Below are 57,001 nucleotides of genomic sequence, written 5' to 3' on the forward strand. Positions count from 1 at the left end.
CGGCAGCCGAAGCTGATCGCCGTCATCGCCGGCAACACCTCCCAGTACGGCTACGCGGAGACCATCCGCGGCGTCGAGGAGAGCGCCCGCGCCGCCGGATACACCGTCAGCATCACCGTCGTGGAGTCCGCGGACGACGAGACGGTCGAGCGGGCCGTCGCGCTCATCCTTGAGCAGCCGATCGCCGGGCTCGTCGTGCTGAAGTTCGACCCGCCGGGCGTGGCCGCGCTGCACCGGCTCCCCAAGTCCATCCCGACGGTGTCGGTGTCGGGCGTGCGGGAGACCGGAGTGCCGCAGGCCGTGCTGGCCGAGGCGGATGCTGCCGAGGAGCTGGTGGGCTACCTGCTGGGCCTCGGCCACCGCACCGTCCACCACGTCCGGGTGCCGCCGTCGCGCAAAGAGGACGGCCGCACCACCGGGTGGAGGCGCGCGCTCGCCGCCGTCGGCGCCGACGTCCCTGAGCCGTTCGACGCCACCTGGGAGCCCGAGTCCGGCCGTCTGATCGGCCGCGAGCTGGCGGACCGCTCCGAAGTCACCGCGGTGTTCTGCGGCAACGACGAGATCGCGATGGGCGTGATCCGCGGTCTCGCCGAGGGTGGCAAGCGGGTTCCCGACGACGTCAGCGTGGTCGGCTTCGACGACCACCCGCTGGCCCGGATGTGGTCGCCGCCCCTGACGACGGTCAACCAGGACTTCGCCGAGCTGGGCGCGCGCGCCTTCGGGATGCTGGAGGGCATCCTCGGCGGCAAGCGGGTCCGCAAGTTCTCCTCCGAGCGCCCCACCCTCGTCATCCGCGAGAGCGCCGCCGCGCCCCGGTCGTGAACCGCACCGACCGCCTGTACGCGCTGGTGGAGGCGCTCCGCGCGGTGGCGCCGCGACCGCTCAGCGCGCGGCGACTCGCCGAACGCTTCGAGGTCAGCACCCGCACGATCGAGCGCGACCTGTCGGCGCTGCAGCAGGCGGGCGTCCCGATCTGGGCCGAGCCGGGCCGGACCGGCGGCTACTGCATCGACGTGACGCAGACGCTCCCTCCGCTCGGCCTCACCGTCGACGAGGCGCTCGCGGTCACCATCGGGCTCGGGATGCTGGCCTCGAGTCCGTTCCGCAACGCCGCCTCCGCCGCGCTGGGGAAGGTGCTGGCCGTGATGGACACCGGCGCCGCCGACGAGACGCGGGAGCTCGCGCTGCGGGTGCACCTCCTCGAGAACACGGAGGCCCCAGCCACGGCGCCCGACGGTTTCGCCGACGCGCTGCGGGCGGGGAGCGTGCTCCGCCTGCAGTACCGCGACAGAGAGGGCGCCGAGACCGAGCGCGAGGTGGAGCCGCTCGGCTACGTCGGCCGGGACGGCAGCTGGTACCTCGTCGCGTGGTGCCGCACCCGCAACGGCATCCGCGCGTTCCGGGGCGACCGGATCCTGTCCGTCGAGCGCACCGGGGAGCGTCCGCCGCGCCGGCCCCTCACCGCCGACGACCTGCAGATCGCGTACGGCGAGCTGCGGCCGGCCTACCGGGAGGAGTGATCCCGGCATCGGCGATCTCGGCCCTAAACACCGACAGGACGGTGTCGCCGAGCCCCGGCAGCATGGTGGATGCGCGGCCGCCCGGCCGCCGGAAAGGACCACCATGGACTTCGCTTCGATCAGGATCATCACCCGCGACGTCGACCGGCTGACACGCTTCTACGAGCTCGTCACGGGCGTCGCAGCAGTACGGCCCGCTCCCGTGTTCGCCGAGCTCCGCACGGCCGCAGGCACCCTCGCGATCGCCGAGCCGGCGACGGTCGCCATGCTGGGGGAGGCCGCACCCCGCCCGGCCGAGAACGCCTCCGTCATCGTCGAGTTCTCGGTGGACGACGTGGATGCCGAGTTCGCCCGGCTGCGTGACGGACTCGACGACGTGGTGCTCGAGCCGACGACCATGCCGTGGGGCAACCGGTCGGCACTGTTCCGAGACCCCGACGGGAACCTGGTCAACCTGTTCTCGCGGCCGGCAGGTCCGGCCGGCGCGCAGTAGGGCGACTACCTCAACGGCGAGCAGGTCTCCGACAAGCAGGTGATCCAACCGGTCGGTTCGCGCGTCACTATGCCTGCGCCCTTTTCGTCTGGATCTGAGCCTCCTCGACCCATTCGCGCGCGAGACCCGCATAGCGGCGTCGGGCCTTTTGGTTCAACTCGGCGAGTCTAGGCAGGAGATCAAACGTCTCACGGATGTAGTCGACGATGTCTTCCTTCGGCCCACCGGTTGCCGCGACGAGAACTTCGATGACCTTGCCGCCGTCCGCTCCCGAGTCGATGAGGGCGACTAATTCCCGCGCGTCCTTCTTCCCCTTCTCCGTTGCGTGGCGGTCGATCAACGCCGCGACCTTCGTCGCAATGTGGGCGTCGAGCGTAAGCATGAGCCAGCCATGCACTGTGAAGTCCGCGTCGACGAATCGGGTGAGGACCCCGACGTCGAGGAGGAGTTTCGACCCAAGCTTCGACTCGTACGGGAAGTATGCGTCAACGTGCACACCGTCGGCGTTCCCGCGAGCCTTCTTACCACCGCTATGCAACTCGTTCTCGCTGTACTCGTCGAGCCGTTGAGGGAGCACCTGGCGCAGGCTCTGGTTGGTGATAATCAGGTCGATGTCGTGGCTTATCTCCCCGCCAACTCGCGCGTTGGTTGCCCAACCTCCGATGAGGATAGAGGGCTCGAGGTCGTAACCGAGCGAGTCCAGGAGCGCTCGCAACGTGCCCTCGTCGTCCATTCCAAGAATAGTCATCGGCGGTCTCCCTCCTGATCCCACTCGCGCGCGCGAACGAAACGCTCGCGGAGTGCGTTACGAAACTCTGATGCCTGCCATCCCGGCGTCGCGAAAAGATCCGCATAGGTCTGCGCGAGGCTCGAGTAACCGTCCCAGATCTTCATCGCGCGCTTGTCCATCGCGAGCACGCGGACATCGCCCTCCGGCTCCGGTCTAAGCTGCTCGAGCTCGGCCCGCAGCTCACCGGCGCCAGGAAGATAGACAATGTGTTCGTGGAAGCTCGACACAGCATGTCCTCCCAGGAGAATGTTTGCCGCGTCTGGGCCACCCAAGGCATAAGGCCCACGAGCCGAGTTCAGGAACGGTTGGATCGATTCGCGCGTAGTTCTGATGATTGTGTCCCGGTCGAGATTGCGCCAAGCACACAGCATCGTCAGAAGCTTCTCGATGCTGACCACTGAGAAGCCACCGGGCCTATATCGATCCACGGTGCCATTGCTTTCGAGTCGTTCGAGCGCAAGGTAGGCAGTGGTGGTAGGCACGCCGGCGTCGTAGGCAAGATCGCCGACATTGCTCCAGGTTCGCTCACCCTTGAGTGCTCGGTCGGCGAGGCTACGCCAGACAAGCTCGTTACCTTTCATGGTTGCTCCATTGTGCGATTACAGGAATTCCTGTAGATGAGATTACAGGAAAAGCCGTAAACCGGTTACAGGAATACCTGTAACTGGACGAAATAGCGCTGTCAAGTCGACAGGGACCCAGCCGTTGGATTGCGACCGCCCGGACATCCGAGAATGAGTTTCCCCGTCAGGGAAGCACGTCCGCGATGTGCTGCCGCAGCTGGTCGGCCACGACGACACTGTCGCGGTCGTACAGCCACTGATATTGGAGTCCGTCCCAGAGCGCGAGGATCCACAGCGCCTCATGCTCCGGGTCCCGATGCGCGGGCAGCGCGCCACCCTCAGCGGCCGCGCGGAACGTGGCGGTCATGCCCTCCAGGGCGGCGGTGAAGCGGTGCTCGAAGTAGGCGTGCGCGTCGTGGCCCCGCGGCGTCGCCTCCGAGGAGATGACGGCGTAGAGCTCGATGAGTCCCGGCTGGTCGGCCTCGTTGGCGGCGGCGGCATCGGCGAACCCCCGGATGGCCTCCACAGCTGACCTGGGGGACTCGCCCGCGCTCTGATCGTTGATGCGGTGATCGCGCTCGCGCAGCACCTCGTGGAGGAGCGCATCCTTCGACGGGAAGTGGTGGTAGAGAGCCGACTTCGAAACCCCGACGCGGGTGGCGATGTCGAGGAGGCTGGTATCGCCGTAGCCTTCGCGGGCGAAGAGGGCCATCGCCCCGTCCACGATCTTCGCTCGGCGCTCCCGCCCGGTACGGTAGCCGGTGTCCGGCCGGTCCGGCTCATCGGCGAGCGCGGGCAGCGGCGGTGCCGGCGGCACGATCCCCGGCGCGTTGTCCGACCCGGGCGGCGCCCAGCCGGCGGGGTGGGCGATCAGTCGCTGGTGGTGCTCGAGGGTCGCAGACACGTCGACGCGGTCGGGGATGTACTGCGTAAGCATGCGGAGACCGTTCCACGCGGCCGTCAGCCGCACCGCTTCGTCACCCGCGACGCGCCCGTCCCCGACCTGGCCCCGCGCCAGCCCGGCGCGGAAGGCGTCGGTGGCCTTTTCGCACGTGCGAGCAGAGCGCTCCCGCATCACGTCGTGGAGCGGGTGGGAAGAGGCGGAGGCCTCACCGGTCAGCGCGCCGAAGAGGGGCACAAAGCCGGGAATCCCGTCCTGCCGGTGGGCGGCGGTCGCGAAGGGGAGGCCCTGGTCGCCTGGATGGTCGGCGGCCGTCGCCGAGACATCCAGTCGACGGACGACCTCGCCGAGCAGCTGCTCCTTGCCGGCGAAGTGCTTGAGGAGCGCGGGATGGGTGATGCCGGCGTCGGCCGCGATGTCGCGGAGCGAGACGAATCGGTAGCCGCAGCGGCAGAACAGGTCGGTCGCGGCGTCGAGGATGGCCTGCCGGGTAGCCGCGGCGCGGGCGAACCGCGCCCCATCGATGACTGACGTCACGTGCACCTCCCCGACCCCACCATCGTAGCCAGGTTACCGATCAGTCGGTTTTGGGTTACCACATGGTCGCTTTTTATGTATGCTTGCTCGCATCGTCAAAGCGGACGGTACGAAAGGACTCGAGAAATGACAGAGCTGTCTCCTGCCGCGAGTGCGGCCGCCGTCGGCACGACCGGCATCAAGGCGCTCGGAACCACCCCCGCACGCACACCGCGCGGCTACACCCCCGGCCTGTCCGCCGTGAACTTCGGCGTCCTCCTGGCGCTGCTGACACCGGTGCTGGTCTCCATGGCGTTCAAGATCCAGCACCTGAGTGCATCCACCGAGGAGGCGACGGCGCAGCTGGGGCTCGTGCTCGGAGTCGGCGCGCTCTTCGCGCTCGTCGCCAACCCGCTGGCCGGGCGGCTCTCCGACCGCACGACCTCCCGGTTCGGGATGCGGCGGCCCTGGATCCTCGGCGGGAGCGTCGTCGGCGTCGGAGCGTTCCTCCTGATCGGCGTTGCCACCTCCGTCTGGGTGGTCCTCATCGGCTGGTGCCTCGCCCAGGCGGCCTTCAACGCAGTTCTCGCCGCCGCCAACGCGACCCTGCCCGACCAGGTGCCGTCGGCCAACCGCGGCAAGGTCTCCGGACTCGTCGGCGTCACGACGCCCCTGGCGATCCTCGGCGGGAGTGTGCTGATCAACTTCCTGAGTGAGGACCTCCTGCGGTTCCTGGTGCCGGCGCTGCTCGCGCTCGTCCTGGCCGTCGTGTTCGTCGTCGTGCTGAAGGATCGCCGGCTGACCGAGAAGCCCCGGCAGCGGTTCACCGCGGGCCAGTTCTTCGGGTCGTTCGTCTTCAACCCCGTCAAGCACCGCGACTTCGGATGGACGTGGCTGACCAAGTTCTTCGTGATGTTCGGCTACGCCGGAATCGCGACCTTCCTGCCCTTCTACCTGACCGAGAAGTTCCACCTCGACGAGCAGGGCGCGATCTCGACCATCCTGCTGGCGAACCTCGCGTCGACGGTGGGCATGGTGATCTCGAGCCCGATCGGCGGCTACCTCTCCGACCGGCTGGGCAAGCGCCGTCCGTTCGTCGCCGCTGCAGGGGTCATCATGGTGGTGGGCCTCGTCATCCTCGCCTTCGCGCCCAGCGTCGGTGTCGTGATCCTGGCGCAGGCGGTGATCGGCCTGGGCGCCGGCTCGTTCTTCTCGGTCGATCTCGCCCTCGCCACGCAGGTGCTTCCCAGCCGGGACGACACGGCGAAGGACCTCGGCGTCCTCAACATCGCGAACGCCCTCCCGCAGTCGATCGCCCCTGCCATCGCACCGGGGATCATCGCGATCGGCAGCGCCACCGCGATCGGCGGTTACTCGGTGTGGTACCTCTTCGGCGCCTTCGTGGCCCTGCTCGGCGCCGTGCTCGTCTACCGGATCAAGGGAGTGAAATGACCGACAACGCCACACTGACCGCCCGTCCGTGGCTGGATGCCGAGCGTCCCGTCGCCGAGCGCGTCGAACTGCTGCTCGCCGAGATGACGCTGGAGGAGAAGGCCGGGCTGTTCTTCCACACGATGATCGGCATGGGCCCGCTGGACGAGCCGAACACCACCTTCTCCACGCCCTCGGCCGTCGACTACATCGAGCAGCGGCGGATGTCGCACTTCAACCTGATCGGAGGAGCGCCCACCGGGCGCGAGATCGCCGAGTGGCACAACGCCCTGCAGCGACTCGCCGCGTCGACGCGGCTCGGCATCCCCGTCACCCTGTCGACGGATCCCCGCCACTCGTTCACCGACAACCCGGGCACCGCGATGCTGTCGGGGCCGTTCTCGCAGTGGCCGGAGCCCCTGGGTCTCGCGGCGATCCGCGACGAGGAGACCGTCGAGCGGTTCGCCGACATCGCCCGCCAGGAGTACGTCGCGGTCGGACTGCGCGTGGCGCTGCATCCGCAGGTCGACCTGGCGACGGAACCCCGCTGGTCCCGTCAGCTGGCGACCTTCGGCGAGGATGCGGAGCTCACCTCCCGGCTGGGGGCCGCGTACGTGCGCGGGTTCCAGGGCGCCGAGTTCGGCGTCGGATCGGTGTCGACCATGACCAAGCACTTCCCCGGCGGGGGTCCGCAGAAGGATGGCGAGGACCCGCACTTCGCCCACGGACGCGAGCAGGTGTACCCGGGCGACGCGTTCGACCTGCACCTGAAGCCCTTCGAGGCGCTCCTCGCCGCCGGCACCCGCCAGATCATGCCGTACTACGGGATGCCGGTCGGCACCGAGTACGAGGAGGTCGGCTTCGGGTTCAACAAGTCGGTCATCACCGGGCTGCTGCGTGAGCGGTTCGGTTTCGACGGCTTGGTCTGCACCGACTGGGGACTGATCACGGACGCCGAGATCTTCGGGCAGCCGTTCCCCGCCCGGGCGTGGGGCGTCGAAGACCTCAGCCCCGCAGAGCGGATGAAGAAGGTCCTCGACGCCGGCGCCGACCAGTTCGGCGGCGAGGCGTGCCCGGAACTCCTGATCGAGCTCGTCGCCTCCGGAGAGGTGCCGGAGTCGCGGGTCGACCAGTCGGCGCGCCGCATCCTCCGTGAGAAGTTCGAGCTTGGCCTGTTCGAGTCCTCGCTCGTCGACGCCGACACCGCGGACCGGATCGTCGGAGCCGACGGGTTCCGTGCGGCGGGGGAGTGGGCGCAGCGCGCCTCGATCACCCTGCTGACGAACGGTGCGGCCGGGAACCCGCTGCTGCCGCTCGCCGGGCGGCCGCGGCTCTACGTCGAAGGCATCGACGTGGAGCGGGCGGCGCCGTACGCCGAGCTCGTCTCGTCTCCCGAAGACGCCGAGGTGATCGTGGTCCGGCTGCAGGCCCCCTACGAGGAGCGCCCGACGGTCTTCGAGAGCCTCTTCCACTCCGGCTCACTGGAGTTCCCCACCGAGGTCATCGATCACGTGCGCGAGCTGGCCCGGCATGCGCCGACGATCGTGGACGTCTTCGCGGATCGCCCCGCGATCCTCGAGCCCATTGTGGACATCGCCGCCGCGGTGACCGTGAACTGGGGGGCCAGTGCGGAGGCGCTGCTCGACGTGATCACGGGCCGGTTCGCCCCGCAGGGCTCGCTGCCGTTCGACCTGCCCCGGTCGATGCACGCCGTGGAGGAGTCACGCCCGGATGTGCCGTTCGACACCGCCGAGCCGCTCTTCCGATTCGGGCACGGACTGCGGTACTGACGGGAGGATCACCGCCCGGCGAGCTCACCACCCGGATGCTCACCGCCCGGCGAGCATCCGCGCCCGCTGGGCGACGAGGTCGTCGTAGGTGCCGTTCTTCTCGGCCCAGCGGTGCATCTGGACGCCCTGCACCAGGATCTCCTTCGGCGTCGGGTCGGTGGCGAGCAGGTCCATCACCTCGGTGGCGAAGGCGTCGAGCGGCAGGGCGTGCGGGTTGACGCTCTCCTGGCCTCCGGTCGCGACGGCCGGCGGCACCAGCTCCACCACCTCCACGCCCGTGTCGGCGAGCTGGACGCGCAGGGCCTCCGAGTACGCGTGCACCCCGGCCTTGGAGGCGGCGTAGCTCGCCATCGGCGGGAACGGCAGGAAGGCGATGCCGGAGGTGACGGTGATGAAGGCGCCGGACCCGCGCTCGATCAGGTGCGGGGTGAAGGCGTCGATCACGCGGATGGTGCCGAGCAGGTTGGTCTGCACACTCGCCTCCGTCACCTCGAAGTGCGAGGGGTCGCGCAGGTCCTCGAGCATCATGACGCCGGACATGGTCACCACCGTGTCGAGGTCGGGATGGGCGACGAGCACGGCATCCCGCGCGCCGAAGACTGAGGCTGCGTCGGTGACGTCGATGCTGACCGCGTCGAAGCCGTCCTCGCGGAGAGCGTCGAGGGCGCCGGCGTTCCGGCCGCCGACGACGACCTGGCTTCCGGCGTCGCGGAAGCGACGGGCCAGCTCGCGGCCGATTCCAGAGGTGCCGCCGGCGATGAAAACAGTGCGTCCGTTGAGGTTCATGGAGTGTTCCTTTCGTCCTTGTGCGACCAGTCTTCGGCCGCCAGGAACAGGGCGGGAGTGCCCCGGTGAGACAGGGGTCCGGCAGGACCCCCTCACGCTGTCGTCGGCAGTATTAGCGTGGAGGCATGACGACGGAGGGCGACGCGAACCGGCTCGGAGCGTACCTGCGCGCGCGCCGCGACCTCGTCACGCCCGCGCAGGTCGGCCTCCCGGTCGGCGACAACCGGCGCGTGCCCGGGCTGCGGCGGGAGGAGGTCGCGATGCTGGCCGGAATCAGCGCCGACTATTACTTGCGGCTGGAGCGCGGACGGGACGCGCATCCGTCACTCCAAGTGCTGGAGGCGCTCGCTCGCGTGCTCCAGCTGGACGAGGTGGAGCGCACCTACCTGCTCGGCCTCGGGTCACCGCGCCCGCGGGCGCCGCGCCGCCGCAAGCCGGAGCGCGTGCCCGAGCGGCTGCACCAGCTGCTCGCGACCATCAACCTTCCGGCCTTCATCGAGGGGCGCGCGTTCGACGTGCTGGCCTCCAACGAGCTGGCCGTCGCCTTCTCGCCGCGGCTGCGCCCGGGCGAGAACCGCCTCCGCTCGCTGATGCTCGACCCGGAGGAGCAGGCGTTCCACCGTGACTGGGAGGGGTCGACGGCCGGCTTCGTCGCGTCCCTGCGCGCGACCATCGGCGACGACGGTGACGATCCGCGGTTCGTCGAGCTGGTCGGTGAGCTGGCGATCTCCAGCGAGCGGTTCCGCGCGCTCTGGTCGCGGCACGACGTCCGAACGCTGGAGGGCGGCTCGACCGTGGTCGACCATCCGGTCGTCGGCGAGCTGCGCCTCCACCGGGACAAGCTCCCCGTGGAGGGCGTCATCCTCGTCGTCTACTACGCCGACGCGGGCAGCGAGAGCGAGCAGAAGCTGCGCATGCTCGCCACCCTCGCCGCGTCGGGGGACGCCATCGGCGAGGCCGCGGGTGCGCCCGCATCGCGCGACACCTTCCGCTGAGGCGTCCTGTTCTCAGGGGATCTGGCACTTGCCTGCCCTGCTCCTATATTCAGGAGAATCGCGCGTTGAACCCCCGGATTCTCCTGAGAACAGGTCGGGGGAGCACCTGCGGTGCGGATTCTCCTGAATAAAGGAGGCCGATTCCTGAATAACGGAGGTCGATTCCTGAATAAAGGAGCCGGAACCTCCTCCGCGCCGACCGGCTACGACTGCAGCCACTCCAACAGGTCGGCGTTGATCGTGTCCGCCTGCGTCGTCGGCATCCCGTGCGGGAATCCCGGATACGACTTCAGCGTCCCGTTCTGCACCAGCTTCGCCGAGAGCGGACCGGAGTCCGCGTAGGGCACGATCTGGTCGTCCTCGCCGTGCATGACCAGGACCGGGACCGTGATCTTCTTCAGGTCCTCGGTGAAGTCGGTCTGCGAGAACGCGACGATCCCGTCGTAATGCGCTTTCGCGCCGCCCATCATGCCCTGACGCCACCAGTTCTCGATGATCGCCTCGGACGACTCCACACCCGGCCGGTTAAAACCGTAGAACGGTCCGGAGGGGAGAGCCCGGTAGAACTCGGACCGGTTCTTCGCCAGCTGCGCCTGGAGGTCGTCGAACACGCTCTTCGGGAGGCCGCCCGGGTTGCTCTCGGTCTGCACCATGATCGGAGGCACGGCACTGATCAGCACCGCTCGGGCCACCCGGTCCTCACCGTAGGTGGCGATGTAGTGCGCGACCTCGCCGCCGCCGGTCGAGTGGCCGACGTGGATGGCGTCGTGCAGGTCCAGCTCCTCGACCACGGCGCGCAGGTCTGCGGCGTAGTGGTCCATGTCGTGGCCCTCGCCGGTCTGGGTGGAGCGGCCGTGACCGCGCCGGTCCGCGGCGACGACCCGGTAACCGTGCTGCAGGAAGAACAGCAGCTGGGTGTCCCAATCGTCGGCCGACAGCGGCCAGCCGTGACTGAAGACGATCGGCTGACCGCTTCCCCAGTCCTTGTAGAAGATCTCGATACCGTCTGACGTGGTGACAGTGCCCATGGTTCCTCCCGGGGTGGTGACCGTGTGCTGTGGAGGAGTGCTGCGGAACGACTGGCGCACGCCAACGCTAGCGGTCCGGGAGGGCGACCCGCCAGGACCGAACTGACGGTGGCCCGTGGCGGGGGAGGTGGCAGGGACTAACGCGCCGACCCGGTGCGGCGCGACCCGTTCCGGGTGCTCGGCGGGACGTCGAGGCTGCCCTCGTCGAGCAGCTGCAGCCCGAGGGGCGTGGAGGCGGATACCACCAGCGCGCTCACCCATTCCGGGTTGATCTCGGGCAATCGGCTGCCCGAGTATTTGAAGTGGAGGTCGGTCTGCGGCCCGATCCACACCGCACTCCGGCCGTCCCCGACGCTCTCGTTGTCGCGCCAGTTCAGCATGAACGTCTCCTGGCGCCGCAGTTTCGTCGACACCGCGAGCTGCAGGTGAGCGAGGACGCGGTCGTCGAACGTGATCGCCAGGCGGCCGGCGCCGTAGAACAGGGTTCCCATCTCTCCCTCGGCTTCCGACGGGCTACTCGAACTGCTCGTCCGCGGTCTCGGGGTTCTCCTCGAAGACCGGACGGGACGGCTGCAGGTGCACCGTCTTATCGCGCATCGATTCCACTGCCTCGGCGTCGCTCAGGTCGGCTCCCCGGTCCAGGGCCGGCGTTGCGAACAGCTGGCTGGCCGGGCCGATCAGGAGCCGGGTCCGCCCCTGCATCCCCTCGTCGGAGAGCGCCGGAACAGTGACCAGGTCGGACTTGTTCACGTCCGCGAGGGCTCGCGCGTACATCACGAGCGCGTCGCAGACGTCGTCGTCGAGGAAGATGTGTCCCCCCGCGTAGTACAACTTCTGCATACCTCATGATTTGCACCATTCGCGCCGATTTTCTAGGGTCTGGCGCGTCCGGTCACAGCGGGAATAGGCGCGTACGGTGGGCGCCGTGCAGACGTTCCTCCCGTACCCGTCGTTCGCGCGGAGCGTGCGCGTACTGGACCGGGCCCGGATGGGCAAGCAACGGGTGGAGGCGCTGCAGGTGCTCCGGGCGATCACCGTGCCGGGCTACGGCTGGCGCAACCACCCGGTCGCGAAGATGTGGAGAATATTGCCCGGGACCTCCCTACGCCCAGACGCACCCCGATCGCAACCTTTGTGACGGTTATTGAGCATCGCTACCGAATGTGACGGTGGAGGGTGCGAATGCCCGCATTGCAGTCCTAATCTCGGCGACGCACCCACCGCGTCATCCTCAGCCCGATGTGAAGGACACAGCCATGAAGACATTCCTGCGGGGCGCCGCCCTCGCCTCCGTCGCCGCTCTCACCGTCGCCGGGCTCGTCGCCTGCGCCGGGGGCTCGTCGGCCTCCACCGGCTCCTCCTCATCGAAGAGCCCCGTCTACTTCGGCGTCTCCTCTGCCACGACCGGCCAGTACGCGCAGTACGGCGAGCAGTTCAAGGAGGCCTTCGACCTTGCCGTCGAGGAGGTCAACGCCAAGGGCGGTATCAACGGCCACCCCGTGCAGCTGAAGTACGAGGACTCGCAGTCCGACCCGAAGCAGTCGGTCGCGGTCGCTCAGAAGTTCGTCGGCGACGACAGCGTCAGCCTGGTGTTCGGCGACTACTCGTCGGCCGCGTCCATCCCGGCCTCCCCGATCTACACCGCCGGCAAGCTCGTGCAGTACGGGTTCAACAACTCGAACCCCGACTTCACCGCCAAGGGCACGCAGTACCAGTGGTCGACCTCGATCACCACGAGCGCCACCTACACGTGGACCGCGGACTACATCAAGAAGCAGGGCATCGACTCGGTCGGCGTCAGCTACCTGAACACGGCCGACTGGGGCATCCCGGCGTTCAACGCCTTCAAGGCGGAGGCCAAGAAGGTCGGCCTGAAGATCACCGACGCCGAGGGCGTGCTCGACACTTCGGACGACTACCGTCCGTCGCTGACGAAGGCGGTCGCCGACAAGCCGAAGGCGTTCGTCCACATCGGCTACGGCCCCGACGCCGCCAAGATCGTCACCCAGTTGCGCGCGATCGGCTACAAGGGCACCTTCTACGGCGGCCAGGACGAGCAGTCGTTCGACGGGACGAAGGATGCGGAGGGCGCGATCAACGGCGCCGAGTTCCTGGCGACCAACCCCGCGACCGAGGTGCAGACCTTCGTCAAGGCGTTCAAGAAGAAGTACCCGCAGGAGACCGAGGTCACCGGCTTCGAGGCCGGCGCCTACGATGCGCTGAACGTGGCTGTCGCGGCCGCCAAGATCGGCGGCACCGACCGTGCGGGCATCCTCGCCGGGTTCAAGAAGGTCAAGGACGTCCCGAGCGTGGTCTACGGGAAGATCACCTTCGACCAGTCGACCCGCCGGGTCGCCTCGCCGCAGCTCACTCCGAGCATCCTCAAGGACGGGAAGTGGGTCGCGTACAAGGGCTGACCCGCCGCTGACACGCACATCATGCTCGACACTCTGATCGCCGGCCTGCTCCGAGGGAACGTCTACGCCCTCGGAGCGGTCGGCATTTCCCTCGTCTTCGGCGTCATGAACGTCGTCAACTTCGCCCAGTTCTCGTTCTTCGGGCTGGGCGCCATGCTGTCCTGGTTCTTCGTGGTGAAGATCGGCCTCCCGTTCTGGCTGGCCCTCGTCGCCGTGCTGCTGATCTGCGGTGCGCTCGGCCTCATCATCAACATCTCGGTGGTGCGGCCGCTGGCGAAGTTCCTGCCGCTGGCCGCGATGCTGTCCACCTACGCCGTCTCGCAGATCCTCGACAACGCCTCCCAGATCGCGTTCACGGCGCAGTTCCGCGTCTTCCCGGATGTGCTGCCGACCTCCAACCTGCACATCGGGAACATGCGGTTCGGCACCTCCGACCTGGTGATGCTGGGGACGACGGCGCTGATCATGGTCGTGATGACGCTCTTCCTCAAGTACGGAAAGGTGGGCCGCGCCATCCGCGCGACGGCTCAGGATCAGGAGGCCGCGCTGCAGATGGGCATCCCCGTCGGCCAGGTGCAGCACGTCTCCTTCGTCATCGCATCCGCCCTCGGCGGTCTGGCCGGCGTGTTCATCGCGCTCTACGTCGGCGTCGCCAACCCGAACTCAGGACTCGATGTCGGCCTGACGGCGTTCGTCGCAGCGACCCTCGGCGGTCTCGGATCGCTCGTCGGCGCCGTCATCGGCGGGTTCGTGCTGGGCATTCTGGAGGCGTTCGGCATCCACTTCTTCGGCGACACCGCCCGCGAGATCGTGGTCTTCGTCATCCTGATCGTGGTGCTGATCGTCCGGCCGGGCGGTCTGCTCGGCAAGGTGCCGCTGATCTCCACAGAGCCGCTGACCGGCACGTTCCTCGGCAAGGGGCGCCCGATCCGCATCCCGCGCTGGGTGTGGCTGGTCGCCTTCGTCGTCGCGGGCGTCGTCATCCCGCTGTTCGCGAACGACTACGTGCTCACCACCGGGACCCAGGTGCTGATCTACGCGGTCATCGCCGCCGGTTTCACGGTCACGGCGGGGCAGGCGGGCGTGCTCGCGCTCGGGCAGGCCGGCCCGATCGCCATCGGCGCGTACGCGTCCGCGCTGCTGACGCTCTACCTCCACTTCCCGTTCTGGGTGGCGCTGCCCCTCGCCGGGATCGCGGCGGCCGTGGTGGCCTCCATCCTCGCCTCGCCGATCTGGGGCGTGAAGGGGCACTACATCTCGATCGCCACCCTCGGTCTCGGCATCGCGATCGTCGCGGTCATCCAGCTGGTGCTGCCGCAGGGGCTCTACAACATCCCCGTGCCGGAGTGGTTCGGGACGCCGCTGAACACCCCGCAGGCGTACTACCTGATCGACTTCGCCGCGCTCGCGGTCACCCTGCTGGTGATGTGGAGGCTGCGCTCCTCGCATCTGGGGAAGGTCATCTCGTCCGTCGGCTCCGACGAGGTGGCTGCTCTGGCCTCCGGCGTCCGCGGCCGCAACTACAAGGCGCTGGCCTTCGCCGTCTCCGGGTTCTTCGCCGGGATCGGGGGCTCGCTCCTCGCGCACCAGTACACGTACATCGATCCGACCATCTTCACGATGCTCATGTCGCTGCTGGTGGTGACCATCGTCATCCTGGGCGGCATCAGCCTCCCGTACGGCGCCGTCGTCGGCGCGATCGTGCTGATCGGCGCGATGGAGCTGCTCCGCTTCACCCCGGAGCTGCGCATCATCGTCTACGGCCTGGTCCTCATCCTGGTGGTGCGGTTCCGGCCGGGAGGGGTCCTGGTGAGGAACGCATGAGCGACGCACTGCTGGAGGTCCGCGACCTGGAGCGGCACTTCGAGGGCCTCGCGGCCGTCGACAAGATCTCGTTCACGGTCGGCCGTGGCGAGGTGGTGTCCATCATCGGGCCGAACGGCTCGGGCAAGACCACGACCCTCAACCTGATCACGGGGACCCTCCGCCCGAACGGCGGAACCATCGCCCTGGAGGGAGAGCAGATCGAGCGGGCCGACAGCGCCCGGATCGCCGAGCACGGGATCGCCCGCACGTTCCAGAACGGGCGTGTTTTCGCGACGCTCTCGGTCGCCGACAACATCGAGGTGGGCCTCCACTCGACGCTGCAGGCGAACCGGCCGTTCCGGAGGCTGTCCAACGTCTTCCTGCTGCGCTGGATCCCGCTGCTCGCCGAGCTGTACATCGCGATCGTCGGCACGCCCTCCTCCCGCCGCGAGCAGAAGCGGATCGACGCGGTCATCGAGACCGAGATCGACCGGTTCGAGGCCCGCCTCGGCCCGCGCCGCGACGACCCCGCCTACTCGCTCAGCTACGCCAACCGGCGCCGCACCGAGATCGCTCGTGCTCTGGCGCTGAACCCGAAGCTCCTCGTGCTCGACGAGCCGACCGCCGGGATGAACCAGTCCGAGACCGCCGAGGTGTTGCAGCAGCTGCTCGATTTGAAGGCGGCCGGCCAGACCATCCTGCTGGTGGAGCACAAGCTCGACCTGGTGATGACCGTCTCCGACCGGGTGATCGTGATGGACGGCGGCCGCATCATCGCGCAGGGACGCCCGGAGGAGGTCCGCCGCGACAGCGCGGTCGTCGAGGCGTACCTCGGCCGGCGCCGCGGACTCGGAGGGGTGGACCTGGTATGACCGAGCTGCTCGCCCTCGACGACGTCAACGTCTACTACGGGCCGTTCCACGCCCTCCGCGGCAGCTCGCTCACCGTCGGGGAGGGGGAGATCGTCTCGCTGCTCGGAGGCAACGCCAGCGGCAAGTCGACCACGATGAAGACCATCCTCGGATTGGTGCGGCCGAAGTCCGGAACCGTCCGGTTCGCCGGCGAAGACATCACCCACGCGTCCACCCGGAAGCGGGTGCGTGCCGGAATCGCGTCGGTTCCGGAGGCCCGGCGGGTCTTCCCCGAGATGACCGTCGACGAGAACCTCATCGCCGGTGCGTACACGCGTCGCGACAAGGCGGGCGTCGCCGAAGACCTCGACCGGATGCGCACCCACTTCCCGCGCCTCGCCGAGCGCCGCAAGCAGCAGGCGGGGACGCTCTCCGGCGGCGAGCAGCAGATGCTCGCGTTCGCGCGGGCGCTGATGAGCAGGCCGCGGCTCGTCTGCATGGACGAGCCGACGATGGGCCTGTCGCCGAAACTCGTCGACCAGGTGCTGGACGAGATCGTCCGCATCAACCGGGAGCTCGGCGTCGCCGTGCTCTTCGTGGAGCAGCAGGCGGAGCTCGCGCTCTCCATCGCCTCCCGCGGCTACGTGCTCGCGACCGGTGCCATCGTGCTCCAGGGGACGTCGCGCGAGCTGCTCGACGACCCGCAAATCCAAGAGGCCTACCTCGGAAAGGCAGTGTAGACAGTGACGACCTCCTCGGACGGACGGATCCGGCTGGGATTCTTCACCCGGCTCCTCGACGACGGGACCGCCCTGCAGCGGTACCGGAACGCGCTCGACCAGTTCGTCCGGGCCGAGGAGCTCGGGCTCGACTCGGTCTGGGTCGCGCAGCACCACTTCCACGAGGACGAAGGCGGCCTGCCGTCGCCCTTCGTGCTGCTCGCGCAGGCGGCGGCGCGCACGTCGCACATCCACCTCGCCACCGGCATCGTGACCCTCCCGCTCGAGGCGCCGCTGCGGGTGGCGGAGGACGCAGCCGTGCTGCAGCTGCTCTCCGACGGCCGGCTGGAGCTGGGGATCGGCTCCGGCGGGACGCCCTCGTCGTTCCCGCCGTTCGGTCTGGAGTCCGCAGACCGCGCCGCCATCTACGACCGGCACCGCGAACTCCTCGTGAGTGCACTGCGCGGCGACGTGCTGACCTCCGACGCCGGGAGGCTGTACCCGGCCGCACCCGACCTGCTCGGCAGGATCTGGGAGGCCACCTTCTCCGCCGGAGGCGCGGAGCGGATCGGCCGGCGCGGCAACGGGCTGATGCTGTCCCGCACGCAGCCGCGACAGACCTGGGACGGCCCGACCTCGCCCGAACTGCAGGAGGGCATCGTGGACGCCTACCTCGCCGCGCTGCCCGACGGCGTCGAGCCGCGCATCCTCGCCTCCCGCTCGGCGCTCGTCGTCGACACGGCGGAGGACGCACAGCGCTGGATCCAGCGCGGCATCGAACGAAGTGCGGGCTACCTGCGCTCGCAGCACATCGAGGTGCCGGAGGGTGTGTCGGACACGGAGCTGCTGGAGTGGCTCGACGTCCACGTCGGAACCGCCGAGCAGGTGCTGGCGTCGCTGCAGAAGGACGGCGTCCTCGCGCGGGCGACCGACGTCGCCTTCCAGCCGCACCCCATCGACCCGACGCACGACGCGGTGCTCCGGTCGCTCGAACTCATCGCCACGCGGGTGGCCCCCGACCTGCTCGGCTGGTCGCCCGACCACGTCCGAGAGCCCGTCCTCACGAAAGGAACCCTGTGACCGACGTCATCGACCGGCTCGTCGGCATCGCCCCCGGCGACGCCCTCGACGCCCTGCGCGACCAGCGGCCGAACGCGCGCGCCAACGCCCAGGCCAGCTTCGACGCCCTCTTCCGCTCGGACGAGCTGGAGCACGTCAGCCAGCGGGAGCGGCTCGCGCTCGCCTACTGGACGGTCGCGCTGTCCCAGTCGCCCACCTCCGGGTACTACCGTGAGCTGCTCGCCGCCGAGGATGCGACGCTCGCCGTTGCGCTCGACAGCGCCCTCCCCGGCGCGGTGACGAGCGGCCCGTACGGCGAGTACCCGGAGGGTCCGCTCACCGTCGAGAACGTCGCCGGGCTGATCTGGGCGCCGGACGCGGCGCTCGCCGCGACGGTCGGGCCGCGGCTCGCTGTCGCGCTCGCCCACACGCACCTGCTCGTCTACCGGCCGCGCGACTCCTCGGCCGACGCCATCCAGGCGCTGCTCGACGCGGGCTGGTCCACCACCGGCATCGTGACGCTCTCGCAGCTCGTCGCGTTCCTCAGCTTCCAGCTCCGCGTCGTCGCGGGCCTCACCGTCCTGAAAGGGGAGCTCGCATGAGCGAGACGGTCATCCAGCACACGTTCCAGGCGCCCAACGTCTTCACGCAGGAGGAGCTCGGCTGGGAGGCGTGGCTCGAGCCGCTGCCGCTCGACGAGCTGACCGAGCGGCACTACGAGGGCCTCGTCGACAAGGGACGCGCGAACAGCCCGTACTTCCGCCTGCTGGTCCGCGACCCGGACATCCTCGGGGCGCGCACCCGCACGGACAACGACATCTTCTACAACGAGAAGGGCGGATTGACCCGCGCGCTGCGCGAACTCTCCGCGGCGGCGGCCTCGCGCACCAACGGCTGCATCTTCTGCGCCTCGGTGCACTCCCGGTTCGCCAGCCACAAGTCGAAGCGGCCGGAAGATGTCCAGCGCCTGCTCGACGAGGGCACGGAGGCGCGGCAGGACGACCCGCAGTGGCGTGCCGTGATCGACGCGTCCGTCGCGCTGACGCGCATCCCCGGCGAGTTCGGTCCGGAGAACGTGCGCGCGCTGCGCGAGGCAGGCCTCGACGACGTCGCCATCATCGACGCGATCAACGGCGCCGCCTTCTTCAACTGGGCCAACCGGCTGATGCTGTCGCTCGGTGAGCCGACCCCGCCGGCCGACGCGCGCTGAGCCGCAGCGCGGCCGGCTCGTCGCTCAGGCGGCGAGGCGGCGCGCTGCGGTGAACAGCGGCGCGGCCGGCTCGTCGCTCAGGCGGCGAGGCGGCGCGCTGCGGTGAACAGCGGGGCGGCTGCGTGCTCGCCCTGACCCACGCACACGAAGAACGCGAAGTCCACGGACGAGTCGACCGTGATGATGGCGCTCGCGTCATGCCACGGGTTCTCGGGGAGCTCGGTGAGCCTCCCCATCTCGAGCACGCGGCGCTCGGCGTCCCGTGCGGCCCCCTGGACGGTGAAGAACGCGTCGAGGGCGGCGTCATCGTCGGCGTCCGCGAGCCAGCCCACGAGAGGGGCGGCAGCGCGGTCGCTGACGGGGACGGACTCGAAGAGCGCCTCCGCCAGGTCCTCGATGGAGGCGCCGGTCGGCACGAGCCGCGGCTGCGGTGGCAGGGTGCGGGAGGTGATGGCGATCCAGCCTCCTGCCGGAACATCGTTCAGGGCGGTCAGGAGCTGACCGGAAATGACAGGACTGAGCTTTCGCAACATGGAAGTTCGGGTACTTTCCACACGGCGTCCGCGCGCGCGGGCACGTTCCCCCCAGCACGCCACCGAACGCAACCAATATACGGGTAAGGTTGCCGCCCTCTGGGGACGACTGACAGTGGCACAACGCCCGCCGGAGTTTCGGGTTCCCGCGGGTTCCCCTCAGCATAGGGGTCTGTCCCCAAAAGTGCGGACACCCGTACGGGGGTCATTTCACCCGGTCCCCCCCACCCCGCACCCTCCCGCACCCCCTCCGCACCCCCCACCGTCGAGTACACAAAAATTGCACGCTCCAGGGGTCCTGGGCGTGCAATTTTTGTGTACTCGACGGCGGGGGGTGACGGCGTAGACGGGAACGTTTACGCCCGACGGAACTGCTGCGCCGCCGGGCAGTCGAACGGGTCGCGGGCAGCGAGCCCGACCCGGTTGAGGTACCGGATGACGATCCGGTACGAGTTGACCAGGCCCGTCTCGGTGTACGGGATGTCGTAGGTGCGGCAGTGCTCGCGCACGAGGAGGCGTGCCCGGCGCAGGTGCGGCCGCGGCATGCTCGGGAACAGGTGGTGCTCGACCTGGTGGTTGAGGCCGCCCATGAGGGCGCTCATCGTCCAGCCGCCGCGGATGTTGCGGGAGGTGAGGACCTGCTTGTTGAGGAAGTCGACGCGGGTGCCGGCCGGGAGGATCGGCATGCCCTTGTGATTGGGGGCGAAGGACGCGCCCATATAGAGGCCGAAGACGGCCAGCTGAACGCCGAGGAACGCGAATGCCATCCCGACCGGGAGCATCAGGAAGACGATGCCGACGTAGACGGAGAGCCGGACGGCGATGGCGACGAGCTCGCCGGCGCGCCGGTCGACCGGTCCGGGCGCCAGGAGCGAGCGGATCGAGGTCACGTGGAGGTTGACGCCCTCCAGGAGGAGCAGCGGGAAGAAGAGGTAGCCCTGGCGTCGGGTGATGATCGCCATCAGGCCGCGCTGCTTGGCGGCATCCTCTTCGAGGAACGAGACGGTGTCGAACGCGATGTCCGGATCTTTGCCGACCGTGTTCGGGTTGGCGTGGTGACGGGTGTGCTTCGTCATCCACCACTGATAGCTCATGCCGACCAGCCAGGTGGCAATGAAGCGTCCGGCGCGGTCGTTGCTCGGACCCGAGGCGAACACCTGGCGGTGGGAGGCCTCGTGGGCCACGAAGGCGAGCTGCGTGAACAGCAGACCGAAAGCGGCGGCGATGAGGAGCTGGAACCAGGAGTCCCCGAGCAGCACGAAACCGGCGGCAGCGCCGGCCAGGCCGATCACGAGGAGGGAGAAGACGGCGATGTAGAAGCCGCGGCGCCGCTCCAGCAGGCCCTCGGCGCGGACGCGCCCGAGCAGCTCGTTGTAGGTGCTGGTGACAGCGGGTCGGTCTCCCGTTCGCGCTTGCGTTCGTCGCACGGGACCGAGGGTGGCTGTGGTCATGCATTCCTCCGCTGTGTCAAGCCGACTTCACAGCCGAGGTGTGGGCAGATGCCCGAGATGTGGCAAGCGTAAGCGCGCTTGCTGGGTGTTGGCGGCGAGGTGCCCGACCGTTTCCAGCCGGGCACCGCGGCCATCAGAGGGGGCGAATGTTCGCAGCCTGGGGACCCTTCGGTCCCTGGGCGACGTCGTACTCGACCTTCTGGTTCTCGTCGAGGTTGCGGAAGCCTCCGTTGGAAGCGATCTCGCTGTAGTGGGCGAAGACGTCGGCGCTGCCGTCATCCGGGGCGATGAAGCCGAAGCCCTTTTCCGAGTTGAACCATTTGACGGTGCCTTGAGCCATCGTTTTTTCCTTTTTCTTGTTCTGGGAGCCGAATGCTCGGCCCCGTTCGCCGCGCCCGATCGGGCGCGGACGTTCATGGGCGCCGCGGAGAGGGCGGCGGTCGGTCGGTGCGGGTCGCAGCAGACCATGTGCGGAGTCGTCGTCGATTTGGACGCTGTTGTCCGATCGACTACAGACCAGTGCGGCCGTGGGCCGCGTGTGGGTGATGATGGTGAAACCTTCTCGCCGTGAGGCGGGACGATCGCCGCTCCCGATGGAGGGGGAGTCGGGGATGTCGGATAGTGGGGGCGAGGTGCCGTCCAGGCCCGGCGAACGAGGAGTCTCGCACGGTCGGGTTCGCACCAGCCTACACGGTAGCTGCCTGTGCGCACAGCTTTCTCTCAGATCCTTGCCCGGATCGGTGCTCGGATGCCGACCGCCGTTCGCGTACGCGTCATGATTTGCCAGACTGCTTCGTCTACCTGAGTGAGGGGCACGCGTCGTGACCGTCGGTGTCTTTCGGCGCCGCTCCACTCGGCGCGATCCTGGGGTTCTTCAAGCGGCCCCGCCTGCGATCTGATTGGTGGTTCACGGTGATATCTCAGCGGAGAGTGGTTCAACGGCTGCAGCGCGCATTCGCGGGGCTGGCAGCTCTGGCGCTCGTGCTGGCCGGCGTCGCCCTCACCGGCACCGCCGCAGACGCCGCAGGCGGAGCGACGGTGGCGATCACCCCCACGTCGACCACCGTCCCGAGCGGAACACCCGTGACGTACACGCTGGCGCTCTCGTGCAGCGTCACCGGGGGGTGCGCCGGCACGACGGTGGCGTTCCCCACGACGACGATCACCGGAGACGGTGCGACCAGCGATTTCGGGTCGTGGTTCGGCGCATCCTCGTGCGCAGGCGTGACCGAGACGGCCGCTGCCGGTTCCGTCACATACACGTATGGGACGGTCCCGACGGGGAGCGACCAATGCACCATCACCGTGACACCGCCCGACTACACGACGCTGAACGGTGCGCAGGCCACCCTCACCCCGACGGTGAGCGGCACGAACTTCACCTCCTCGACCGGATCGTCGGCGACCCTGAACGTGACCGCGACCAAGAATGCGACCGTCGGGAAGTCTGCACAGTCGACCAATGTCGGTACCGGTGCCACGGATCAGTTCGTGCTGACGTTCAATTGCTTCTGGGGATTCGGCACGACCGGGGTGACGGCATTGACCATCACCGATCACCTCCCCGCGAACTTCACCGTCACCGGCTACACCACGTCCGGCGGCCTCTCGGCGATGGGGACCATCACCTTCGATGCTCCGTCCAACACCCTCACTTACACTCAGACGGCGCCCGTGTGCGAGTCGAGCCAGCCCATCGCGATCTTCGTCAACGGGACCGCGAGCACGAACGGAGTGCCCGACGCACCGGGCACCACGATCAGCAACTCCGTCACATCGTCCTTCACCTATCTGGACGGGACCACCGGCACGTCCTCCGCCGGTCCCGTCACCCTCACCGTGGTCCCGCTGGTGCCCGATCCCTTCCTCGCCAAGCAGGCGACGACCACGGCCCTGCCCAACGGTGGGCAGTACCGCTTCCCGCCCGACGGCCTGAGATATCCGTACACGTTCCCCGGAAATTGGCAGGCGACCGGGACGGAGGCGACCTATCCGATCGTCCTGACGACGAACGGCGTCGACTCCGGTGCCGATTTCGCCGTGCAGGACCCGCTTCCCTGCCTGGACGACTTCGCGGGGTCCATCTATTCGTCGCCCTCTGTCGGGACGGCCTGTGCGCATCCGGCCTTCATCCCCACGATCGTGACCGCCACCGGATTCGCACCGACGGCAGCGGACATCGTCAGCCTGCTCTACGCCGACGGGACGACCGGGTCGGTGGCGTACAGCGTTGGAGCGGGGGGTTGGGTCATCCCGGCGTCACCCGCCGTTTCGGAGTTGGATTTCCCCGCGTTCCCGGAAGAGGGCGCGAACTCGAATTCCGCCATGACTCTGCGCATGGCCGGCTACGCGTCGCCTGCTGCGACCGGCCCGTCGCTGCTGAAGAACACGGTGACGGCGAACGCCTACGTGGTCGGGTCCGGCGCGCCCCTGGTGCCCCAGGAGCTCGCGAGTAACAGCATTCTGGTGGAACCCAGCGGCACGGTGATCAACGCCGTGCTGACCGCGGCGAACACCGGCGGGTGCACGGAATTCGTCAGCACGAGCGGTGCGGGCTCGAGCCAGCTGGAGATCTCCACAGCGCCGTCGCAGGCGGTGTACTACGACTATCTCGCGCCAGTCGGCGCGACGATCGCCACCGGCCTGACACAGACCTTCACCATCCAGAACCGGGTTGCGGGCGGCCCCAGCTTCACCAGCGTCCCGTTGACCGCGACCGTTGTCACGAACTACAACGGAACCGGCCGGACGCTCTATCGGTGGATCGTCCCGGCCGGTACGGTCACCAGTCCGGGGTCGTACAACCTGATGGGCGGCACCGTCACGATGAATCTCGGCGCGGGATGCGCGGGGACATATCAGAATGACACCACCATCGGTTACGGCGGCCCGATCAACGGCTGCTCCGACAGCAGCACCGTTCCGGTCGACCCGCCCGCCGACCCCGACCTGCGCGCCAACGGCTCCCCGCTGGCGAACAACTACTGCGGCGCATCGGCGCCGCTCAGCGTGGCACCGGTGAACCCGGCGTTCTCCATCGACAAGACGGTGCAGGGCGACAGGGATGCCGGAGTGGTGCCGCCGGGCGGGATCGGGACCGTCAGTCCGAGCGGCGGCTCGGCGACCTACGGCATCACTTTCACCAACACCGGGCAGTCGAACCTCACGAACCCCGAGCTGGTCGACCTCCTGCCCGCTCCCGGCGACACCGATGCCACCTCGGCGGCACCGAGAGGGTCGGGATTCGCGGTCGCACTGACAGGAGTGGGACCGGCGCCTGCGGGCGTCACCGTCTGGTACTCCACCTCGGTCAATCCGTGCCGGCCGGACCTGCTTCCGACCAACCCCGGGTGCACGAACGACTGGACGACGACCCCTCCCTCGCCGTTGTCCTCCACCACGGCGCTCAAGTTCACGTACGCGGGAACGATCAGCGTTGCTGCTGCAGCGGGCACGCACTCGATCACTATCCCCGTCACCGTCAGCACACCGGCCGCGGAATCGGGAGTGGTCGCCTGGAACTCCGTCGGAGCGACGGCGACGGCGGGAACCGCGCTCATGTCGCCTGCGGAGTCCTCGCGCACCGGCATCCAGACGGCCGCAGCGCCCGCTCTCACCATCGCCAAATCGTCCACGACGACGGCGGTCGCCGCTGCCGGAGAGCAGATCCCGTACACGTTCACGGTGACGAACAGCGGGAACACGTCGCTGACCGGGGTCTCCGTCGCGGATACGGTGGGCGCTCCCTCCACCCAGGCGAACCTCACGCCGGTCACCTGTCAGACCACGACGCTCGCTCCGGGCGCGTCGACCACCTGCGCCGCGACATACACAGCGACGCAGGCCGACGTGGACAACGGTTCCGTGAGCGATTCCGCGGTAGCCGCTGGAACTCCGACCGCCGGAGGAGCAGCCGTCCGATCGGAGCCCGCCGCCCTCTCCATCCCGGTCGTCGACGCGTCGGCACTCGCCCTCAGCAAGTCGGCCGACTCCAGCGGCCTATCGTCGCCAGCCCAGCCGGGCGACCCCATCGTGTACACCTTCACCGTGAGCAACACGGGCAACCTGACGCTGACCGGGGTCTCCGTGACCGATCCGCTTTCCGGGCTGAGCGCCCTCCAGTACAGCTGGCCGGGCGCAGCCGGAGTGCTGGCGCCCGGGCAATCGGCGACGGCCACGGCGAGTTACCCGATCACGGGCGCGGATCTCGACGCGGGACACGTCGGCAACACGGCGACGGCTGCGGGGACGTCGGCAGCGGGCGGAGACGTGAGCTCGCCCCAGGCCGCGACGGACACCCCTCTGGTGACGGTCCCGCTGCTGTCTCTGACCAAGACGGCCGATGCCTCCGGAGTGCCCGTCCCGGTGACGCCCGGCGCCCCGATCGCCTACAGCTTCAGCGCGACCAACGCTGGTGACGTCACGCTGACGGACGTCACGATCGACGACCCGCTGGCGGGCCTCAGCGCGCTGACGTACACGTGGCCCGGCACGCCCGGCACACTGGCTGCCGGCGAAACCGTGACGGCCACGGCGAGCTATCCCATCACGCAGGCCGACATCGACGCCGGGCTGGTCGCCAACTCCGCTCAGGCGAGCGGTACGCCGCCTTCCGGGGCACCAGTGACCTCCGACGCCTCCACGACCACGCCGCTCCTGACGCAGGCCGCGCTCACCCTGACGAAGACGGCCGATGCGGGCGCTCTGTCCGCACCGCCGAAGGCGGGAGATGTCATCACGTATCACCTGTCCGCGACGAACTCGGGCGGCACGGACCTCGCAGGCGTCAGCCTGAGCGACGCATTGCCCGGCTTGTCCCCTATCTCGTACTCCTGGCCCGGAGCTCCCGGCCTTTTGGCGCCGGGTGAGACAGTGACCGCGGCGGCGGCCTATCCCATCACCCAGGAGGACATCGATGTGGGGCACGTGCCGAACACGGCGACAGCCAGGGGAACGGACCCCGCGAACGACCGGGTGGACGCTCTTCCGGCGTCGACGGACACCCCGCTCGCCCAGACGCCGGGGCTCATGCTGACCAAGGTCGCCGACCGGACCATCATCGATCCGGCAGCCTCGGGGGATGCGGTGACGTACACCTTCACCCTGACCGACACGGGCGACACCACCCTGACCGACGTGACCATCCACGACGCGATGGCGGGACTGTCGCCTGTCACCGTGACGTGGCCCGCCGCGCCGGGGACCCTGCTCCCCGGCCAGACGGCGACCGCGACAGCGCACTACGCGGTGACGGCCGCGGATGTCGCTCTCGGCGCCGTGATCAACACGGCCACTGCAACGGCCGCGTCGCCCACCGGCAGTCTGACGACGCCGCAGGCCGGCGCGACCGTGACACTCAGGAGTGCGGCCCCGCCGACGACCCTGCCCGCAACATCACCGGTCGCCCCGATCACGGCCGCCGCGGGCGGCCCCGGGCAGACCTTGCCGGACACCGGGTCGGACCTGCCCGTCGTGCCTTGGATACTCGCGCTGGCACTCCTCCTCGCCGGTAGCACCGTCCGCGTGGTGAGGCGCCGACGCTCCTGACCGGAGTGATGCTCCTCGAAATGGTGCGAACCTGGTAGGGACGCAACCCGCCGAGGAGACCCCATGAACACCGACACACGACGACAGCGCGACCTCACCCTGGCGCTGATGCTGGCGCTCACCTTCTCGACCGGGATCGTCGACGCCGTCGGCTACCTGGGGCTCGACAAGGTCTTCGCCGGCAACATGACCGGCAACGTCGTCGTGCTCGGGATGGCGCTCGTCGGCGCCGAAGGGCTGCCGTGGGTCGGGCCGCTGATCGCGCTGTTCGCGTTCATGGCCGGGGCTGTGATCGGCGGTCGGACCCTCCGTCGCGAGTCGACCGGGTGGAACACTCGCACCAGCTGGTCGTTCACCGCGGTGGCCGGCGCGCTCGCCGTCCTCACGGTCACGACCTTGCTCACCGGGGGAGTGCCCCCGAAGCCCTGGGAACTGGCGATCACGACCCTGCTCGCCGCCGCGATGGGGTTCCAGGCGGCCGTCGCCCGGCACCTGGCGGTGAAGGACGTGACGACCGTGGTGGTCACCTCCACACTCACCGGCCTCGCCGCAGACTCGCGACTCGCCGGGGGCTCCGGTCAGCCGTGGCGCCGGCGGGCCGGCGCGGTGGCGCTCATCGCCCTCGGTGCACTCGTCGGGGCGGCGCTGCTGCGGGTGCACATCGCGCTTCCGCTGGGTCTCGCGGCTGCGATCAGCGGCGGTGCCGCGATCCTCGGGCACCTCGCGGCGCACGAGGCCCGCGAGGCCCGCGAGGCCCGCGAGGCCAACGAGTCCAAGGAGGCCCGCGAGACCAACGAGTCCCGCGCGGCCGGCGATGTCAGCGCGCAGCCTCCGACGGCGCGCCCTCGCGGGTGATGATGGCGGCGTCACCGTCCTCGTCCAGCTTCACGCGCAACGGCCTGCGGAAGGCCCGCGTGACGACCACGAGTGTGATGATGCCGATCGTCAGCCAGACGACGCCGTAGCCGAGCGCATCCAGGTGCAGGTTCGCCCAGAGCACTCCGGTGAGCAGCATCCCGATCGCCGGCAGGACGATGTTCCGTGCGATCTGGCGGAACCCGCGGCGCTCCTTCCGGCGGAGCGCGAAGTGGATGATGACGGTCGCGTTCACCACCGTGAAGGCGATCAGGGCGCCGAAGTTGATCATCGACGAGACGAACTCGAGGGTGAACGCGGCGGCGAGCAGCGACACCGCACCGACCAGCAGCACGGCGATCGACGGAGTGCGGAAGCGCGGGTGCACGGAGCCGAGGGTGCGGGAGATGCGACCGCTGCCGTTGCGGGCCATCACGTAGATCATCCGCGAGACGCTGGCGTGGGAGGCCAGGCTGGAGGCGACGGCCGCGGCGACGGCCGCGGAGATGAACAGGATCTGGAACAGCAGCCCGCCGGTCTTGAGCGCGATCTCCGGGAGCGTGTCGTCGGTGAAGTGGAAGCCGGCCAGGGTCGGGAAGCGCGACTGCGCGAACCAGGCGGCGACGAAGAAGATGGCCCCGCCGATCATCAGCGCGAGCACGATCGCCCGGGGGACGGTCCGCGCATCCTTCGCCTCTTCGGTGTACATGGTGATCGCGTCGAAGCCGATGAACGAGAAGCAGACGACGGTGGCGCCTCCGATCACCGCACCGAGGTGGACGCCGGTGTGGAGGAGCGGCGTCAGGCTGAAGGGGGTGCCGGTGCCGGCGCCCGCGTTCAAGGCCGTCCAGGTCAGGACCACGAACACCGCGATCAGCACGATCTGGAAGACGACGAGGATGCCGTTCACGCGCGACGTCGACGACATGCTGAACAGGTTCATCGCGGTGATGACCGCGACGTAGCCGACGACCCAGATCCAACCGGGCACGGCGGGGAAGAACGACTCGAGGTAGAGCCGCACGATGAGTGCGTTGACCAGGGGCAGCAGCAGGTAGTCGAGCAGCGATGACCACCCGACCAGGAATCCGACGTTGGGGTGGATGGTCTCCGACGCGTAGGTGTAGGCCGAGCCCGCCGAGGGATAGACCCGCGTCATCCGGCCGTAGCTGATCGCGGTGAACACCATGGCGACCAGGGCGACGAGGTAGGCGGACGGGACGACGCCGTTGGTCTCGCCCGTGACGATGCCGAATGTGTCAAACACGGTCATCGGCGTCATGTAGCCGAGACCCAGTCCGACGATCGCCCAGAGGCCCAGGGATCGCCGCAGGGACGTGGATGCGGGAGTGGGGGACACGCGAGCTCCTTCGCTCAGTCGGGATCGGGCCATCCTAACCAGAGCGAGGTGCGAAATCCGAATCGTTGAGTGCCGATACCGTCGGTAAAGCGACAAGTCTGGTAATGATCCAGTCGCGAAACTGCCATTTGACCTCCGAATCCGGTAGTGTGCCCTTCGTTCACCCCCCAACGCACACGGAGCTGATACCCATGAGCAGGATCGAACGGGACGTCGTCGTCATCGGCGCGGGCGCCTCCGGCCTCACAGCCGCCACCGAACTCGCGAAGGCGGGCCTCAGCGTCGCCGTCCTCGAGGCGCGCGACCGAGTGGGCGGCCGCCTGTGGACGGACGACATCGACGGCGCGACGCTCGAGATCGGCGGTCAGTGGGTGTCGCCGGATCAGGATGCGCTGATCGGCACGCTCGAAGAGCTGGGCCTCGAGACGTACTCGCGCTACCGCGACGGCATCAACATCTACCTGGGCGCCAACGGCGAGCGCCGGACGTTCGAGGGCGACATCTTCCCGGTCGCGCCGTCGACCGAGAAGGTGATCGTCGAGCTCATCGAGCGGATGGACGCCCTCGTCGCCGAGATCGACCCGGAGCGACCGTGGGCGCACCCGCGCGCGAAGGAGCTGGACGAGATCTCGTTCCGCCGCTGGCTGGAGACGCAGACCGACGATGAGGAGGCGCGCAAGAACATCGGCATGTTCATCGCGGGGGCCATGCTCACGAAGCCCGCGCACGCCTTTTCCGCGCTGCAGGCGCTCCTGATGGCGGCGAGTGCCGGCAGCTTCTCGAACCTGGTCGACGCGGACTTCATCCTGGACAAGCGCGTGAAGGGCGGCCTCCAGCAGGTCCCCCTGCTCCTGGCCGAGCGGCTCGGCGACGACGTGCACCTGAACGCGCCGGTGCGCACGCTCCGCTGGGACGAGACCGGTGTGACGGCCGTCGCCGACGGTGTGGAGGTGCGGGCGCGCTTCGCGATCCTCGCCGTTCCGCCGGTGCTCATCAGCCGCATCTCCTACGAGCCGCCCCTGCCGCGCCGTCAGCAGCAGCTGCACCAGCACCTCTCGATGGGCTTCGTGATCAAGGTGCACGCCGTCTACGAGACGCCGTTCTGGCGCGACCTCGGCTACAGCGGCACGGCGTTCAGCCCCTACGAGCTGGTCCACGAGGCGTACGACAACAGCTACCACGGCGACCCGCGCGGAACGCTCGTCGGATTCGTGTCGGACGAGGCCGCGGACGGCGTGTTCGCCCTGTCGCCGGAGGAGCGCAGGGCGCGCATCCTGGAGTCCCTGTCGCACTACTACGGCGAGCAGGCGCTCACCCCGGTCGTGTACTACGAGAGCGACTGGGGCAGCGAGGAGTGGACGCGCGGAGCGTACGCGGCAAGCTTCGACATGGGCGGCCTCGCGCGCTACGGCGCCGACTTGCGGAAGCCCGTCGGCCCCATCCACTTCTCGTGCAGCGACATGGCGGGCAAGGGCTACCAGCACGTCGACGGCGCGATCCGCGTCGGCCGCGAGACGGCCGCGGGGATCGTGAGCGCGCTGGTCGCCGCCTGACGCCTGTCGGTAGTCCCGATTCGTGACGAATCGGGGCTTCCGCGGCGCCAGAGCACCGATTCGTCACGAATGTGGCAGGGCGCGTGGAGGGAGCGCGGGTCAGATCTCTACGTCGCTGCCCATGGTGACGGTGCGGAGGGCGGGCAGCCCGAAGCGGGCCGCCGGGTCGGCGGCGTTGTGGGCGAGACCCACGAAGAGGGAGCGGCGCCAGGGCACCATTCCATGGGTCCGCGTGGTGCGGATGGCGCCGCGGGAGATGAAGTACGACGCCTGCTTGAAGTTGGCTGCGTCCAGCGGCAGCGCGCCCGAGCGGCAGGCGGCACGCAGTGCCCGCGGGATGTCCGGCTTGTCCGAGAAGCCGAAGCGGATGCTCAGATGCTCGATGCCGTCGTCCGCATAGCCCAGGTCGTCGTAGACGAACGCGTCGGCGGGAGGCACGTGCGGCACCTGCGCCGTGGAGATCGACACGATGATCACGTGCTCGTGCAGGATGTGGTTGTGCTTCACGTTCGCCCGCAGCGCCAGCGGGGTGGTGTCTTTGTTGGGGTGCGGGAAGATCGCGATCCCGGGCACGCGCGGCAGGTTCTCGCGGCGCACCTCCTCGATGAAGTCGGCGAGCGACCCCTCCTTGCGCTGACGGTCCTGCTGCACCAGCTGCCGTCCCCGCCGCCAGGTGGTCATCACCAGGATGACCGCGGCCGCGATCAGCAGCGGCACCCACCCGCCGTTGATGATCTTGGAGAGGTTGCCGGCGAGGAAGGCGAGCTCCAGCCCGCCGAACGCGACAGCGGCGAGCACGATCTTCCAGGGCGCCCAGTTCCAGAGCGGACGGGCGACGAGGAGCAGCAGGAGGGTGTCGACGACGAGCGCGCCGGTCACCGAGATGCCGTACGCCGTCGACAGCCTGTCCGATGAGCCGAAGGCGAGCATGACGGCCATGACGCCGATGAACAGCAGGATGTTGACCGCCGGCAGGTAGATCTGGCCGCCCGCCTGCTTCGACGTCTGCCGGATGGTGAGCGGCGGAAGCAGGCCGAGCTGGACCGCCTGGCGCGACAGCGAGAAGGCACCGGAGATGACGGCCTGGCTGGCGATGACAGTCGCGGCGGTCGCCAGGATGACGACCGGGAGCCGGCCCCACTCCGGGATCAGGAGGAAGAACGGGTTGGCCCGGGCCGCCGGGTGGTGGAGGACGAGCGCCGCCTGCCCCAGGTAGTTGATCGTCAGGGCGGGGAACACCAGGAAGAACCAGGCGCGACGGATGGGGGAGCGGCCGAAGTGCCCCATGTCGGCGTACAGCGCCTCCGCTCCCGTGATGACGAGGACGACGGCGCCGAGCGCGATGAACGAGATGGTGGGATGCGCCACGATGAAGGCGATCGCGTACGTCGGCGACAGGCCGGCCAGCACCGCCGGGTACTGCACGATCATCGCGAGACCGGCGGCCGCGAGCACCGCGAACCAGAGCACCATGACGGGGCCGAAGAGCACACCGACGCGGCCCGTGCCGAAGCGCTGCGCGGCGAAGAGCACCACGAGGATCACGGCCGCGATCGGGATGACCAGGTGCGAGATCGACGGCACGGTCACGTGGAGGCCTTCGACGGCGGACAGGACACTGATCGCCGGCGTGATGATCGAGTCGCCGTAGAACAGCGCGACACCGACGATGCCGATCACCAGGAGCGTCCCTGCCCGCTTGGCGCGACCGGCGTACAGGCGCTGGGCCAGAGCGGCCAGCGCCATCACTCCGCCCTCGCCGTCGTTGTCGGCGCGCATCAGGATACCGAGGTACTTGATCGACACGATGATCGTGATGCTCCAGAACATCAACGAGATCACGCCGTAGACATCGTCCTGCGTCGAGCGCACAGCGCCGCCGTCGAGGAGGAACACGGTCTTCAGCGCGTACAGCGGGCTCGTCCCGATGTCGCCGAAGACCACTCCGAGCGCCGCCAGCGCGGCGCCGAACATCATCTTCTGCCCGCGTCCGGTCCCATGACCGCCGCCTTCGGCGGAGACCTTCGGCGGTCCTACGCGTACATCACCCACATGCGTCACCGTACCCCGGCGCCGCGTGCGGTGCGCGCCCGGCCCGCGGGCCGGACGCCGTCACCGTCTCAGAGCGGGCGGATGTTCGCGGCCTGCGGTCCCTTGGGGCCCTGGGCCAGGTCGTACTCGACCTTCTGGTTCTCTTCGAGGTTGCGGAATCCCTGAGCGGCGATCTCGCTGTAGTGGGCGAAGACGTCGGCGCTGCCGTCATCCGGGGCGATGAAGCCGTACCCCTTCTCCGAGTTGAACCACTTGACGGTGCCTTGAGCCATCGTTCTCTTCCCTTCGCGCCCGACGTACACGCTTGTTCAGGCGTCGGACGGTCTCATGCTACACGCGCGCGCGCATCCTGCGCCCTCTGTGTCGCCCGGTGTCACTCGCCGATCGTGCGGGTCAGCGTGCCGGGGGCCAGCCCGAGGATCCATTCGGAGACGTCGGCTACGAACTGCGCGTGCGCCGGCTGCGTCAGATCCTCGGTGCTGTTGACGTAGGAGCCGCTGCCGTCGACGGCGATGAGGATGCGGATACTCGCCGCCTCCGCATCCACGTCGGCGAAGTCGCCCGAGGCGATTCCGTCTTCGATGAGGGACCGCAGGCGGGAGCGGTCGAGGGCGTCCTGCTCGGTCAGCGTCGCGTCCAGGGATGGGGTGAAGCGCGACAGGTGGCGGGCATTCAGCCAGAGGCGCGCCAGCGGCAGGGATGCTCCGCTGCGGATGTGGCCGACGAAGTGGGCCAGGCGCTCGATAGGCCGGCCGTACTCGGGGAAGAACCGCTCGCGCTCGATCACCGCGGCGCGGGCGAACGCCTCGTCGACGAGGTCTTCCGCCGCGGGGAAGTAGTGCGAGATGAGCCCGGGCCGCACGCCCAGCCGGTTTGCGACCGCGCGCAGCGTGATGCGCTCGAGGCCCTGCTCCAGGGCGATCGAGGCGGCGGCGGCCAGGATCTCCTCCCGGCGCTCCTCTGGCTGCTTGCGGGTCCGGGGAGGCGGCGCGCTTGACTCCATGACGACCATGCTATTGAATGACTGACCAACAACCCTATTGGGCACATGACCAACAGCAATGGAGCGGTTGGCAGGAGAGGAATCCATGTCCGAAGCACGGACCGGCACCGATGAGTTCGTGGATGCCTCCACGCAGCCCGAGACCCGGGGAATCGAGGTCATCGGAGACTCCGAGCGGCACGGTCGCGCCCGGGACCTGTTCTTCGTCTGGGCGGCGCCCGGCGTCAGCATCCTCAACTTCACCATCGGCGCGACGCTCATCCTCCTGGGGCTCGAGATCTGGCAGGCCTTCGCCGTGATCGTCGCCGCCTCGCTGCTGTGGGTCTTCCCCGGCCTGATCGCGGGGAGCGGGCCGGCGGCGGGCACCTCGGGATCCGTGGTGACCCGGGCCATGTACGGGATCATCGGCAACAAGCTGTTCGTCGCCTTCGTCGGCTGGTTCATCGGCGCGGTGTTCCTGTCGCTGACCTGGCTCGCCTCCAGCTTCATGGGAGCGGACCTGCTCCGCCGAATCGGACTCGACGACCCGGTCTGGGTGCCGATCGGCGTGACGATCGTGGTGTCGGCGGTGACCATCCTCGTCGCGATCTTCGGTCACGGCCTGATCCTCCGGATCTATCCGGTCATGGCCATCGTGCTGTTCGTGATCTTCATCCTCGTCTCGGCGTTCATCCTGCCGACGGTGGATTGGAGCTACACGGCACCGGAGCCGCTCGGCGGCGTGCCGCTCTGGTCGGCCATCTCGGTGGGGTTCACCATCCTGGCCTCGACGCCGCTGTCCTTCATCAACAGCCCGGACATCGCGCGCTACCTGCCTCGGTCGACCAAGCCGTCCCGCATCGCGGCCGCGACCGCGTTCGGCGGAGCAGTCCCCTTCATCGTCTTCACCGGAGTGGGGGTGCTCCTCGCCACCGGCCTGAAGGCGAGCGCGTTCGACGCCGGCATCGACGTGGCCCTCTTCGACCTGCTCCCGGCATGGATGGGCCCCGTGCTCGTCATCGGCGTCATCGTGAACACGATCGCACTGAACGCGATGACGACCTACACCTCCAGCATGGCGCTGCAGGCCATCGGCTTCCGGCTGCGGCGCATCCCCGCGGCGATCATCGTCGGGATCGTCGGCACGGCGCTCACGATCTACCTGGTGCTGTCGTCCAGCCTCCTCGAGGCGGCCAATCTCCTGCTGCAGTTCCTCGTCATCGTGTCGGGGCCGGCGATGGCCATCTACGTCGTCGACGTGGTCCGGCGCCGGTACGTGTACGACGGCGTCGACCTGTTCGACGACCGCCGCGGCGGCCGCTTCTGGTACACGGGCGGGTGGAGCATCCCGGGCATCGCGGCGCTGCTGCTGGGCGGGCTCGTCACCGCGATGTGCCTCGCGACCGACGTCTGGGCCGGGCCGATCGCCCAGTCCATCGGCCACATCGACCTGTCCGTCCCGACCGGGATGGCCGTGGCCGCCATCGTCTACGCGCTGCTGAGCCGCAGCGCCCTCGGAAAGGAGGGGCGGCTGTGACCGACCTCGAAACGACCCTCTACCGGAACGGGCGGGTCTTCACCGCCGACGCGGACGCACGGGCTGCGTGGGCGGACGCGTTCGCCGTGACCGGCGACACGATCAGCTGGGTGGGGCGGCCCGGCGACGAGGCGCCCGCCGCCGAGAGGGAGGTCGACCTCGGCGGACGGCTCGTGCTGCCGGGGTTCGCCGATGCGCACACCCACCTGCTGATGATGGGAGCGGCGCTCGGGCAGGTGTACCTCACCGAGGCGCGGAGCGTCGACGACATCCGCGCGCTGCTTCTCGAGGCACGGGCGGCCGACCCGGAGGCGACGGTGCTCCGGGGACGCGGCTGGCTGTTCGACGCGGTCCCGGGCGGGATGCCGACAGCGGCCATGATCGACGCAGCCGTCGCCGACATCCCGGTGTACCTGGACGCCAACGACTACCACTCGTGCTGGGTCAACACCGCGGCGCTCGCCGAGCTCGGCATCGACCGGGACACTCCCGACCCCATCGGCGGCGAGATCGTCCGCGACACGGAGGGCAACGCGACGGGGCTGCTGCTGGAGACGGCCGCCACGCAGTACGCGTGGGCGCAGCGGGATGCGGCGACGACGGACGCCGACCGCGACGCCGATGTGGAGCGCACGATCGGGGCCTACCTGGCGACCGGCGTCACCGGCGCAGTCGACATGGCGCTCGACGGATTCGGGCTGGCCGCGCTGCAGCGGGCGCAGGAACGACGTGGCGGCGAGCTGCCCATCCGCATCGCGGCGCACTGGCTGGTGACGAACACCGGGGACGACGCCGCCAACATCGCGCAGGTGGAGGAGGCGGCCCGGCGAGCCGCTGCTCCCGCCAGCCCGTGGCTGCGGGTGGTCGGCATCAAGCTGATCCTCGACGGCGTGATCGACGCGTGCACCGCGGCGATGCGGCAGCCGTACGCGAACGGCGGCAACGCCGATCCGATCTGGCCGGTGGAGCGGCTGAAGCCGGTCGTCTCCGCGGCCGACGCCGCGGGGCTGCAGATCGCCATGCACGCGATCGGCGACTACGCGAGCGACATCGCGCTCGATGCGATCGAGGAGGCCGTCGCCCGGAACGGCGACCGTCCTCGGCGCCACCGCATCGAGCACCTGGAGTACGCGGCTCCGGGGACCGCGGAGCGGATGGCGCGCCTCGGCGTGACGGCGTCGATGCAGCCGGTCCACTCCGATCCGGCGATCTTCGACAACTGGACGGCGATGCTCGGAGACGAGCGGGTGGAGCGGGCCTTCCCGTGGCGGGAGTACGAGGACGCCGGCGCCCTGCTGGCGTTCTCGACGGACTCGCCGACGGCTCCGCACCAGGCGCTGGCCAACATGTACGTCGCCTCGACGCGCGGCTCGGCGCTGAACCCGGCGATCGCAGCCGTGCAGCCGCAGCACGCCGTGCCGCTGGACCGGGCGATCGCCCACGCGACCCGGGATGCGGCCGCCTCCGTGGGCGATGGGGAGTGGCGCGGCAGGATCGCTCCCGGCTTCGCGGCGGACTTCGTGGTGCTGGACACGGACGTCTTCGCCGACGCGCCGGCCGCGCTCCTCGCAGCGCAGGTGACGGAGACCGTCATGGCCGGGCGGACGCGCTACTCCCGTTAGCGGATGGCCGCTAGGGAGTCGCCGCGCCGTCCTCCTCCATGTCGAGGCAGTACTCGGGCGGCTCGTGCTCGCCGAGGTGGCCGAGCACCGACTGGGTGTAGGTGTACGTCGACCCGCTGGGCCACGGCTCGGAGTCGCTCAGCAGGTAGAGGTCGAACGCGGGCATGCCCGCGAGGGAGCTGGGCCTGCGGATGTGTGCGGGAGGGACCTCCCGGTCGCCGGAGAAATGGTGCTCGAAGTCGCGCCACGGGTGCTGGGGGTGCACGAAGGAGGCGCGCCAGGTGTCTTCGTTCATTCGGGTGCCCTTGGGACGAAAGCGCGTGCGCACGTCCCTCGGGCGGCGGCGTCGGCTTCGGGTCCGGCGTCTCCATCGGGGCGGGCCAGAACGTTCTACCACGGCGACGGTTCCGGCGGCTGGCCCCCGTACGGCCGGAAGTTTCGTGGAGCGAACATCAGGGGCGGGACGGGGGTGCGGTGCTCGCGCGCACCACCAGCTCCGGGACGGCGTACTCGGTCGGCCCGGGGGCCTCCGTCCCCTCGACCTGCGCCAGCAGCACGTCGATGGCCTGGGCGCCGAGCAGCCCGAAGTCCTGCCGGATCGTCGTCAGCGGAGGCGCGAAATGCTTGGCCTCCGGGATGTCGTCGAACCCGACGACGCTGAGATCGTGCGGGACCGAGAGGCCCAGCTCCGCGGCCGCGTGCATGAGGCCGAGCGCCATCTGGTCGTTTGAGGCGAAGATCGCGGTGAAGTCCGCGTGGTCGAGGATCTTCAGCCCGACCTCGTAGCCGAGGTCGGCGCTCCAGTCGCCCAGCACTGGTGCGGTGACGGCGAGGTCGTGGTCGTTGAGCTCCGCGAGGAAGCCGTTCATCCTGTCCTCGGCCTCGTTCCAGTCCTGGGGGCCCGCGAGGTGGCGGATGCGCGTGTGCCCGAGCTCGATGAGGTGCCGGGTGGCGAGTCGTGCACCGGCCTGCTGGTCGAATGCCGCGACGCGTCCGTCGCCGTCGTCCTTCCAGTGCAGGCTCACGAACGGCACGCCGACCGCGACGCGCTGGAGGGCCTCGTGCGCCCGCTGCTGCGGTGCGATCACGATGACGCCGTCCACACCCTGAGCGGCGAAGGCGTCCAGCGCCTCCGAGATCGCGGCGTCGTCCTCGCGGGCGAGGGTGGCGGAGAGGATGGCGTAGCCGCGCGCCCGCGCCGCCTCGTCGATCGAGGTGGCCGCGCTGAACGGGCCGTAGTGCGAGCGGGCGGAGACCAGGAGCCCGATCGTCTTGGAGCGGGAGGTCGCCAGTGCCCGGGCGGCGCTGTTCGGCCTCCACGCGTTCTCCTCGATCACCTTGCGCACCTGCGCCTCGGTGGACGCCTTGATGTAGCGCTCGCCGTTGAGGACGCGCGACACCGTCTGGCGCGACACTCCTGCCAGCCGGGCGATGTCCCGGATGGAGAGGGCGCGCTGCTCGTCGGGTCCGCGTTTGTCCATGGATCCTGTCTCGTCTGCAGGAGCGGCAGCGCTGCCGCTCGGTAACGTGCTCATCATATTTTTCGGCGAAGCACTTGACTGACCACCGGTTGGGGTCATAGCGTCTAACCCGTTCTGGGACCGGTCACATATATCGCCCGCGGACCAGCATACGACGAGGGAGTCGCACATGACAGCAGCCGGATCGCACGGGAGCGACGGCCGCTGCACTGTCCCTTCGCATGCTGAGAACCGAGGGCGTGACAGTTCCGAGCTCGGCGAATCGGCGCGCACAGGGCGCGCCGGCCGCCTCACCGCTCGAAGGGAATCACAGTGAAGTTCAGGAAAGTCGCACTCGCCGCCGCCGCACTCGGCGTCGCGGTCGCACTCGCCGCCTGCTCAGGAGGAGGCCGCGGAAGCGGAAGCGCCACGGGAAGCGCAGACAACAAGGGCGCCCTCGTCGGCGTCGCCATGCCCACCAAGGTGTCCGAGCGCTGGATCGCGGACGGGAATGCGGTCAAGTCGGACCTCGAGAAGAACGGCTACAAGGTCGACCTCGAGTACGCCAACAACGACATCCCGACCCAGGTGCAGCAGGTCAACACGATGATCACCAAGGGCGCGAAGGTCCTGATCATCGCCTCCATCGACGGAGGGTCGCTGACCGACCAGCTCGACGCCGCAGCCAAGGCCGGAATCAAGGTCATCTCGTACGACCGCCTGCTGACCGGTGACAAGAACGTCGACTACTACGTCTCGTTCGACAACTACAAGGTCGGCGTCTACCAGGCCAAGTCGCTGCTCACCGGCCTCGGTGTGCTCGACGCGGACGGCAAGCCGACCGGCCAGAAGGGCCCGTTCAACATCGAGGTGTTCGCCGGAAGCCCGGACGACAACAACGCGACGTTCTTCTACAACGGCGCGATGGACACCCTGAAGCCGTACATCTCCGACGGGACGCTCGTGGTGAAGAGCGGCCAGACCAACTTCAACCAGGTGGCCATCCTGCGCTGGGACCCGGCGACCGCCAAGGCGCGCATGCAGGACCTGGTCGCCAAGTCGTACTCCACCGGCACCGCCGTCCAGGGCGTCCTCTCGCCCTACGACGGTCTCTCCGACGGCATCCTGAGCGCTCTGGAGGGCGCCGGCTACGGCTCGGGCGGTAAGAAGCTCCCGATCATCACCGGTCAGGACGCCGAGGTCGCCAGCGTCAAGCAGATCATCGCGGGCACGCAGTACTCGACGGTCTACAAGGACACCCGCCAGCTCGCCAACGAGGCCGCGAAGATGGCGAACGACCTGCTCTCGGGCAAGAAGCCCGAGGTCAACGACACGAAGAGCTACGACAACAAGGTCAAGGTCGTCCCGAGCTACCTCTTCCAGCCGGTCGTGGTGACCAAGGACAACTACCAGAAGATCCTGGTCGACAGCGGCTACTACAAGGAATCCGACCTCAAGTAGGACGGTCCGGACGGTCCGGGCGGTCCTGCCTCCGAGCAGGCCGCCCGGACCTCATCGCGAGCAAGGGAGACCATGGCCGACACGATTCTCGAGATGCGGAACATCTCGAAGTCCTTCCCGGGGGTCAAGGCGCTGCAAGACGTCTCGATCAGCGTCGAGGAAGGATCCGTCCACGCGATCTGCGGGGAGAACGGCGCAGGCAAGTCGACGCTGATGAAGGTGCTGTCCGGTGTGTACCCGCACGGCACCTTCGAGGGCCAGATCGTCATGCGCGGCGAACCCGTCGAATTCCGGTCGATCAACGACTCGGAGGCGGCGGGCATCGTCATCATCCACCAGGAGCTGGCGCTGTCGCCGTACCTCTCGATCGCCGAGAACATCTACCTCGGCAACGAGCGGCAGAAGCGCGGCTTCATCGACTGGAACGAGACCAACCTGGAGGCGGCGAAGCTGCTCGAGCGGGTCGGCCTCCACGACCATCCGATCACCAAGATCAAAGACATCGGGGTGGGCAAGCAGCAGCTCGTCGAGATCGCGAAGGCGCTCTCGAAGGAGGTGAAGATCCTCATCCTCGACGAGCCGACCGCAGCGCTGAACGACGACGACTCCGCGCACCTGCTCGAACTGATCCGTCAGCTGCAGGCGCACGGCATCACGTCGATCATCATCAGCCACAAGCTCAACGAGATCAAAGCGATCGCCGACCGGGTGACCATCATCCGCGACGGCCGCACGATCGAGACGCTGGAAATGGGCAAGGAGGGCACCAGCGAGGAGCGCATCATCAAGGGGATGGTCGGCCGGGATGTCGCCAGCCGCTTCCCCGACCATGTGCCCCACATCGGCGAGGAGCTGCTGCGCGTCGAGAACTGGACGGTCCACCATCCACTCGACCGCACCCGCGTCGTCGTCGACGACGTGAACTTCCACGTCCGCGCGGGCGAGATCGTCGGCATCGCCGGTCTGATGGGCGCCGGCCGGACGGAGCTCGCGATGAGCATCTTCGGCCGCAGCTACGGCGTCGGGATCAGCGGCCAGGTGTACAAGCGCGGCAAGCCGATCTCGGTCAGCACGGTGTCGAAGGCGATCGCGAACGGAATCGCCTACTCGACAGAGGACCGCAAGCACTTCGGCCTGAACCTGATCGACAACATCCAGCGCAACATCTCCATCGCCGCGCTCGACAAGCTCATGAACTGGTTCAAGTTCGTCAACGAGCAGCGGGAGTCGCTGGTCGCCGAGGAGTACCGCAAGTCGATGAACATCAAGACGCCCAACGTCCTGACCCTCACCGGCAAGCTGTCCGGCGGCAACCAGCAGAAGGTCGTCCTGTCGAAGTGGATGTACTCCGACCCGGAGGTGCTCATCCTCGACGAACCCACCCGCGGCATCGACGTCGGCGCGAAGTACGAGATCTACACGATCATCGACCGGCTGGCGGACCAGGGGAAGGGCATCGTCGTCATCTCCTCCGAGCTGCCCGAGCTGCTCGGCATCTGCGACCGCATCTACACCCTCAGCGAGGGCCGGATCACCGCGGACGTCCCGCGCGAGAAGGCCACCGCCGAATACCTCATGCAATTCATGACCCAGGAACGCGAGAAGAACCCCGCATGAAACCGCTCACGAAAGCACTGAACTACCTGACCGGGCAGCTGCGCCAGATCGGTCTGTTCATCACGCTGATCGCCATCGTCGTGTTCTTCCAGATCGCGACGGGCGGGATCACGCTGGCGCCGATCAACGTGTCGAACCTGATCGTGCAGAACAGCTACATCCTGATCCTGGCGATCGGGATGGTGATGGTGATCATCGCCGGGCACATCGACCTCTCGGTCGGCAGCGTGGTGGCGTTCATCGGCGCGATGGCCGGCGTGTTCATCTCGAACTGGCATCTGCCGTGGCCCCTCGCGATCGTGTTCTGCCTGGTGCTCGGCGCCCTGGTCGGCGCGTGGCAGGGGTTCTGGATCGCCTACTTCGGCATCCCGGCGTTCATCGTCACCCTGGCCGGCATGCTCGCGTTCCGCGGGGCGGCGCAGATCGCGCTCGGCAATCAGCAGATCTCGTTCTTCCCGAAGGAGTTCCGCGCCATCGGGTCGGGCTTCCTGCCCGCGTTCGGCACGACGGGGTACGAGCCGCTCACGATGATCCTCGGCCTTCTGGCGAGCATCGCCATCCTGGCCAGCTCGATCCGTCAGCGGGCCGTGCGCCGCAAGTACGACCTCGAGGACGAGCCGCTGTGGTGGTTCATCGTCAAGCTGGCGTTCCTCGTGCTGCTCGTCCTGATCGTGACCGTCCTGCTGGCCAGCTACAACGGCACGCCGATCGTGCTGATCATCCTGGCGCTGCTGGTGATCGGGTACTCGGCGATCATGAACCGCTCGGTGTTCGGCCGGCACATCTACGCCATCGGCGGCAACCTGGCGGCGGCTGCCCTGTCCGGCGTGAAGACGAAGCGGGTCACCTTCCTGCTGTTCGTCAACATGGGCGTGCTGTCCGCCGTGGCCGGGCTGGTGTTCACGGCGGGGCTCAACCTGGCAAGTCCGAGTGCGGGAACGAGCTTCGAACTGGATGCGATCTCCGCCGTCTTCATCGGAGGCGCGGCGGTCACCGGTGGCATCGGAACGGTCACCGGCGCCATCATCGGTGGTCTGATCATCGGTGTGCTCAACAACGGCATGTCGATCCTCGGCATCGACAGCGACTACCAGCTGCTCATCAAGGGACTGGTGCTGCTCGCCGCCGTCGCGTTCGACGTGTACAACAAGCGCCGGTCGGTCGGGCAGTAGGGGCAGCGCGCCGCAGTAGGCGCGACACGGCTGCAGGACGCAGCGGCCGCCGGACGCATAAAATAGGTGCGTCCGGCGGCTGCGTTCCGCCGGTGCTCGAAAAATGGGCACGAAGCCACCCGCGGGGCCGCGGCGGCGAGACACATACGGAATCGTTCCTCCGTTCGTCTCGAAAGGCTCCGCCATGCCCTCCGTCTCCGCGCACGTCGCCGCGACCCTCGCCCGCCACATCGACCACGTCTTCGGGGTGATGGGCAACGGGAACGCCCACTTCCTCGACGCTCTGGAGCGCCAGCGCGGCGGCGAATACTGCGCCATGCGTCACGAGGCGGGCGCGGTCGTCGCCGCGGACGCCTACTTCCGTGCCTCCGGGCGGCTGGCCGCCGCGACCGCCACCTACGGCGCCGGCTTCACCAACACGCTGACCGCGCTCGCCGAGGCGGTGCAGGCGCACATCCCGCTCATCCTCGTCGTGGGGGACGAGCCCACCTCGGGACCGAGGCCGTGGGACGTCGACCAGATCGCGCTCGCCGCGGCGGTCGGCGCGCGGACCTACACGGTGGGCCGGGCGGATGCGGCGGCGACCACGGCCATCGCCGTCGAGCACGCGCTCACCTATCGGGTGCCGACCGTGATCGCGATCCCGTACGACGTGGCGACGCGCGAGGCAGGGCCGGTGCCGGAGGCGCCCCAGCCGGTGATCCCGGAGCCGCAGGCGCCCGCCGACCCGTTCTCGCGCGCCGGGATCGCGGCCGCCGCCGCGGCGCTCGCGGCGGCGGAGCGTCCGCTGCTCCTCGCCGGGCGAGGGGCATGGATCTCCGGAGCCGGTGCGGCCCTCGGTGCGCTGGCCGACGCGACCGGCGCGCTCACGGCCTCCACCGCCCTCGGCCGCGGCGTCTTCCCGGACTCGCGATACGACCTGGGTGTGACCGGCGGCTTCGGCGCGGAAGGGGCGATGGAGCTCATCCACTCGGCCGATGTCGCTGTCGTGTTCGGGGCATCGCTCAACCAGTTCACGATGCGGTTCGGCGAGCTGTTCGCCCCAGGTACCCGGGTCATCCAGGTGGACACGCGGCCTGCCGCGACGCATCCGCACGTCGGGTCGTACCTGCGCGGGGATGCGCGGCTCGTCGCCTCGGCCCTCGTCGAGGAGCTGGCGTCGGCCGGCGCAACGCCGTCGGGATGGCGCGAGGCGGTCGACGTCGCGCCGCACCGGGAGCACCCGCGCGGCGACGGCCTCGCCGCCGACGGACGACTCGACCCGCGCACCGCTGCCGCCCGGATCGGCGAGCTGCTGCCGGAGGACCGGGTCGTCGTGTCCGACGGCGGGCACTTCATCGGCTGGGCGAACATGTACTGGCCGGTCGCCTCGCCCGACCGGATGATCATGGTCGGTACCGCGTACCAGTCGATCGGCCTCGGCTGGCCGAGCGTGCCCGGGGCCGCGCTCGCGCATCCCGAGTCGACGATCGTGCTGACCACCGGCGACGGCGGCGGGCTCATGGCGCTGGCCGACCTCGAATCCGCTGTGCGGGTCGCCGGAGGTCGCGGGCTGGCTGTCGTCTGGAACGACGCGGCCTACGGCGCCGAGGTCAACCTGTACGGGCTGAAGGGCCTCGCGCAGGGGCCGATGCGCATCCCCGAGGTGGACTTCGCCGCGCTCGGCCGGGCGGTCGGCGCGGAGGGCGTCGTCGTGCGCACCCCAGAAGACCTGGAGGTGCTGACGACATGGGCCGCGCGTCCCGCCGCCTCGCGCCCCTTCCTCCTGCTCGACCTCCGCATCTCGGGCGACGTCATCGCCCCGTACCAGCACGAGATCATCCGCGTGAACTCCTGACCGGCGTCCGCCCCCCGCTCCCGCGCCCGCGCCCCTCTGCCCCCGCGCCCTTCCGCCCACCGTCGAGTACACGATTTCTGCACGCAAAACGGCCCCGAACCGTGCAGTTTTTGTGTACTCGACGGTGGGGGGAGGGTGCGAGCGACGGGGGGTTCCTGGCCGCCGGTACCGATGACAACCGGCGGCCAGGAGGTTTCAGAGGCCGCGGGCGAGGCGGTAGTAGGCGGCGTTCCAGTCGAGCTCGCGCTGGAAGTCGCGCAGCGTGGTGCTGTCGTCGATGACGAGCAGCTCGGTGCGCGCCATGCGGGCGAAGTCCGCGAACGCCTCGACGCCGACCGCCGTGCTCATCACGGTGTGGTGGGCGGCTCCGGCCTCCAGCCACGCCGTCGCGGACGTGGTGAAGTCGGGCGCGGGCTTCCAGACGGCGCGGCCGACGGGCAGCTTCGGCAGGGGAGCGGTCGGCTCGACCACCTCGACGACGTTCGCGACCAGCCGGAAGCGGTCCCGCATGTCGGAGAGCGCCACCACGACGGCCGGCCCGGGGTCCGCGGTGAAGACCAGGCGCACGGGGTCCTCCTTGCCGCCGATGCCGAGCGGGTGCACTTCGAGCGAGGGACGCGCGCTGCTGAGCGACGGCGCCACCTCCAGCATGTGGGCGCCCAGGATGCGCTCGTCGCCGGGCGTCAGGTCGTAGGTGTAGTCCTCCATCAGGGAGGCTCCGCCCGGCAGACCGGCGCCCATCACATTCGCTGCGCGCACCAGGATCGCGGTCTTCCAGTCGCCCTCGGCGCCGAAGCCGTAGCCCTCGGCCATCAGCCGCTGCACCGCGAGACCGGGCAGCTGCTTCAGCGCGCCCAGGTCCTCGAAGCTGGTCGTGAAGGCGCCGAAGCCGCCCTCCTCCAGGAAGGAGCGCAGGCCCAGCTCGATGGCCGCGCCGTCCCGCAGCGACTGGTGCCGCTCGCCGCCGCGGCGGAGCTCCGGCACGACGTCGTACAGGTCCTCGTACTCGGCGACCAGCGCGTCGACGTCCGTGTCGGAGGCGGCGGCGACCGCCTCCGCGAGCTCGTTCACGCCCCAGGTGTTCACCTGCACGCCGAACACCAGCTCCGCCTCGGTCTTGTCGCCCTCCGTCACCGCGACGTACCGCATGTTGTCGCCGAACCGGGCGAGCTTGAGGGAGCGGGTGGCCGCCCAGCCGGCCGCCGCGCGCATCCACGTGCCGATGCCCGCAGTGACGGTCGGGTTGCTGACGTGGCCCACGACGGTGGTGCGCGGGACGCTGAGCCGGGTCTGGATGTACCCGAACTCGCGGTCGCCGTGCGCGGCCTGGTTGAGATTCATGAAGTCGAAGTCGATCTCGCCCCACGGCAGTTCGACGTTCGCCTGCGTGTGGAAGTGGAGGAGCGGCTTCTGCAGCGCGTCGAGCCCCGTGATCCACATCTTGGCCGGGCTGAAGGTGTGCATCCACGCGATCAGGCCGATCACGCCGTCGTCGGCGTTGGCCTCCAGCATCGTGCGGCGGATGGCGTCGGAGTCGGTGAGCACCGGCTTCCAGACCACGCGGACCGGCACGTCCGACTCGGCGCCCAGCTGGTCGGCGATCGCGCGGGACTGGTCGGCCACCTGGGCGAGCGTCTCCGGCCCGTACAGGTGCTGGCTGCCGGTGAGGAACCAGACCTCGTAGTGGTCGAGGGAGGTGGTGAGCTTCGGCATCAGGCGGTTCCTTCCGGGGGCTGTCCGTAGACGTTCTGGTAGCGGTCGAAGAGGCGGTCGATCGCCTCCTGAGGAATGGGGACGAGCGGGCCGCCCTGCTGGGCGATGTGCACGGTGCGGGCGACGTCCTCGGCCATGACGGCGGCCTTGACGGCGTCGCGCGCGTCCTTCCCGATGGTGAAGACCCCGTGGTTCTGCATCAGCACGGCGCGGCTCCGGTGGCCGCGGAGCGTCGCGACGATGCCGCGGCCGATCGAGTCGTCGCCGATGATGGCGAACGGACCGACCGGGATGTCGCCGCCGAACTCGTCGGCCATCGCGGTGATGACGCACGGGATGGGCTCCGCGCGCGCGGCCCAGGCGGTCGCATAGGTGGAGTGCGTGTGCACCACGCCGCCGACCTCCGGAAGCTCGCTGTACACGTAGGCGTGCGCGGCGGTGTCGGACGAGGGGGAGCGGTCGCTTCCGATCGAACCGGGCACCACCTCCCCGTCGAGCGTGCAGAGGATCATGTTCTCCGGCGCGAGGTCGTCGTAGTCGACGCCGCTCGGCTTGATGACGAACAGGTCCTCGCCGGGCACGCGCTCGGACACGTTGCCGCCCGTCCACACGACGAGGCCGTAGCGGACGAGCTCGGCGTGCAGGCGGGCGACGCGCTCGCGGACGGCGCGGACCGCCGGGGTCTCTCGGTCGGTGGTCATGCGGAGGCTCCTTCCACGGGGAGGGCGGTGATGGCGGCCCGCTCAGCCTCGAGGCCGGACTGGTAGCGCTCCAGGAAGCGCGCGAAGCCGGCGACGTCGTCGGGATGCGGGGTGACGGTCTCGAAGGCGAACCCGCCGAAGACGCGGTGGCGGAGGTAGGCGTCGAGGGCGGTGCTGGCGGTGCTGTCGGTGCTGTCGGTGCCGTCGGCGCGGTCGGCGCGGTCGGTGCCGTCGGTGGGGTAGGGGGTGTCGGCCCGGTCGGTGCCGACGGTGTCGTCGCGGTCGGCGTTGTCCGTGCTGCCGGATGTCGCCCGGTACGCGGCGAGGACCGCGATGCCCCAGGCGCCCCCCTCGGAGGCCGTCTCGGCGACCGAGACCGGCGCATCCAGGGCTCCGGCCAGGAAGCGCTGCGCCACTCCCGCCGTGCGGAACATCCCGCCGTGGGCGAGCATCCGGTCGAGGGAGACGCCCTCGTCGGCGAGGACGCGCATCCCGAGCGCCAGCGTGCCGAACACGCTGTAGAGCTGGGCGCGGACGAAGTTGGCCAGCGTGAGGCGGCTGTCCGGTGTGCGGACGACCAGCGGCCGGCCCTCGGGGAGGCCGGCGATCGGCTCGCCGGCCAGGTGGTTGTAGGCGACGAGGCCGCCCGCGTCGGCCTCGCCGGAGAGGGCCTCGCGGAACAGCGTCTCGTAGACGTCGTCCGTGCTCAGCGGTGCGCCGGCCGCCTCGGCGAAGCGGCGGAACAGTCCGGCCCAGCCGGCAAGCTCGCTGGCCCCGTTGTTGCAGTGGACCATGGCGACCAGGTCGCCGGCCGGCGTGGTGACGAGGTCCAGCTCGTGGTGCACCGAACGCAGCGGGTGCTCGAGGACGACCATCGCGAAGATGCTGGTACCGGCGGAGACGTTGCCGGTGCGGGGTGCGACGGAGCCGGTGGCGACCATGCCGGTGCCTGCGTCGCCCTCCGGCGGGCAGAAGGGGATACCCGGCTGCAGCGCGCCGCTCGGGTCGAGCAGGGCGGCGCCGTCGGAGGTGAGGCTCCCCGCATCCTCCCCCGCGACGAGCACCTCGGGGAGCAGAGCCGGGAGGTCGATGCCCTGCGCGCTGTCGAGGGCGGCGTAGCGGCGGAGGAGTTCCGCGTCGTAGGTCTTGGTGGCGGGGTCGATCGGGAACATCCCGGAGGCGTCCCCGACCCCGAGGACGGCGCGGCCGGTGAGCTTCCAGTGGACGTAACCGGCCAGGGTGGTGAACGTGTCGAGCTGCGGGATGTGCGGCTCGTCGTCGATCACCGCCTGGTGGAGGTGCGCGATCGACCAGCGGAGCGGGATGTTCACGCCGAACGCGGCGGTCAGCTCGGCGGCAGCGGGGCCGGTGCTGGTGTTGCGCCAGGTGCGGAAGGGCACGAGCAGCTCGCCGTTCGCGTCGAAGGCGAGGTAGCCGTGCATCATGGCGGAGACGCCGATCGCGCCGAACGTGGTCGGACGGACGCCGTGGCGCTCCTCGGCGTCGGCGACGAGGCCGGCGTATGCGGCCTGCAGGCCGGACCAGACGGACTCGAGCGAGTAGGTCCAGCGGCGGTCGACGTACTCGTTCTCCCAGTCGTGGATGCCGACGGCGAGCACGGTCGCGGGGTCGTCGGCGTCGACGAGGCACGCCTTGATGCGTGTCGAGCCGAACTCGATGCCGAGGGCCGTGCGTCCTGCCGCGATGGCGTCGCGGTGGCGGGGTTCCGGCGCGGTCATACTGCTCCTCACGTCTTTGTGACCGGTCACATCACGACTTCGAGCATACGTGACGCCCCTGTGGGGCTGTCAAGCGCGGCGCCGCGGCTGCCGTTGCCACCCGTCTCGTCGAGGTGCACCTTGTTGCGTACCGGCACGGCGTGTCGGCCGCAACAAGGTGCACCTCGGCGGGCGGCGGCTTGGCGGCGGCCTGGCGGCGGCCTGGCGGCGGCCTGGCGGCGGCCCGGCGGACCGTGAGTGCCGCCGTTTGTCACGATTGCCGTTGCGCGCGCGGGCGCACTTGTGACAAACGGCAGCACTCACGAACCAGCGACGGGATAGCTGACGCGATTCGGAGCTCGCTCGGGCGTGCTCGCGGAGGAGTGACGGACCGGGAGGACCGCTCAGGCGGACTCGCGGACCACCAGGACCGGCGCGACGGGCGCGTCGAAGTCGAGCGCGGACCCCTCGATGCGGGCGATCAGCCGCGCGACGCAGCGGCGGCCGAGCTCGGCGAAGTCCTGCCGCACCGTCGTCAGCGGCGGCGCGAGGAACGGCGCCTCGGGAATGTCGTCGAAGCCGACGACCGCCAAGTCGCCCGGCACGGAGCGCCCCGCCCGCCGGGCCGCGAACATCGCCCCGAGCGCCATCTGGTCGTTCGACGAAAAGAGCGCCGTGATACCGGGCTCCGTCAGCACGTCGGCGGCGATTGCGGCACCGGAGGCGGCCGTCCAGTCCCCGTCGCGGGTGACGACGGGGTCGGCGCCGGCCGCCTCCATCTCCTGCAGGAAGCCCTCGCGCCGCGCGCGGGCCTCCGACCAGTCCGCCGGGCCGGACAGGTGCGCGATCCGCCGGTGCCCGTGCTCGAGGAGGTGGCGGGTGGCGAGCCGTGCGCCCTCCACCTGGTCGACGAAGACGCCGTGGTCGCCCGCGGTGCCCGCACCATGCAGCGTGATGGACGGGACCCGCACGGAGATCGCATCCATCGCCTCCTGAACCCGCAGCTGCGGGGCAACGACGACGATGCCCTCGACGGCCTGCGCGCTGAGCTGCTCGAGCGCGGCGTGGACCGCGGCGGTGTCGAGGGAGGCTGCGTGCGCGACGGTCACGAAATAGCCGGCGTCGCGGGCGGCCCGCTCGATCGCATCGATACTCGACGCCGGGCCGAACAGCGACGAGGTGGAGGCCACCAGCACGCCGATCGTGGTGGAGCGCGCGGTGGTCAGCATCCGCGCCGCGCGGTTGGGCCGGAAGTTCAGCTGGTCCATCGCCGCGAGCACGCGATCCCGGGTGGCGGGCCGGATGCTGGGGTGGTCGTTGAGGACGCGGGAGACGGTCTGCCGAGAGACTCCGGCGGCCGCCGCCACCTCGCGCACGCCCGGCGTGCGTCCCTGCTCCTCCACACCCACACTGTAGGGGATGCGGTGCTCCTGAATTCGGGAGGGTGGCCCCGGGCGACGCGTGCAACGACGCTGTGTCGAGGTCGACGCAGGTGGTTCGACACGGCGTACAGGGCCGGAGTCGCCAGAGCGCCCGTAGCATCGCTGTGCGCGCGCCCCGTCGTGGAGGGCCGCGCGCATCTTGTTTCCGGCGGGCCGGCCTCCTGAATTCAGGTGCAGCGTCCGAGGTCAGGAGCAGCGCCCGACCTCAGCCTCCGCGCATCAGACCGCCCGGATCACCCACGACGCCGACGCCGACTCGCCCGGCTCCAGCGCGATGAGGTCCGTGCCCGAGTTGTACGCGTCCGGCGGGCAGGTCATCGGCTCGACGGCGAGCCCGAGCCGGTGGAGTTCCGGGATCGGCCGGTCCGCGGTGTGGATCTGCACCCACGGGCAGTCCTCGCCCCACTCGAGCTCGACGCCGGTGCCGCTGGGGGCCATCACGCGCACGGTCGTCCGCCCGTCGGCAGCTCGGCTCAGGCCGGTGAAGGCGTGGTCGATGAACGTGTCGCCGATCGGGCGCGCGGCGCGGAAGTCCCAGATGCCGCCCTCGGCATCCTCCACCGGTTCCAGTCCGATCGGGATGAGGCGATCCTCCGTCACCGTCAGCACCTGGTCGGCGGGGAGGGTGAAGGCCCAGTCGTCGACGCGGCCGTCCCCGGCCACCAGGTACGGGTGGGGGCCGGTGCCCCACGGGGCGCGGGTCGGGCCGGTGTTGGTCCCGGTGACGGTGGTGAGGAGGCCGTCCTCGTCGAGCGAGAAGGCGACCGTCACCTCCACCCTGTGCGGGTAGCCCGCCTGCGCCTGGATGGTCGCGGCGAACGTGACGGAGCTCGCCGAACGGTCGATGGCGTCGAAGTCGAGCCACGCCGCCAGGCCGTGCAGCGCGTGGCCGCGCTCGGGCTCGGTGAGGGGCAACTGCTGCTCCTCGCCGTCGAAGGTGTACCGGCCGTCGACGACCCGGTTCGGCCAGGGCGCCAGCGTGGCGCCGCGGAACGCGGGCCGCACCTCGTCGGCGTCGAACGGGACGACAAGCGGGCGGCCATCGAACTCCAGCGTGCGCAGGGTCGCCCCGACGGAGGCGATCGTCGCGTGGTAGTCGCCCGAGGTCAGGCCGAAGTGGGTTCCGGAGATCGGTGTGCTCATCCGCCCATTCTCTCCAACCTCGCCACCCACCGTCGAGTCCACGAAAATTGCACGCTCGAACGCCCGAAAGCGTGCAGAAAGTGTGGACTCGACGGTGGGGGCGAGCGGGGCGAGCGGAGCGAGAGGGGACGGGACGGGACGGGACGGGGCGGGTCAGGCGGTGGCGCGGAGGGCGGCGTAGAGGTCGGCGCGGGCGGCGAAGGAGGCCAGGTCGCGGCCGAGCAGCCGTTCGGCGTCGGCGACCCGGGCACGCAGGGTGTGCCGGTGCATCCCCAGCTGCCGGGCGGCCACGTCGTAGACGCCGTCCGCGTCGAGCCAAGTCCGCAGAACCCGGGGGAGGGACGGGTCGGCTGCGACGAGCGGCTGCAGCGAGGTCTCGGCCACGGCCCGTGCGTCCGGCGTGTGCAGCAGGGCGAGCATCCCGGCCGCGGCCACATCGTCGAACGACGCCACCGGGTCGTCTGCGGTCGCGCGGTTGCGGGCGGTCTGCGCCTGCGCAATCGCGGCGGGGAGGGAGTCCAGGCCGGTGTCCGACGACAGGCCGCCCCGCAGGTCGAAGCGTGCGGCGACCGCGGCGGCTCCCGCGTCGTCGCCGACGATGACGAGCTCCTGGCCGTCGCGCGCGAAGAACCCTTCGGCATTCGACTCCAGCCAGTCGGCGGCCGCCGCCAGCGCCGGCCCGTGCAGCAGTGCCACGCGGACGGGGGCGTCGGGCAGCGGCCCCAGCACGGGTTCGGCGATGGAGGCCGCGACCGCGATGTCTCCCGCCACGAGCGCCCGCCACACGGCTGTCCGCAACCGTGACCGAGCCGCGTCGGCGGCCCGGGACTGCTCCAGCGCCAGACCGGCGAGAGCGACGACTCCCGTGACGACCTGCTGCGCCGCGTGGTCCAGCCCCTCGGAGCCGACGGCCAGCACGCCGCGCAGCCTCCCGGCAGCGCCGAGGGTCTGCAGGGCGAACGGCCCCGCGTCGGTGCCGACCGTCCCTGCGGCCCGGCGTCCGCTCCGGAGCAGCGGTTCCGCCGCCTCGGAGAGCGCGCGCCGTGCCCGCGCGTCGAGCGCTGCTGACGGGAAGCTGCGCCCCACCGCGCCGTCCGCCGCGACGAGGGCGACGGGACGGTCGATCTGACGCGAGAGCTCCGACAGCACGGCGCCCAGCGCGTCCGGACGGAGGGCGGCGAGCGAGATGGCCCGGGAGGCGCGCAGCGCCCAGGTGTTGCGCGCGTACGCGTCGGCGGCGACCCGGTCGGCGACGAAGCGGACCACCGCGATGAACGGCGTCCGGTACGGCACCTCGAACAGTGGGAGCCCGTGACGCTCGCAGGCTTCGGTCAGTTCGGCCGGGCTGCCGTCGCGGATCACCTCAGTGCCGAAGCCGAGGGCCGCGATCCCGTGCTCCACCAGGCGGCGCACGTACGCGTCGGCGTCGTCCGGCGCCTGCGTGACGAGCAGCACCTGGCCGGCCGCGAGGAACGGCGTCGGGTCCGGGAGGTCGGAGCTGTGCGCCCAGGCGAGCGGAGCCTCCAGGTCACCGAGCGAGGACGAGGTGAGGAGGCGCAGGCCCAACTCAGGGCGGGCCAGGAGTTGGGTGAGGGTCGCGGGCATGAGGCTCCATCTGCCAGGGTGTCGATCGCCGGTGGAGTGATTGTACGTCGTGTCCAGACGGTCGGGCGCCTCCGCTTCTTACGATTCGGGACATGACCATCCTCGACACCGCCATCGACATCCCCGTCGGCGGACCCTCGCTCCCGCAGGAGCGCCGGCTCGTCACCCCGATCCCCGGCCCCGAGTCGCGCAAGCGCGCGGAGCGGAAGGCCCAGGCCGTCGCCGCGGGCGTCGGCGCCACCATCCCGGTCTACACGGTCGCTGCCGGCGGCGGCGTGCTGGTGGATGTGGACGGCAACTCCCTGATCGACTTCGGCTCCGGCATTGCCGTCACCGGCGTCGGCAACTCCGCCCCGCGGATCGTGGAGGCCGTCACCGCGCAGGTGGCCGCCTTCACCCACACCTGCTTCACCGTCGCCCCGTACGACTCCTACGTCGACGTGGCGGAGGCGCTGAACCGCCTCACGCCCGGCGACTTCGTCAAGCGCAGTGCGCTCTTCAACTCCGGCGCGGAGGCCGTCGAGAACGCGGTCAAGATCGCCCGCCACTACACCGGCAAGCAGGCCGTCGTGGCCTTCGACCACGCCTATCACGGCCGCACCAACCTCACGATGGGCCTCACCGCCAAGAACCAGCCGTACAAGAACGGCTTCGGCCCGTTCGCCCCGGAGATCTACCGTGCACCGCTCAGCTACCCGCTGCGCGACGGCGGACTGTCCGGCGCCGAGGCGGCCAAGCGCGCCATCACCATGATCGAGAAGCAGATCGGAGCAGCCAACCTGGCGGCGCTCATCATCGAGCCGATCCAGGGCGAGGGCGGCTTCATCGTCCCGGCCGACGGCTTCCTCCCCGCGCTGCAGCAGTGGGCGAACGCCAACGGCGTCGTCTTCATCGCCGACGAGGTCCAGACCGGGTTCGCCCGCACGGGAACCATGTTCGCCTCCGAGCAGTTCGGCATCGTCCCCGACCTGATCGTCACGGCGAAGGGCATCGCCGGCGGCTTGCCGCTGTCGGCGGTCACCGGGCGCGCCGAGATCATGGACGCCCCGCAGATCGGAGGCCTCGGCGGCACCTACGGCGGCAACCCGCTCGCCTGCGTCGCTGCGCTCGCCGCGATCGAGACCTACGAGACCGAGGACCTGGCGGCACGCGCCCGCCGGATCGGCGACATCCTGTTCGAGAAGCTCGGCGCCCTCCGCGACGCCGACCCGCGCGTCGCCGAGGTCCGCGGACGCGGCGCCATGGTCGCGATCGAGCTGGTCGACCCCGAGACCGGGGAGCCGGATGCGGCGCTGACCGCGAAGGTCGCCGCCGCCGCCCACGCGGCCGGCGTCGTCCTCCTCACCTGCGGCACCTACGGGAACGTGATCCGCTTCCTCCCGCCGCTGAGCATCCCGGACCACCTCCTCATCGAGGGGCTGGACGTCGTCGCGGAGGCGGTGGCGGCCGCATGACCATCGTCGAGACCGACACCGCGCAGTCCACCCGCGAGTCCGAACTGCTCGCCCGCATCCCCGACGGCCTGTTCATCGGCGGACGCTGGGAGGCCGGCACCCGCGACCCGATCGAGGTGCAGGACCCGGCGACGGGCCGCGTCATCAAGCGGATCGCCAACGCGACCCCTGAGGATGGCGTGCGCGCCCTCGACGCAGCAGCCGCTGCCGCGGACGCCTGGGCCGCCACTGCACCCCGGGTGCGCGCGGAGATCCTCCGTCGCGCCTTCGACCTGCTGCAGGAGCGTCGCGACGATTTCGCCCTGCTGATGACGCTCGAGATGGGCAAGCCGCTGGCGGAGGCCAACGGCGAGGTCACCTACGGCGGCGAGTTCCTGCGCTGGTTCTCGGAGGAGGCGGTCCGCATCTCCGGCCGCTTCGGCCAGAACCCGGAAGGCACCGGCACCATGGTCGTCTCGCAGCGCCCGGTCGGCCCCTGCTACCTGATCACGCCGTGGAACTTCCCACTCGCCATGGCGACGCGGAAGATCGCCCCGGCGCTCGCCGCCGGCTGCACCGTCGTCGTCAAGCCGGCCGAGCTGACGCCGCTGACGACGCTGTTCTTCGCCCAGCTGCTCGCCGATGCCGGCGTGCCGGACGGCGTGGTCAACGTGGTGCAGACCAGCACGGCCCGGGAGGTGTCGGCCCCGATCATCGCCGACCCCCGGCTGCGCAAGCTGTCGTTCACCGGCTCCACCCCGGTCGGCCGCTCGCTGCTGGCCCAGGCGGGGCAGAACGTGCTGCGCACCTCCATGGAGCTGGGAGGCAACGCCCCGTTCGTGGTGTTCGACGACGCCGACCTCGACAAGGCGGTGGAGGGCGCCATGCTCGCCAAGTTCCGCAACATCGGCCAGGCCTGCACGGCGGCCAACCGGTTCATCGTGCACGAGTCCGTTGCGGACGAGTTCGCGCGCCGGGTGACCGAGAAAGTCGAGGCCCTGCGGATCGGACGCGGCACCGACGACGGCGTGACCATCGGCCCGCTCATCGACGACCGCGCTGTCGCCTCCATGTCGACGCTCGTCGAGGATGCGGTCTCGCGCGGCGCGCGGGTCCTCACCGGAGGGAGCGCCCCCGAGGGCGACGGCTACTTCTTCGAGCCGACTGTGCTCGTGGATGTGCAGCCGGACAGCGACATCCTCCGCGAGGAGATCTTCGGCCCGATCCTCGCGATCACCACCTTCTCGACCGAGGACGAGGCGGTCACGGCGGCCAACTCCACCGAGTACGGCCTGGTCGGCTACGTGTTCACTCAGGACCTGGCCCGCGGCCAGCGGATGATCGACCGCGTCGACACGGGCATGATGGGTCTCAACACCGGGCTCGTCTCCAACGCGGCGGCCCCGTTCGGCGGCGTCAAGCAGTCGGGACTCGGCCGCGAGGGCGGCCTGGAGGGCATCCACGAGTACCTGAGCACGAAGTACACGCTGATCCCGGCCTGACCGGGATCACACGGGGACCGGCCGGGTCCCACCCGAGGAGCGCGCCGCTGGAACTCAGTCGGCGCGCTCTTCTGCGTTCAGCTCCTGCTTCACGTCGTGCTCGATCAGCACCGGCACGAAGTCGCGGACCGGGGCGCCCTCGAACTCCTCGTGGTGCTCCTCGACGAGCTCCTCGATGTGCTCGCGGGGGACCTCCGGGAACCGCTCGACGAGACGGTCGGCGGCGTGCTCGACGGCGATGTCCTCCTCGGTGGCGGTCTGGTCGGCTGCGTTCTCGTTCTGCGGGGTCTCGTTCTGGCGGTCGTCGGTCGTCATGGCGCGATTATCCACCGCGAGGGTTAACGAACAAGGACCGTCTCTGCCAGGCTGAAGCCATGGATGAGAGCATCGAGGTCGTCGTTGTCCGTGTGTTCACCAACGAGAGCGGCCGCAACGGCAACGAGCTCGGAATCGTGAACAGCTCCGCCGTGACGGCGTCGCGCGAGCAGGAGATCGCCAACGCACTCGGCTTCAGCGAGACGGTGTTCCTGGATGCCGTGGACGAGGCGGGCCGCGCCGCCACCATCCGCATCTTCACGCCGGCGAAGGAGCTGCCCTTCGCCGGCCACCCGAGCGTGGGAACGGCGTGGTGGCTGTCCGACCGCCGCACCCCGGTCGACGTGCTCCGCGAGCCGGCGGGCGATGTGGAGGTGACGGTGGACGACGACCTGGCGTGGATCACCGCGCGGCCCGAGTGGACGCCGGAGTTCGAGTGGCTGGAGCTGCAGTCCCCCGAGGACGTGGACGCGCTCGACCCGTTCGCCTTCCCGTCCGGCCAGCACTACGCCTACGCCTGGATCGACGAGGCGGAGGGCACCATCCGCTCCCGCATGTTCGCCCCCGAGATGGGGATCATCGAGGACGAGGCGACGGGTGCCGCCGCCGTCGCCCTGACGGCTCGCCTCGGCCGCCCGCTGAGCATCGTGCAGGGCGAGGGTTCGCAGCTCGCCACGGAGCCGCTGCCCGACGGCCGCGTGCGCGTCGGCGGCACGACCGTCTACGACCGCACCATCGACGCGACCCTGTAGAGTCGCTCGCTCGGGGCTTCCGCCGACTCGTCACGAATCCGCGGAAAGGGTGCGGAGCGCTGCGCGCGATTCGTCACGAATGTGGTGAAAGGGTGCGCGGGAGCCACGATTCGTCACGAATGCGGTGAAAGGGTGCGCGGGAGCCACGATTCGTCACGAATCGGCAGGGTGAGGGAGGCGCGGGCGCCGGGCGCCGGCGCCCGGCGCAGAGAGAAGGGGGCGCATCCCGGGAGGGTTCCCGGGGTGCGCCCCCTTGTCGTGCGGGCGTTCGTTATTCGGCGACGCCGACGTACTCGGCGGCCTCGTCGGGGGTCTGGGCGCCCGACTCGAGGCGGGCGCGCAGCGCGCGGCCGAGCGACGCATCCACGTTGGTCCAGTACTGGATCGCGCGCTCGCGGATGTCCTCCCGCTTCACGCCGCTGACGGCGCCGGTGATGGTCTCCAGGAAGCGCTCCTTGGCGGCGTCGTCGTAGACCTCGCGGTACAGCGTTCCCGCCTGGCCGAAGTCGTCGTCTTCGGCGTGCAGGGTGGCGGCGGAGCGCACCAGAGCGCCGTCCGACTCCCAGCCGCCCTCGCCCGCACGATCGGGCTGCGCCGACGGCCCGCCGAACGAGTTGGGAGCGTAGACCGGTGCGTCGGCGGGCGCGAAGCCGTGGCGGCCGGCGCCGTCCTGCGAGTAGTTGTGGACGGGCGCGACCGGGCGGTTGACCGGCAGCTCGTTGTAGTTCGTCCCGACCCGGTAGCGCTGAGCGTCCGGGTAGGA

The 57,001-nt window shown here is 69.7% G+C and carries 50 protein-coding genes (2 of these 50 cut by a window edge); 26 read left to right on the top strand and 24 right to left on the bottom strand.

The window, feature by feature from the left end:
- From SB754_RS01275 to SB754_RS01285, 3 genes are all read left to right on the top strand, one after another.
- A protein-coding gene (locus tag SB754_RS01275) for a LacI family DNA-binding transcriptional regulator (RefSeq protein WP_410780542.1) crosses the window boundary here: on the top strand, window positions 1-822 show its 3' portion. Its footprint begins 189 nt before the window's first position; the window shows 822 of its 1,011 coding nt (coding positions 190-1,011); its start codon lies beyond the left edge, outside the window; its stop codon occupies window positions 820-822.
- Window positions 819-1,520, top strand: coding sequence for a helix-turn-helix transcriptional regulator (locus tag SB754_RS01280; protein ID WP_410780543.1), 702 nt, complete (start codon window positions 819-821; stop codon window positions 1,518-1,520). Before SB754_RS01275 ends, SB754_RS01280 begins: the two co-directional genes overlap by 4 nt.
- A 103-nt stretch (window positions 1,521-1,623) precedes the next feature.
- Window positions 1,624-2,013, top strand: a complete 390-nt coding sequence (locus SB754_RS01285) for a VOC family protein (RefSeq protein ID WP_410780544.1) — start codon at window positions 1,624-1,626, stop codon at window positions 2,011-2,013.
- A gap of 67 nt (window positions 2,014-2,080) precedes the next feature.
- Here the strand turns inward: SB754_RS01285 and SB754_RS01290 are convergent, their stop codons facing one another.
- The 3 genes from SB754_RS01290 to SB754_RS01300 form a co-directional block, all read right to left on the bottom strand.
- On the bottom strand, window positions 2,081-2,746 hold the full coding sequence (locus tag SB754_RS01290) for a hypothetical protein (RefSeq protein WP_410780545.1): 666 nt from the start codon (window positions 2,744-2,746) through the stop codon (window positions 2,081-2,083).
- 11 nt (window positions 2,747-2,757) lie between these two features.
- Complete coding sequence (locus SB754_RS01295; protein ID WP_410780546.1) at window positions 2,758-3,384, bottom strand: hypothetical protein; 627 nt, start codon at window positions 3,382-3,384, stop codon at window positions 2,758-2,760.
- A gap of 166 nt (window positions 3,385-3,550) precedes the next feature.
- Window positions 3,551-4,804: a TetR/AcrR family transcriptional regulator gene (locus SB754_RS01300; RefSeq protein ID WP_410780547.1), complete on the bottom strand. Its 1,254-nt coding sequence runs from the start codon at window positions 4,802-4,804 to the stop codon at window positions 3,551-3,553.
- Window positions 4,805-4,930: 126 nt separating this feature from the next.
- Between SB754_RS01300 and SB754_RS01305 the strand changes: the two genes are divergently transcribed.
- Entirely contained in the window at window positions 4,931-6,235 is a 1,305-nt protein-coding gene (locus SB754_RS01305; RefSeq protein WP_410780548.1) for an MFS transporter, read from the top strand.
- A complete protein-coding gene (locus SB754_RS01310; protein ID WP_410780549.1) occupies window positions 6,232-8,004 on the top strand; it encodes a glycoside hydrolase family 3 protein in 1,773 nt (590 codons plus the stop codon). The genes SB754_RS01305 and SB754_RS01310 overlap by 4 nt, the downstream gene beginning before the upstream one ends.
- 39 nt (window positions 8,005-8,043) lie before the next feature.
- On the opposite strand, the gene SB754_RS01315 is transcribed toward SB754_RS01310, so the two are convergent.
- Window positions 8,044-8,790 carry an SDR family oxidoreductase gene (locus tag SB754_RS01315; RefSeq protein ID WP_410780550.1) on the bottom strand — a complete coding sequence of 249 codons (747 nt, stop codon included), beginning with the start codon at window positions 8,788-8,790 and terminating at the stop codon, window positions 8,044-8,046.
- Between the two features lie 125 nt (window positions 8,791-8,915).
- Between SB754_RS01315 and SB754_RS01320 the strand changes: the two genes are divergently transcribed.
- On the top strand, window positions 8,916-9,785 hold the full coding sequence (locus SB754_RS01320) for a helix-turn-helix transcriptional regulator (RefSeq protein ID WP_410780551.1): 870 nt from the start codon (window positions 8,916-8,918) through the stop codon (window positions 9,783-9,785).
- Window positions 9,786-9,988: 203 nt separating this feature from the next.
- Here the strand turns inward: SB754_RS01320 and SB754_RS01325 are convergent, their stop codons facing one another.
- From SB754_RS01325 to SB754_RS01335, 3 genes are all read right to left on the bottom strand, one after another.
- Window positions 9,989-10,813 (bottom strand): alpha/beta fold hydrolase, encoded by an 825-nt coding sequence (locus SB754_RS01325; RefSeq protein ID WP_410780552.1) that lies wholly within the window; start codon window positions 10,811-10,813, stop codon window positions 9,989-9,991.
- Window positions 10,814-10,950: 137 nt separating this feature from the next.
- Window positions 10,951-11,304, bottom strand: a complete 354-nt coding sequence (locus SB754_RS01330; protein WP_410780553.1) for an ATP-dependent DNA ligase — start codon at window positions 11,302-11,304, stop codon at window positions 10,951-10,953.
- A gap of 22 nt (window positions 11,305-11,326) precedes the next feature.
- Window positions 11,327-11,653 (bottom strand): hypothetical protein, encoded by a 327-nt coding sequence (locus tag SB754_RS01335; protein ID WP_410780554.1) that lies wholly within the window; start codon window positions 11,651-11,653, stop codon window positions 11,327-11,329.
- Window positions 11,654-11,729: 76 nt separating this feature from the next.
- Between SB754_RS01335 and SB754_RS01340 the strand changes: the two genes are divergently transcribed.
- The 8 genes from SB754_RS01340 to SB754_RS01375 all read left to right on the top strand — a co-directional run bounded on the left by SB754_RS01340 (window position 11,730) and on the right by SB754_RS01375 (window position 18,875).
- Window positions 11,730-11,951 (top strand): pyrimidine dimer DNA glycosylase/endonuclease V, encoded by a 222-nt coding sequence (locus SB754_RS01340; RefSeq protein ID WP_410780555.1) that lies wholly within the window; start codon window positions 11,730-11,732, stop codon window positions 11,949-11,951.
- A gap of 118 nt (window positions 11,952-12,069) precedes the next feature.
- The gene (locus SB754_RS01345; protein WP_410780556.1) at window positions 12,070-13,230 is read left to right on the top strand and encodes an ABC transporter substrate-binding protein; all 1,161 of its coding nucleotides are present in this window, start codon (window positions 12,070-12,072) and stop codon (window positions 13,228-13,230) included.
- 21 nt (window positions 13,231-13,251) lie between these two features.
- On the top strand, window positions 13,252-15,054 hold the full coding sequence (locus SB754_RS01350; RefSeq protein ID WP_410780557.1) for an ABC transporter permease: 1,803 nt from the start codon (window positions 13,252-13,254) through the stop codon (window positions 15,052-15,054).
- Complete coding sequence (locus tag SB754_RS01355) at window positions 15,051-15,908, top strand: ABC transporter ATP-binding protein (RefSeq protein WP_410780558.1); 858 nt, start codon at window positions 15,051-15,053, stop codon at window positions 15,906-15,908. Before SB754_RS01350 ends, SB754_RS01355 begins: the two co-directional genes overlap by 4 nt.
- Window positions 15,905-16,627 carry an ABC transporter ATP-binding protein gene (locus SB754_RS01360; RefSeq protein ID WP_410780559.1) on the top strand — a complete coding sequence of 241 codons (723 nt, stop codon included), beginning with the start codon at window positions 15,905-15,907 and terminating at the stop codon, window positions 16,625-16,627. The genes SB754_RS01355 and SB754_RS01360 overlap by 4 nt, the downstream gene beginning before the upstream one ends.
- A 3-nt stretch (window positions 16,628-16,630) precedes the next feature.
- The gene (locus SB754_RS01365; protein WP_410780560.1) at window positions 16,631-17,686 is read left to right on the top strand and encodes a putative FMN-dependent luciferase-like monooxygenase; all 1,056 of its coding nucleotides are present in this window, start codon (window positions 16,631-16,633) and stop codon (window positions 17,684-17,686) included.
- The gene (locus SB754_RS01370; RefSeq protein WP_410780561.1) at window positions 17,683-18,267 is read left to right on the top strand and encodes a CMD domain protein; all 585 of its coding nucleotides are present in this window, start codon (window positions 17,683-17,685) and stop codon (window positions 18,265-18,267) included. Before SB754_RS01365 ends, SB754_RS01370 begins: the two co-directional genes overlap by 4 nt.
- On the top strand, window positions 18,264-18,875 hold the full coding sequence (locus SB754_RS01375) for an alkylhydroperoxidase domain protein (RefSeq protein ID WP_410780562.1): 612 nt from the start codon (window positions 18,264-18,266) through the stop codon (window positions 18,873-18,875). The genes SB754_RS01370 and SB754_RS01375 overlap by 4 nt, the downstream gene beginning before the upstream one ends.
- 77 nt (window positions 18,876-18,952) lie before the next feature.
- On the opposite strand, the gene SB754_RS01380 is transcribed toward SB754_RS01375, so the two are convergent.
- The 3 genes from SB754_RS01380 to SB754_RS01390 form a co-directional block, all read right to left on the bottom strand.
- Window positions 18,953-19,408, bottom strand: coding sequence for a hypothetical protein (locus tag SB754_RS01380; protein ID WP_410780563.1), 456 nt, complete (start codon window positions 19,406-19,408; stop codon window positions 18,953-18,955).
- A 356-nt stretch (window positions 19,409-19,764) separates the two neighbouring features.
- Window positions 19,765-20,859 carry a fatty acid desaturase family protein gene (locus tag SB754_RS01385; protein WP_410780564.1) on the bottom strand — a complete coding sequence of 365 codons (1,095 nt, stop codon included), beginning with the start codon at window positions 20,857-20,859 and terminating at the stop codon, window positions 19,765-19,767.
- 133 nt (window positions 20,860-20,992) lie between these two features.
- Complete coding sequence (locus SB754_RS01390) at window positions 20,993-21,199, bottom strand: cold-shock protein (protein WP_410780565.1); 207 nt, start codon at window positions 21,197-21,199, stop codon at window positions 20,993-20,995.
- Window positions 21,200-21,789: 590 nt separating this feature from the next.
- On the opposite strand from SB754_RS01390, the gene SB754_RS01395 reads away from it, so the two are divergent.
- Both SB754_RS01395 and SB754_RS01400 read left to right on the top strand, forming a co-directional pair.
- Window positions 21,790-26,406: a beta strand repeat-containing protein gene (locus tag SB754_RS01395; RefSeq protein WP_410780566.1), complete on the top strand. Its 4,617-nt coding sequence runs from the start codon at window positions 21,790-21,792 to the stop codon at window positions 26,404-26,406.
- A 63-nt stretch (window positions 26,407-26,469) separates the two neighbouring features.
- Window positions 26,470-27,261 (top strand): YoaK family protein, encoded by a 792-nt coding sequence (locus tag SB754_RS01400; protein WP_410780567.1) that lies wholly within the window; start codon window positions 26,470-26,472, stop codon window positions 27,259-27,261.
- Here the strand turns inward: SB754_RS01400 and SB754_RS01405 are convergent.
- Window positions 27,224-28,621, bottom strand: a complete 1,398-nt coding sequence (locus SB754_RS01405) for an APC family permease (protein ID WP_410780568.1) — start codon at window positions 28,619-28,621, stop codon at window positions 27,224-27,226. The two genes, SB754_RS01400 and SB754_RS01405, sit on opposite strands and share 38 nt — an antisense overlap.
- Window positions 28,622-28,812: 191 nt before the next feature.
- Between SB754_RS01405 and SB754_RS01410 the strand changes: the two genes are divergently transcribed.
- Complete coding sequence (locus SB754_RS01410; protein ID WP_410780569.1) at window positions 28,813-30,174, top strand: flavin monoamine oxidase family protein; 1,362 nt, start codon at window positions 28,813-28,815, stop codon at window positions 30,172-30,174.
- Between the two features lie 99 nt (window positions 30,175-30,273).
- Here SB754_RS01410 and SB754_RS01415 read toward each other — a convergent pair whose 3' ends face one another.
- The 3 genes from SB754_RS01415 to SB754_RS01425 form a co-directional block, all read right to left on the bottom strand.
- Complete coding sequence (locus SB754_RS01415; RefSeq protein ID WP_410780570.1) at window positions 30,274-32,226, bottom strand: potassium transporter Kup; 1,953 nt, start codon at window positions 32,224-32,226, stop codon at window positions 30,274-30,276.
- 68 nt (window positions 32,227-32,294) lie between these two features.
- A complete protein-coding gene (locus tag SB754_RS01420) occupies window positions 32,295-32,498 on the bottom strand; it encodes a cold-shock protein (protein WP_310134090.1) in 204 nt (67 codons plus the stop codon).
- A 101-nt stretch (window positions 32,499-32,599) separates the two neighbouring features.
- Window positions 32,600-33,229, bottom strand: coding sequence for a TetR family transcriptional regulator (locus tag SB754_RS01425; protein WP_410780571.1), 630 nt, complete (start codon window positions 33,227-33,229; stop codon window positions 32,600-32,602).
- An 85-nt stretch (window positions 33,230-33,314) separates the two neighbouring features.
- Between SB754_RS01425 and SB754_RS01430 the strand changes: the two genes are divergently transcribed.
- Together SB754_RS01430 and SB754_RS01435 are read left to right on the top strand one after the other, a co-directional pair.
- Window positions 33,315-34,745 carry a purine-cytosine permease family protein gene (locus SB754_RS01430; RefSeq protein WP_410780572.1) on the top strand — a complete coding sequence of 477 codons (1,431 nt, stop codon included), beginning with the start codon at window positions 33,315-33,317 and terminating at the stop codon, window positions 34,743-34,745.
- A complete protein-coding gene (locus tag SB754_RS01435) occupies window positions 34,742-36,367 on the top strand; it encodes an amidohydrolase (protein WP_410780573.1) in 1,626 nt (541 codons plus the stop codon). Before SB754_RS01430 ends, SB754_RS01435 begins: the two co-directional genes overlap by 4 nt.
- Window positions 36,368-36,377: 10 nt before the next feature.
- Here the strand turns inward: SB754_RS01435 and SB754_RS01440 are convergent, their stop codons facing one another.
- Both SB754_RS01440 and SB754_RS01445 read right to left on the bottom strand, forming a co-directional pair.
- Window positions 36,378-36,662: a hypothetical protein gene (locus tag SB754_RS01440; protein WP_410780574.1), complete on the bottom strand. Its 285-nt coding sequence runs from the start codon at window positions 36,660-36,662 to the stop codon at window positions 36,378-36,380.
- 157 nt (window positions 36,663-36,819) lie between these two features.
- A complete protein-coding gene (locus SB754_RS01445; protein WP_410780575.1) occupies window positions 36,820-37,848 on the bottom strand; it encodes a LacI family DNA-binding transcriptional regulator in 1,029 nt (342 codons plus the stop codon).
- 312 nt (window positions 37,849-38,160) lie between these two features.
- On the opposite strand from SB754_RS01445, the gene chvE reads away from it, so the two are divergent.
- From chvE to SB754_RS01465, 4 genes are all read left to right on the top strand, one after another.
- Window positions 38,161-39,288: a multiple monosaccharide ABC transporter substrate-binding protein gene (chvE, locus tag SB754_RS01450; protein WP_410780576.1), complete on the top strand. Its 1,128-nt coding sequence runs from the start codon at window positions 38,161-38,163 to the stop codon at window positions 39,286-39,288.
- A gap of 72 nt (window positions 39,289-39,360) precedes the next feature.
- Window positions 39,361-40,905, top strand: a complete 1,545-nt coding sequence (mmsA, locus tag SB754_RS01455) for a multiple monosaccharide ABC transporter ATP-binding protein (protein ID WP_410780577.1) — start codon at window positions 39,361-39,363, stop codon at window positions 40,903-40,905.
- On the top strand, window positions 40,902-42,077 hold the full coding sequence (gene mmsB / locus SB754_RS01460; RefSeq protein WP_410780578.1) for a multiple monosaccharide ABC transporter permease: 1,176 nt from the start codon (window positions 40,902-40,904) through the stop codon (window positions 42,075-42,077). The genes mmsA and mmsB overlap by 4 nt, the downstream gene beginning before the upstream one ends.
- A 184-nt stretch (window positions 42,078-42,261) precedes the next feature.
- Complete coding sequence (locus tag SB754_RS01465; RefSeq protein WP_410780579.1) at window positions 42,262-43,914, top strand: thiamine pyrophosphate-binding protein; 1,653 nt, start codon at window positions 42,262-42,264, stop codon at window positions 43,912-43,914.
- Window positions 43,915-44,109: 195 nt separating this feature from the next.
- Here the strand turns inward: SB754_RS01465 and araA are convergent, their stop codons facing one another.
- The 6 genes from araA to SB754_RS01495 all read right to left on the bottom strand — a co-directional run bounded on the left by araA (window position 44,110) and on the right by SB754_RS01495 (window position 52,236).
- Window positions 44,110-45,627 (bottom strand): L-arabinose isomerase, encoded by a 1,518-nt coding sequence (araA, locus tag SB754_RS01470; protein WP_410780580.1) that lies wholly within the window; start codon window positions 45,625-45,627, stop codon window positions 44,110-44,112.
- Window positions 45,627-46,328, bottom strand: a complete 702-nt coding sequence (locus SB754_RS01475; RefSeq protein ID WP_410780581.1) for an L-ribulose-5-phosphate 4-epimerase — start codon at window positions 46,326-46,328, stop codon at window positions 45,627-45,629. The genes araA and SB754_RS01475 overlap by 1 nt, the downstream gene beginning before the upstream one ends.
- Window positions 46,325-48,067: a xylulokinase gene (locus SB754_RS01480; protein ID WP_410780582.1), complete on the bottom strand. Its 1,743-nt coding sequence runs from the start codon at window positions 48,065-48,067 to the stop codon at window positions 46,325-46,327. The genes SB754_RS01475 and SB754_RS01480 overlap by 4 nt, the downstream gene beginning before the upstream one ends.
- Window positions 48,068-48,450: 383 nt before the next feature.
- On the bottom strand, window positions 48,451-49,449 hold the full coding sequence (locus SB754_RS01485; protein WP_410780583.1) for a LacI family DNA-binding transcriptional regulator: 999 nt from the start codon (window positions 49,447-49,449) through the stop codon (window positions 48,451-48,453).
- A 258-nt stretch (window positions 49,450-49,707) separates the two neighbouring features.
- The gene (locus SB754_RS01490; protein ID WP_410780584.1) at window positions 49,708-50,631 is read right to left on the bottom strand and encodes an aldose 1-epimerase family protein; all 924 of its coding nucleotides are present in this window, start codon (window positions 50,629-50,631) and stop codon (window positions 49,708-49,710) included.
- Between the two features lie 153 nt (window positions 50,632-50,784).
- Complete coding sequence (locus SB754_RS01495) at window positions 50,785-52,236, bottom strand: PucR family transcriptional regulator (RefSeq protein WP_410780585.1); 1,452 nt, start codon at window positions 52,234-52,236, stop codon at window positions 50,785-50,787.
- Window positions 52,237-52,328: 92 nt separating this feature from the next.
- On the opposite strand from SB754_RS01495, the gene gabT reads away from it, so the two are divergent.
- Window positions 52,329-53,690, top strand: coding sequence for a 4-aminobutyrate--2-oxoglutarate transaminase (gabT, locus tag SB754_RS01500; protein ID WP_410780586.1), 1,362 nt, complete (start codon window positions 52,329-52,331; stop codon window positions 53,688-53,690).
- Window positions 53,687-55,171 (top strand): NAD-dependent succinate-semialdehyde dehydrogenase, encoded by a 1,485-nt coding sequence (locus SB754_RS01505; protein ID WP_410780587.1) that lies wholly within the window; start codon window positions 53,687-53,689, stop codon window positions 55,169-55,171. Before gabT ends, SB754_RS01505 begins: the two co-directional genes overlap by 4 nt.
- A gap of 54 nt (window positions 55,172-55,225) precedes the next feature.
- On the opposite strand, the gene SB754_RS01510 is transcribed toward SB754_RS01505, so the two are convergent.
- Window positions 55,226-55,486: a three-helix bundle dimerization domain-containing protein gene (locus tag SB754_RS01510; RefSeq protein ID WP_410780588.1), complete on the bottom strand. Its 261-nt coding sequence runs from the start codon at window positions 55,484-55,486 to the stop codon at window positions 55,226-55,228.
- A 59-nt stretch (window positions 55,487-55,545) separates the two neighbouring features.
- Here SB754_RS01510 and SB754_RS01515 point away from each other — a divergent pair, with 59 nt between their 5' ends.
- Complete coding sequence (locus SB754_RS01515) at window positions 55,546-56,238, top strand: PhzF family phenazine biosynthesis protein (protein ID WP_410780589.1); 693 nt, start codon at window positions 55,546-55,548, stop codon at window positions 56,236-56,238.
- 271 nt (window positions 56,239-56,509) lie between these two features.
- On the opposite strand, the gene SB754_RS01520 is transcribed toward SB754_RS01515, so the two are convergent.
- Window positions 56,510-57,001, bottom strand: the final stretch of a protein-coding gene (locus SB754_RS01520) for a catalase (protein ID WP_410780590.1). It continues 1,002 nt past the right edge of the window; 492 of the gene's 1,494 nt are visible here — the last part of the coding sequence; its start codon lies off the right edge, out of view; the stop codon is at window positions 56,510-56,512.

It is taken from the genome of Leifsonia sp. SIMBA_070 (assembly GCF_046534635.1).
Classification (GTDB): domain Bacteria; phylum Actinomycetota; class Actinomycetes; order Actinomycetales; family Microbacteriaceae; genus Leifsonia.

What these genes read in the sequence shown, in the direction of transcription:
- SB754_RS01285 (WP_410780544.1), top strand. Translation starts at nt 1,624, where the DNA reads ATGGACTTCGCTTCGATCAGGATCATCACCCGCGACGTCGACCGGCTG.
- SB754_RS01290 (WP_410780545.1), bottom strand. Translation starts at nt 2,746, where the DNA reads ATGGACGACGAGGGCACGTTGCGAGCGCTCCTGGACTCGCTCGGTTAC.
- SB754_RS01295 (WP_410780546.1), bottom strand. Translation starts at nt 3,384, where the DNA reads ATGAAAGGTAACGAGCTTGTCTGGCGTAGCCTCGCCGACCGAGCACTC.
- SB754_RS01305 (WP_410780548.1), top strand. Translation starts at nt 4,931, where the DNA reads ATGACAGAGCTGTCTCCTGCCGCGAGTGCGGCCGCCGTCGGCACGACC.
- SB754_RS01310 (WP_410780549.1), top strand. Translation starts at nt 6,232, where the DNA reads ATGACCGACAACGCCACACTGACCGCCCGTCCGTGGCTGGATGCCGAG.
- SB754_RS01315 (WP_410780550.1), bottom strand. Translation starts at nt 8,790, where the DNA reads ATGAACCTCAACGGACGCACTGTTTTCATCGCCGGCGGCACCTCTGGA.
- SB754_RS01320 (WP_410780551.1), top strand. Translation starts at nt 8,916, where the DNA reads ATGACGACGGAGGGCGACGCGAACCGGCTCGGAGCGTACCTGCGCGCG.
- SB754_RS01325 (WP_410780552.1), bottom strand. Translation starts at nt 10,813, where the DNA reads ATGGGCACTGTCACCACGTCAGACGGTATCGAGATCTTCTACAAGGAC.
- SB754_RS01330 (WP_410780553.1), bottom strand. Translation starts at nt 11,304, where the DNA reads ATGGGAACCCTGTTCTACGGCGCCGGCCGCCTGGCGATCACGTTCGAC.
- SB754_RS01335 (WP_410780554.1), bottom strand. Translation starts at nt 11,653, where the DNA reads ATGCAGAAGTTGTACTACGCGGGGGGACACATCTTCCTCGACGACGAC.
- SB754_RS01345 (WP_410780556.1), top strand. Translation starts at nt 12,070, where the DNA reads ATGAAGACATTCCTGCGGGGCGCCGCCCTCGCCTCCGTCGCCGCTCTC.
- SB754_RS01350 (WP_410780557.1), top strand. Translation starts at nt 13,252, where the DNA reads ATGCTCGACACTCTGATCGCCGGCCTGCTCCGAGGGAACGTCTACGCC.
- SB754_RS01355 (WP_410780558.1), top strand. Translation starts at nt 15,051, where the DNA reads ATGAGCGACGCACTGCTGGAGGTCCGCGACCTGGAGCGGCACTTCGAG.
- SB754_RS01360 (WP_410780559.1), top strand. Translation starts at nt 15,905, where the DNA reads ATGACCGAGCTGCTCGCCCTCGACGACGTCAACGTCTACTACGGGCCG.
- SB754_RS01375 (WP_410780562.1), top strand. Translation starts at nt 18,264, where the DNA reads ATGAGCGAGACGGTCATCCAGCACACGTTCCAGGCGCCCAACGTCTTC.
- SB754_RS01380 (WP_410780563.1), bottom strand. Translation starts at nt 19,408, where the DNA reads ATGTTGCGAAAGCTCAGTCCTGTCATTTCCGGTCAGCTCCTGACCGCC.
- SB754_RS01385 (WP_410780564.1), bottom strand. Translation starts at nt 20,859, where the DNA reads ATGACCACAGCCACCCTCGGTCCCGTGCGACGAACGCAAGCGCGAACG.
- SB754_RS01390 (WP_410780565.1), bottom strand. Translation starts at nt 21,199, where the DNA reads ATGGCTCAAGGCACCGTCAAATGGTTCAACTCGGAAAAGGGCTTCGGC.
- SB754_RS01400 (WP_410780567.1), top strand. Translation starts at nt 26,470, where the DNA reads ATGAACACCGACACACGACGACAGCGCGACCTCACCCTGGCGCTGATG.
- SB754_RS01410 (WP_410780569.1), top strand. Translation starts at nt 28,813, where the DNA reads ATGAGCAGGATCGAACGGGACGTCGTCGTCATCGGCGCGGGCGCCTCC.
- SB754_RS01420 (WP_310134090.1), bottom strand. Translation starts at nt 32,498, where the DNA reads ATGGCTCAAGGCACCGTCAAGTGGTTCAACTCGGAGAAGGGGTACGGC.
- SB754_RS01425 (WP_410780571.1), bottom strand. Translation starts at nt 33,229, where the DNA reads ATGGAGTCAAGCGCGCCGCCTCCCCGGACCCGCAAGCAGCCAGAGGAG.
- SB754_RS01430 (WP_410780572.1), top strand. Translation starts at nt 33,315, where the DNA reads ATGTCCGAAGCACGGACCGGCACCGATGAGTTCGTGGATGCCTCCACG.
- SB754_RS01440 (WP_410780574.1), bottom strand. Translation starts at nt 36,662, where the DNA reads ATGAACGAAGACACCTGGCGCGCCTCCTTCGTGCACCCCCAGCACCCG.
- SB754_RS01445 (WP_410780575.1), bottom strand. Translation starts at nt 37,848, where the DNA reads ATGGACAAACGCGGACCCGACGAGCAGCGCGCCCTCTCCATCCGGGAC.
- mmsA (WP_410780577.1), top strand. Translation starts at nt 39,361, where the DNA reads ATGGCCGACACGATTCTCGAGATGCGGAACATCTCGAAGTCCTTCCCG.
- mmsB (WP_410780578.1), top strand. Translation starts at nt 40,902, where the DNA reads ATGAAACCGCTCACGAAAGCACTGAACTACCTGACCGGGCAGCTGCGC.
- SB754_RS01465 (WP_410780579.1), top strand. Translation starts at nt 42,262, where the DNA reads ATGCCCTCCGTCTCCGCGCACGTCGCCGCGACCCTCGCCCGCCACATC.
- araA (WP_410780580.1), bottom strand. Translation starts at nt 45,627, where the DNA reads ATGCCGAAGCTCACCACCTCCCTCGACCACTACGAGGTCTGGTTCCTC.
- SB754_RS01475 (WP_410780581.1), bottom strand. Translation starts at nt 46,328, where the DNA reads ATGACCACCGACCGAGAGACCCCGGCGGTCCGCGCCGTCCGCGAGCGC.
- SB754_RS01480 (WP_410780582.1), bottom strand. Translation starts at nt 48,067, where the DNA reads ATGACCGCGCCGGAACCCCGCCACCGCGACGCCATCGCGGCAGGACGC.
- SB754_RS01490 (WP_410780584.1), bottom strand. Translation starts at nt 50,631, where the DNA reads ATGAGCACACCGATCTCCGGAACCCACTTCGGCCTGACCTCGGGCGAC.
- SB754_RS01495 (WP_410780585.1), bottom strand. Translation starts at nt 52,236, where the DNA reads ATGCCCGCGACCCTCACCCAACTCCTGGCCCGCCCTGAGTTGGGCCTG.
- gabT (WP_410780586.1), top strand. Translation starts at nt 52,329, where the DNA reads ATGACCATCCTCGACACCGCCATCGACATCCCCGTCGGCGGACCCTCG.
- SB754_RS01505 (WP_410780587.1), top strand. Translation starts at nt 53,687, where the DNA reads ATGACCATCGTCGAGACCGACACCGCGCAGTCCACCCGCGAGTCCGAA.
- SB754_RS01510 (WP_410780588.1), bottom strand. Translation starts at nt 55,486, where the DNA reads ATGACGACCGACGACCGCCAGAACGAGACCCCGCAGAACGAGAACGCA.
- SB754_RS01515 (WP_410780589.1), top strand. Translation starts at nt 55,546, where the DNA reads ATGGATGAGAGCATCGAGGTCGTCGTTGTCCGTGTGTTCACCAACGAG.